The sequence below is a fragment of the uncultured Parvimonas sp. genome, from assembly GCF_963524015.1.
Lineage (GTDB): Bacteria > Bacillota > Clostridia > Tissierellales > Peptoniphilaceae > Parvimonas.
This window is the reverse complement of the sequence record NZ_CAURDT010000002.1, coordinates 1-57,671: the sequence shown is the minus strand read 5'-3', so window position 1 is coordinate 57,671 and position 57,671 is coordinate 1. Positions and strand designations below refer to the sequence as shown.

The window sequence follows — 57,671 nt, the reverse complement described above, 5'->3', positions numbered from 1 at the left end:
ATTGAAGGTTATGGCTATGCTGTTGCTGAAGATACAGGTGGAGCTATAAAGGGAAATAGAATTGATCTTTGCTTTACAAATAGATCTCAAGCTGCTAAATTCGGAAGAAGAAATGTAAAAGTTTATATTTTAAAATAATGAACTTATTAGAGAAGAAATTAATAAATTTCTTCTCTTTTTTATTGTGAAACAACAAGGTTCCTGGGAACCAACCCGATGCGAAGCATCGTGGAAGGGTGGGGTTCTTATTTAACTATTTATATAATAATGATATAATAATAGAAATGTTGTATGACATTTTTTTGTAAAAATATAAAATGCTCTTATTAAGCAAAAAGAAAGTATATATGAAAGGATTAAAAAATATGTTTCGTAAATTAAAAGAATTTTTTAAAAAGACAGAATTTAATACAGAATTTATCAAAAATGCGGGAGCGTGTATAGTTTCAAAAAATATTTTAGAAGGTAAAGGTAGATTAACTTGGATTTTAAGAGAGAAAGGAGCTCATCCATCAGATACAGGATGGAGATTTTTTTCAAATATAGATACAGATGAGTTTGTAAATAACCCAAATAATATGGTGGTTTGTGATTTTAATACAGTTGCAGAAATAGAACCAGCAATAATAGGAATCTATACTTTACCAGTTGGAACTGATTTACAATTAGTAAAAATAGATGGTAAAATTAAATTTTTTGACAATATAACAGAAAAAGAAATTGACTTGGACTATAAATAAAAGTTAAAAAATAAAAATTTTAATAAAAAGGAGATATTATGGCAGTAGGACTTAAAATAGATTTTTTATGGTATTCAATTGGACAACCTGATTTTCTTCATTCATTTTTCTCAACAATATGTGTTAATCTTGAAAATTCAAATTGAGGGAGTAAATTTCCAATATTGATGAAAGAATTATATGAAGGGAAGTTAAAGCATGAGAATATTGATTCTGTAATTCGAGAATTAAATGAAATTGAGTTATTATTTAGAAAGCTTGGTACTGATAAAGTAGTTTGGGATATAGATAATCCCAAATTAACTCCACCATGGGGAGATAATATCAGTCCGGATATTCATAATTTATCAGAATATTTTTGGACTAGTGATGGATATAATATTTTTGAGATAATAATAGAAGCATTAGAAGAAGGAAAAAAAGAACGAATAGATGTTGAACTTAAAAGTATCTAACGGCTTTTGTTAGTGCCCATTAGATTTACAAGAAAAAATTAGAAAAGATTTTATTGAACTTACAGAATCGATGAAAGTAACTAAAATCTAAATTATTATGAAAGAAGAAATTGAAAAATTTCTTCTTTTTTTTATTTGTTTATCAGTTAGTTATTATTAGTTTTTGACAATAGACAATCGTTTTTAAATATGATATAATAGTTTTGGCAAAAAATTAAGAATAGATAACGAATTAAAAGGAATTTAGTTATAAAAATTAAGAGTTTACATCTGTTAATTTAAATTTATTTTTGAAATGAAAATCTAGTTTATTTTAATTTTTTTGTTATTATAATTTTTGGAGGAAATATATGTTTGGTTATTCAAAAAAAGAATTAAGCTGGATTTTATATGATTGTGCAAATTCTGCTTATTCTATGGCGATTACTACTGCATTATTCCCGATTTATTTTGGAATGGTCGGTGGAAACGAAATGAATTTAGGTTATTACAATTCATTTGCCAGCATTATTATTGCTGTTCTTAGTCCTGTACTTGGAACTATAGCTGATTTTAAGGGTATGAAGAAAAAGTTATTTACTTTATTCTCATTAATTGCAATTTTTTCAACATTATTTTTATCATTTGCAGGAGAGTTTGGCTTACCTTTATTAATGTCTTTTTTTGTTTTGGGAAGTGTAACTTTTGCAGGTTCTAATATCTTTTATGATGCATTTTTAGTTGATGTTACTCATGATGATAGAATGGACAAAATTAGTACGGCAGGATTTGCCTATGGATACATAGCTAGTGTTATACCTTTTATTTTTTGCTTAGGAGCTGTTTTGCTTTTTGGAATGAAAAATCCTTTAGGTTATCAAATAGGATTTGTTATTACATCTGTTTGGTGGTTAGCACTTACAATACCAATGTATAAAAATGTTGATCAAGTTTATGGAGTAGAACCTGTTCCAAATCCGGTTAAAGAAAGTTTTAGTACGGTTTTTCATACTTTAAAAAATATTGAGAAAAATAAGGTTGTAGTTATATTTTTATGTTCTTATTTTTTATATATTGACGGAGTAGATACTATCATAAAGATGGTTATACCTTATGCTACATCTGTTTTAGATGCAGATAAGTTTAATACACTTGTACTTTTGGGAATTTTGATTTATGTTCAAATAGTGGCTTTTCCTTTTGCTATTATTTATGGAAGATTAGCTAGTAAATTTGGAACTAGAACTATGATTAAAGTTGGAATTATAACATATATGGTTTCAGTAATATTTGCTTATTTTATGAGCAATTTGGTTCATGTTTTCGTGTTATCAACATTTATAGCATCTGCTCAAGGTGGAATACAAGCATTGAGTAGAAGTTATTATGCAAAAATTATTCCAAAAGAAAATGCAAATGAATTTTTTGGTTTCTATAATATTTTTGGTAAATTTGCTGCAATAATTGGACCATTTATTATGAGTTTAATAACTACTTTAACACATAATCCAAGATATTCTATATTAGGTATAATTCCATTATTTGTTGTAGGTTATTTAATAATGTTACAATTACCAAAGGAAGAAAAATAATGGTTTTTAAATTTAGTTCTGGAAATACTTGGAAGATGAAAAGTGAATATAAAAAGCAAAAGTTTGATATAGATTTTGAAGCATTAAAGAAAAAAGAATTAGAAATTTTACAAAATTTTATTTCTTGTTGTGAAAAAATGAATTTAACTTATTATATTGGCTTTGGAACTTTACTTGGTGCAATTAGACATAAAGGTTTTATCCCTTGGGATGATGATGTAGATGTATGTATGCCAAGAGGGGATTATGATAGATTTGTAAAAGAGGCTAGTGAATATTTACCGGAAAATTATTTTATTCAAACAATGGAATCAGATCCAAAATATGCATTAAATTTTGCAAAACTTCGAGATAGCAATACTGCTCTTTTTGAAAAACATGTATTAGATGTAGATATTAATCATGGAGTGTTTATTGATGTTTTTCCTCTTGATGGTTATATAAAGGGACAAAATAAGGTATTAGATTTAAGAGTTAAGGAAAAACCAGTTTTTGAAGAGGCAGATACTAATGCTTTTTCAAATGCATTAAGTGGATTTGGCAAAAAATTTGTTTATAAATTAGGAGAATCTATTCCTAATAAATTAAAAACTGATATTTCAAAAATGTCAGTTCCAAAAGATAATCCGAAGTTTGAAGATTGTGAGTATGTAGCATGTATGGTTGATAATTTTTATATTATGCCATTTAAAAGAGATTTTTTGGGAAAAGGAGTAAAAGTAGATTTTGAGAATTTGAAAGTTAATGCTCCGGAAAATTACGATGAATACTTAAAGGTTTTATATGGAGATTATATGAAGTTACCGCCAGAAGATCAGAGAGAAAATCATCATAATTTTCATTTAGCAGATGTAAATAAAAGTTTTAGAGAATATCAAGAAAAAAATTAAGCTATGATTACATAGCTTTTTTTATTGTTTTGTAGAATTTTTTTTTATTTTTTGATATAATAGTTACAGTTTTGCACTATTTATTAATTAAGGAAACAAATAGTATTTTAATATTTTATTAATAATAAAGATTTTAAGGAGGTGTATTATGAAAGAAGTTGTTGATAAACTTGTTGAATGGCTTAGGGATTCTGTTAAGGAAGCTAATTGTAAAGGTATTGTATATGGCCTTAGCGGTGGAGTTGATTCAGCTGTTATTGCTGCGCTTTCAAAACTAGCCTTTGATAATGAATCTTTAGCTATTATGATGCCAATAAATAGTTCTTTAGAAGATGAAAAAGATGCTAAGTTGGTAATAGATAAATTTAAACTTAATGCAATTAAGGTTGACTTATCTAAGACTTATTCTATTTTTGTAGATTCTGTTGAAAAAGGGGATAATTCAATGGCTTATGCTAATGTTAAGCCAAGACTTAGAATGACTACTTTATATTATTATGCACAACTAAAAAGATATTTAGTAGTTGGAACAAGCAATAAATCAGAATTTACTGTTGGATATTTTACTAAATATGGGGATAGTGGTTCTGATCTTATGCCACTTGTAGATTTTACAAAGAGAGAAATTTTTGAACTTGCAAGATTTTTGGGTGTTCCCGATAAGATAATTCAAAAGCCTCCAAGTGCAGGGCTTTTCGAAAATCAAACTGATGAAGATGAAATGGGATTTTCCTACGATGATTTAGAAAAATTTATAAATAATGAAAAATTAGATAAAAATATAGAAGAAAAAATAAAAAGAATGGTTAAAATTTCAGAACATAAGAGAAATTTTGCTAAAGGATTTAGGAGGTAATTATGTCAGGACATAATAAATGGAGTACGATTAAACATAAAAAAGGAAAAGAAGATGCAAGAAGAGGAAAAATATTTACAAAACTTGCTCGTTATATAATTGTAGCAGTTAAAGAAGGAGGAGCAGACCCTGAATATAACCCAGCTTTAAAAACTGCGATAGAAAAGGCTAAAGCTGAAAATATGCCTAATGATAATATCGAAAGAGCATTAAAAAAAGCTGCTGGAGATGGAGATGCAAGCAACTATGAAACTATAATTTATGAAGGTTATGGTCCTGAAGGAATTGCTGTTGTAGTTGAATGTTTAACAGATAATAGAAATAGAACAGCTGCAGATGTAAGACATGCATTTGATAAACATGGTGGCAATCTAGGGCAAAATGGGTCAGTGCTATTTATGTTTGAAAAAAAAGGTGTTGTTGTTATCTCAAAAGATCAAGCTGAAGAAGATGATTTAATGGACTTTGCTTTAGAAAATGGTGCTAGTGATTTTGAATCTGATGATGAAGTTTATACAATTTATTCTGAAGTTTCTGACTTCATTACTTTAAGAGATGCTTTACAAGAAAAGGGATATACTTTTAGTGCTTGTGATTTAGAATATGTTCCAAGTAATAATTCACAAATTTCAAATCCTGATAATATTAAGAAAATGGTTAAGATGATAGATCAACTTGAAGATAATGACGATGTTCAAAATGTTTATCATAATTGGGATATACCAGAAGATTTAGATGTAGAATAATATGAAAAAAATATTTGCTTTTTTGATTTCTTTAAGCATAATTTTGTTTATTTTATTATATTCAATAGATTTTATGGCTAAGGATATTTCTTACTATAATAATTTTCATAATGAATATAAAATTGATAAAGAGTCAGGACTTTCTAAAGAATGGATAGAAAGTGCAAGTAATTCTCTAGTTGAATTTATTAAAAATGGTGATAAAGAAGTATTAAAAAATCATTTTAATGAAAAAGAAATTTCTCATATGGAAGATGTGTATAAACTATTTAAACTTGATAGGGTTGTTTATACATCTTTATTTATAATTACTTTGATAGTATTTATATATAAATTAATAAAAAATGATAAGTTATTTTTTAAATATATTAGAAAGTATATACTCATAGCATATATAACTGTAATTTCTTTTTTAGGAGTCTGTTCTATGTTTTTTTCTGAGAGTTTTATTTATTTTCATAAGTTGTTTTTTAACAATGATTTATGGCTTTTAGATTATAAAACAGATTTAATGATAAGAATTTTACCGGAAGAATTTTTCTTTGTCTTATTTTTAAATGTACTTGTATTATCTACAATATGTATTCTTTTAATTTATATTTTTCTTAAATTTAAAGATAATAAGTATAGTTAGGAGGAAATATGGAAGTAAAAATTGATAGAGTTGCTTTTTCTTTATTTGGAATTGATATAATGTGGTATGCAATTATCATCTGTTTTGGTATTATGGCAGGACTTTTTGTAGCAACAAAAAACTCCAAACTTAGAAATATTGAAGAGGATGAAATTTCAAACCTTTTGCTTTTTGCTTTACCTATTAGTGTAATTGGGGCAAGAATATATTATGTAATATTTGAATGGGAAAGCTATAAAGGCGATTTTTTATCTATAATTAATATAAGAGAAGGTGGACTTGCAATATATGGAGCTGTAATAGCTGCTGTTATTGTAGTTTACTTTTTTGGTAAATATAAAAAAATTGATTTTAGAGATTTAGCTGATGTTTGTGCTCCAGGATTAATACTTGGTCAAGCAATTGGAAGATGGGGAAATTTTATTAATCAAGAAGCTCATGGAACTGAAACTACTTTACCTTGGGCTGTTATTATAGATGGTAAAAAATATCATCCGACATTTTTATATGAATCAATTGGAAATTTTCTAATTTTTATATTTTTAATGATATATATGAGAAAATATCAAAAGAAGAAAGGTGAGATTATTTTGCTTTATGCAATTTTATATGGAATTGTAAGATTCTTCGTAGAAGGTTTGAGAACTGATAGCCTAATGTTTTTAGGATTTAGGGTTTCTCAAGTTCTATCACTTGTTGGTGTAATTGTTGGAACCATACTTTTCTTTTTGAATAGAAAATATGGAAAGGACATTGATAATTTATAATTTATTACTTTAAAAAATTTTTTAACTACATAGATTAAATCTATGTAGTTTTTTTGTGAAAAAAATACTAAAAAAACTAAAAAAAATAGAAAATTCACTCCACTTTTTTATAGCTTTTTTAAAATTATTGAAATTTACACATTTCTTTGTGATAAGATTTATAAAAATTTTCAAAAAAAGGGTTGCAAAATATGAAAAAATGGTGTAAAATATAAGTGTAATAAAAAATGTGGGTTAATATGGAGTAAAATGGAGTTACAATTTTAGGGGGTGATGGCATTGTTTATTGGAGATTTTCCACATACTTTAGATGATAAAGGCAGATTAATTATGCCATCAAAATTCAGAAATGAGTTAGGGTCTAATTTTGTAGTAACTCGAGGTCTTGAAGGCTGTCTATTTATATTTACGGAAAAAAAGTGGACTGAATTTACAGAACAACTTAATTCAAAAGGTTTTAGCAAAAAAGATGTTCGTTCAATTACAAGATTCTTTTGTAGCTGTGCAATGAATGCAGATTTAGATAAACAAGGGAGATTTTTAGTAAATAAAAATTTACGTGAATTTGCTGAAATTGAAAGAGATGTTATGATTATCGGTGTTTCTGACAGAATTGAAATATGGTCTAAAGAAAAATGGGATGAATACAGTGAATCAGAATATAGTGACGATACTATTATGTCTGAAAGATTTGATGGTCTTGATTTTTAAGGAAATTATTTATGGAATTTAATCATATACCTATAATGTTAGATGAAGTAATAGATAATTTAGATATTAAACCTAACGGAATATATGTTGATTTGACTGTTGGAGGTGCTGGGCACTCAACAGAAATTTTAAAAAGAATAAAAAATGGAAAACTGATTTGTGTTGATCAGGATGAAGAAGCGTTGGTAGTTGCCAAAGATAGACTTTTAAAGATTTCAGATAATGTTTTATTTTATAAAAGTAATTTTGAAAATTTTAAAGAAATACTAGATTATTATGGAATTGATAAAGTTGATGGCGTTTTATTAGATATCGGTGTTTCTTCTTATCAAATAGATAATGGTCAAAGAGGTTTTTCTTATATGATAGATGCTCCATTGGATATGAGAATGGATAGAGATCTAAAAAAAAGTGCATTCGATGTTGTGAATTATTATAGTTCTGATGAATTAGAATATATTTTTTACAACTATGGCGAAGAAAAATGGACAAAAAGAATTGTAGAATTTATTGTTAATTATAGAAAAGAAAAGTTAATAGAAACTACTTTTGAATTGGTTGATATTATCGAAAGAGCTATTCCAAAATCTGTTAGAGCTAAGGGAGGACATCCTGCAAAAAGAGTTTTTCAAGCAATAAGGATTGAGGTTAATAGAGAATTAGAAGTAATAAAGAAAGTTATTCCAGATATAGTAGAAAGACTAAATAAAGATGGTAGATTATGTATTATAACTTTTCACTCTTTGGAAGATAGAATTGTTAAGGAATCATTTAAAGAATTGGCAAGAGGTTGTATTTGCCCTAAGGAATTATATGTTTGTGTTTGTAATCACAAGCCAAAAGTAAAAATCTTAACAAAGAAGCCTTTGGTGCCTTCCAAAGAAGAAATGAATGATAACCCTAGATCGAAAAGTTCAAAATTGAGGGTTTGTTCAAAAATTTAGGAGGATGATTTATATGAGTATGGCTCAAGTAAAATATATGAATGTTTCAGGCGAGAGAATTTCGGAGAAAAATAAAAAAGCCTACGGAATTACCAGAGAATCCAGTTTATATAAAAATATTACACTTTTTATATTCACTTTTATTACATTAACTTTTAGTGTAGTAATTTTATATGGATATCTAAATATTGCTCAACAAAATAGAATGATAAATACACTTAACTCTGAAATTCGCTCGTTAGAAACAGAAAGAGATGATAATTATATGAAACTTGAGCCTTATAAATCTGTAGATAGAATTGCAAAGATTGCAAGACTTAATTACAATATGGATTTTCCTAAGAAGGAACAAGTTAAATATTTGGATAAGATTGATTAATTTCTTAAACTTAGACAAGGGGAGTTTAAATGAATAAAAAGAAATATAGTATTAAAAATAAAACAGTCTCTTCTCGTTCGGCTGTTTTATTTTTTATTTTTATCATACTTTTTAGTGTAATAATTGTTAAATTGGCATATTTACAATTATATTCAAAAAATAAATATAGTGTTGAACAATTTAAAGATTCTGTTAGTTATACACCTCTTGAGGCAAAAAGAGGAACAATCTTTGATAGGAACGGGAATACTTTAGCTAAAAGTATTAGTGTTTATAATGGATATTTTTCTACTCTTGATTATAACCGTTATAAAAAATCTAGTGGGAAGATTAAAGATACAGAAACACAAAAACTAGATAAAATCTTTGAATTATTACAATTAAATAAAGAAGAAATTATAGAAAAAGCTGATCAATATAACAATTTATTGATACAAAAGAATATTACAGAAGAACAAAATTCAATTATAAAATCTAAAAATTCAATTATAATTAGTGTTAATAATAATAGAGAAGTTTATTTCTCAGTATTAGAATATGATAAGTTTAAACAATATTCACAAAAGGCTAAAGAAGCTGAAGAGAAAAAATTAGATGAAATTTTTGCAGCTCTTGAACTAGATAAGAAAAAAGTTTTTGACAGAGCTGATAGAGGAACGAATTTTAAAATAAAAAAGAGTATTAGTCCTGAATTGGCAAAAGAAATTAAAGAAATAAATTCATCAATAATTAGTGTTGAAATTGAACAAAGTAGAAACTATATAGATGGAACTTTGGCACCTTTTATTGTTGGTCATGCAAATGAAAACGGTGGACAAAGTGGAATTGAAAATTATTTAAATGATTCTCTTTCAGGAACTGATGGATCTAAAAGAGTTATTAGAGAAAGTCTTAATAAGTCAGTTGAAGATGTTGTTGAGGCAAAAGATGGTAAAGATTTATATTTAACTATTGATAGTACCATTCAAAAATATGTTTCAGAATATGCTAAGCAATATTATGATCAAGAAAAACCTATAAAGATGAGTGTAATTGTTTCAGATGTTACAAATGGGGATATTTTAGCAATGGATAGTTATCCAAAATATGATACCAATAATCCTAACGTTCCTCTTGACGATAATACTCTTAAAAGTTTTGAAAACTTAGATGAAAAAGAAAAGTTAAAAAAGATATTTTCTATGTGGAGAAATCCTGCTGTAAGTGATGCTTATGAACCAGGTTCTGTATTTAAACTTATAACAGCATCTTCATCTTTAGAAGAAAAGACAGATACTTTAGATTCAACTTTCTTTTGTAATGGATTTATAAGAGATATACCAGGGGTTACTCTTAGATGTTTTAATTGGCAGAATCCACATGGAAAAGAAACATTTACTGAAGCCTTAGATAATAGCTGTAACCCAGCTTTAGTTCAAATGGTTAGACATTTAGGAAGAGACAAGTTTTACAGATATATAAATGGTTTTGGATTTGGAACTAAAACAGGAATTAATTTACCTGGAGAATCTAATGGACAAATTCCAAAGTCTGTATCCGATATAGGAGCGGCAGAACTTGCAACAATGAGTTATGGGCATGGCATTTCCGTAACACCTATTCAAATGATTATGGCTGCAAATGCAGTTGTTAATGGAGGTTATTTATTAGAACCTCAAATCAACATTAAGAATGTTGAAAAAGATGAAGATAATAAAATTAAAGTAAAAGATAATGAAGCTATCGTTAAAAATCAGATTATCTCAAAAGAAACAAGTGACAAAATGAGAGTAATCATGGAACATGGTGTAACAAATGGCATCGTAAAAAAAGTATATTCTAATAATGTAAGAATCGGTGGAAAATCTGGTACGACAATAAAAGCGGTAAATGGTAAATACGATGATCAAAAGACAATTGCTTCATTATATATAGCTTTTCCAATTGAAAATCCAAAATACAGCATTTTAATTGTATTTGATGAGCCAAAGGTGAATGTAGGTGGTACAAGTGCGTGTGCTCCTTTGGCTAAAAAATTAGCAGAAGAAATTGCCGAATATAAACAAATAACTAAAACAAATGATAATACTGGAATCGTTAAAAGAACAAAAGTTCCAGATGTTAAAGGTCTAACTTTAGAATATGCATCCGAAATTTTAAAAGGACAATTTTTAAATTATAGTGTAGAAGGTTCTAGCTCACCAAAATCAATTGTGACTGCTCAAAGTGAAGAACCAGAAAAGAACTTAGTTGAGGGTAGTACAGTAAATTTAACTCTATCGGATGATGAAAAGGAAAAATTGTTAGTTGTTGATTTTTCAAAAATGAATTATGATCAAGCGATGGATGTTGTAAATAAAATGGGATATAAATACAAAACTTCAGGTGGCAAAGGAAAATTCGTCTCCTCTAATAAAGAAATTGGAAGTTATATTTCAAAAGACGAAGAGCTAGTTTTAACCTTTGAAGATTAATTTAGGAGATGAAATAAATGAGAATAACAAATTTTACAATATGGAGTATTTTAGTTAGTTTTTTTCTAACAATTTTTATAGCAAAAGTTTCTATTCCATATTTAAGAAAATTTAAACTGGGTCAAAATATTAGAGATGATGGTCCGCAAAGTCATTTGTCTAAAGCAGGAACACCTACAATGGGTGGAGTGTTTTTTGTAATTGCAATAATTCTTACAACAGTTTGTTTAGGTAATTTTTCTAAAGAAGTATTTGCAGTATTGATTGGAATGTTAGGTTTTACATTAATAGGATTTTTAGATGATTTCTTTAAACTTATTATGAAAAGATCATTAGGTCTTACTGAAATTCAAAAATTAGTAATTCAATTTGTAATAAGTATAGCTGTAATTATATTCATAGAGAAGGTAGTAGGAACAGATTTAAGATATCAATTAATTCCTTTTGTAAAAGGTGCAGTTAATTTTGGATGGTTTATTTATCCTATATTAATTTTTGTAATGATAGGAACGGCAAATGCAACTAATTTAACAGATGGATTAGACGGTCTTTCATCTTCTGTTTCAATTCCTGTGTTTTTAGGACTAGCTGTTATAAGTGCATCAAGATTTCCGAGCGTTGGGGTTTTCTCACTAGTATTTATGGCAAGTTTAATGGGATTTGTTATGTTTAATTCTTATCCGGCTAGAGTATTTATGGGAGATACTGGCTCTATGGCTTTAGGCGGTGCAATAGCCACAATATGTATATTAAATGGAATGATTTTTTATTTACCTATTATTGGTGGAATATATGTGATGGAAGCACTATCAGTTATCATTCAAGTAGTTAGTTATAAAACTAGAAATAAAAAAAGAGTTTTCTTGATGAGTCCGATACATCATCATTATGAATTAAAGGGATATAAAGAACCTCAAATTGTTACAGCTTTTGCAGTAATCAGCGGTCTATTGTCAATTATAGCTGTCTATCTTTTCTTTCGTATTTAATTAGGAGTGTTTTATGGAAATTTTAAATAAAAAAGTTTTAGTTATTGGATTAGGTTTATCAGGAATTTCAACTATAAAAACACTGTGCTCATTAAATGCGGACGTTTACTGTTATGATGATAAGGAAAAATCAGAATTACAAAATGTTTTTGAAAATCTTGAAAGGTATAATTATAAATTCATAAAAAATTATAAAGATTACACATTTGATTTTATAGTTAAAAGTCCCGGAATTAAACCTTCTAATGAAATAATAGAATATTTTACTTCTAGAAAAGTTCCTGTTTATACTGACTTGGAATTAGCATATACACTATTTCCAAAAAGAAAAATAATTGCGATAACTGGGACAAACGGGAAAACTACTACAACAACTTTAGTTGGGGAAATTTTTAAAACTGCAAATATTAAATCAAGAGTGGTTGGAAATATCGGAATAGGAATGCTTTGGGAGATTTTTAATTCAGATGATGAAACTGTAAATATTATAGAAGTTAGCAGTTTTCAGCTACATAATATTGAAAATTTTAAACCTTATATTGCTTCTATAGGAAATATTACTCCAGATCATATTGATTGGCATGGAAGTTTTGATAATTATATAGAAGATAAATTAAAAATATTTAAAAATATGGATAAAAATGGAAATCTTATTTTAAATATTGATGATGAAATTTTAGGTAAGATTAATGTAGAAAATACTAATGTAACAAAAATTTCTTTAAATAATAAAAATGCAGACTTTTATTTAAGTGAAAATAATTTTTATCACAATGATAAAAAGCTATTTTCTATGAAAGATTTAAAAATTTTAGGAAAGCATAATGCTCAAAATGTTTTAATTTCTTTGGCAATCTGTTATAATTATGGTATAATTATGGATACCATAATTTTTGCATGTAAAAATTTTGTTGGCGTTGAACATAGAATTGAGTTCGTTAGAGATTTTAATGGAATAAAATTTTATAATGATTCTAAAGGAACAAATGTAGATTCAACTATAAAAGCTATTGAGGCTTTAGAAAAACCTATAATATTAATTTTAGGTGGTTATGATAAAAATGTTGATTTTAATCCGTTATTTGAAAGTTTTAATGGAAAGGTAAAGGCATTAATTTTAGTTGGAGATACAAAATATAAATTTTATGATACTGCAAAGAAGAATGGGTTTGAAAATAATATAATTGTTAATGATTATAAAGAAGTTATAGAAAAATGTATTGAAATTGCTGAAAGAGGTGATAATGTTTTACTTTCTCCTGCTTCTGCAAGTTGGGATATGTTTAAAAGCTATGAAGAAAGAGGAAATTTATTTAAGAAGTTGGTAAATGAATTATAATGAATAAATATGATAAATACACTAAGAAATTAGTCATGGTTGTACTATTTCTACTTCTGTTTGGAGGTATAATGGTATTTAGTACAAGTTGGCCATATAGCTATAGACTAAAAGGAAATGAAATAGAAATAATAAAAAAGCATACATTATTTGTAGCTTTATCTATTATATCGATATTTATTTTTTCACAAGTGAATATTTTGAAATTAAAAAAATATAGTAAAATAATTTTTATATTAGTTTTTTTAATGGGTTTTTTAGTGTATTCTCCAATAGGAATTAATGTTTATAATGCGAGAAGATGGATAAAAATAGGACCTTTAACATTTATGCCTTCTGATTTCATGAAAATTGCATCTATAATGTTAATGGCATATATTATTGATAAATATAAAAATAATTTTACTTTTAAAAATGTATTTTTTAAATATTTAGTAATTGTTGGGTTAGCATCATTCTCTGTTATGATTCAACCTGATTTTTCGAATACATTGATAATTATAGGGACTATAACAGCTATGTATATAATAGCTGGTATGGATAAAAAGGCAATAATGTTTTCTGGACTTGGAATATCTATTGCGAGTTTTGGAGTAATATATTTATTAAATTCAGGATATAGTAGAACTAGTAGAATTCAAGCTTTTATAAATCCTTTAAAGTATAGAGATTCAAAATCTTGGCAACTTATAAAGTCTCTTTTTGCTATAACAAATGGATCTCTTCTAGGTGTTGGTTTAGGAAATGGAAGACAAAAGTATACTTTATCAGAAGCTCATAATGATTTTATTTTTGCAACTATTGCAGAAGAATTTGGATTTATAGGTTCTGTGTTCTTAATTGGAGTATATATTTACTTGGCATATTTAGGAATAATGATTTCAAGAAATATTAAGAACTTATATGGAAGAATGGTAATACTAGGAATAACATTTTCAATAGGATTACAAACATTAGTCAATATTGGAACAGCTACTGGGTCAATTCCTCCAACAGGAGTAACTTTACCTTTTGTAAGTTACGGTGGTTCATCATTGGTTATGACTTCAATAATGATTGGAATTATTCTAGGAATTGTTAGACATGATACTAAAGGGAGATAATATGAAAGTTGTAATATCAGGAGGCGGAACAGGAGGACATATATATCCTGCTGTTGCGATAATTGAAGAATTAAAAAAAAGAGATGAAAATATAGAAATTTTATATATAGGTTCTAAGAACAGTATGGAAAGTGAATTAATTCCAAGTTTAAATATAAATTTTAAATCAATTGAAGTAATGGGATTACCAAGAAAAATTAATAAAAAGTTTTTTAAATCAATTTTTATTCTGTTTAAAGGACTATCACAAGCAAAGAAGATATTGAAGGAGTTTAAACCAGATATTGCAATAGGAACAGGGGGGTTTGTAACAGGACCAGTTTTGTATAAAGCTCATAAACTTGGAATTTATACAATATTTCACGAACAAAATAGTTATCCTGGAATAACTAATAGAATCTTATCTAGATATGTAGATTCAATGGCTGTTACATTTAAAGAATCAATAAAATTTTTTAAGAATAATGAGAAATGTGTAGTTACTGGAAATCCAATTAGAAATAGATTTCAAAATTTGAATAGAGAAGAATCATTAAAATATTTTGAACTTGATGAAAATTCCAAGAATATTTTTTCTTTTGGGGGAAGTAACGGTAGTGAAGAGCTTAATAAAGCAATTTTAGGAATTTTAGATAAATTCTATGATAATAATAAAATTTCTTTAATTCACGTAACTGGAAAAAGCAATTATGATAAATTTTTAGAAGATATAAAAAATAAAAATATAAAATTAGGAAAGAATGTAAAAATTTTGCCGTATATGATTGAAATGGATAAAGCTTATGGAGTTTCAGATTTGGTTATAACAAGTTCTGGAGCAATAACATTAGCTGAAATATCAAAAATAGGCTTAGCAAGTATACTAATACCAAAAGCATATACTACAGAAAATCACCAAGAATTTAATGCAAGAGCGTATAAAGATATTGGTGCTGCTGAGCTTATACTCGAAAAAGATTTAAATTCCAATTTATTATGGGAAAATATAGAAAAAATAATTTTTGACAATAATAAACTTGAACAAATGAAAGATAGTGCAAAGAAGTTAGCAACTCCTAATGCAGTAAATGATTTTGTTTCAATTTTTTATGATAAATTTAAAGGGAGATAGATATGGCTGGAGATAACAGAAAAGGTAAGAAGCCTAAAATATTTGTAAAGAGTAACAATTCTGATAGTTCAGTAAATGATGAATTTTACGAATATGATAAGTTAAAGGCTAGCAGTAATGTTTTGGATGAATCTTTTTTTGAAGATTTCAAAAGTGTAGATTTTGAAAAATTAAATTACGAGAAAGAACATCCTGTTTCTGAAGAAATGGGGGAAGACACTTTTTCTTCTAATGATAATATTGAAGATGAAGTTATTCAAGAAATTCCTGAAAAAGAAAATATGGCAGAAAATGAATTTCAAAGTTCTAGCTATTTAAATTTGAATGATACTAATTCAGATAAACAAGTTGAGTTAGAAGACAATGATGATTTTGGCAGTCTGGAATCCAATGAAAGCATTACACAAAAAGAAGCATCTGAAAATCTTTTTTATGATGAAGAAAATGGAGAAGAAGGTTCAATTTTTAAACAATATGAGATAGCTAATACAGAAGAATCAAGTAAAGAAAGTAATTATGAATCATTGTTTGAAACTAGTCAAGTTGTAGCTAATGAATCAGAAGATGATGACGACTTTGGAAGTATGGAAGAAAATAATACTGAAGAAGATGATGATTTTGGCAGTCTAGATAATGATATTGATATGACTCAAACTACTTATGTGAATGTAAATCAAAAGGCAAATTATTATGATGAAGTTATTGATAGACATAATGAATCAGAAGATAATGATGACGAAGAAGAAGATGATGATGAGTATTATATAGATAAAAAAGGTAATAAAAAGAAGAGAAAAAGAGGATTAAGACTTTTCTTGAAGTTTATGTTAACTTTTTTATTGGCCTGTGCAGGGATAATGGTTTATTTTGGACTTACTCATGATTTATTTAAGATTGATTATGTAAAAGTAGTTGGAAATGTAGCAAATGAAAAAGAACTTATAGTTTCTAAAAGTGGTGTAAATATTGGAGATAATATATTTTTAACATCTTCTAGTAAAATTGAAAAAAATTTAAAGGCTCTTTCAAATATTGAGAATGTAAAGGTTAGAAAAAATTATCCTAATATAATTGAAATAGAAGTAAAAGAAAATTATGTTAGTTCTTATATTAATACTGCTAGCGGGTTAACAACTATTGATAATTACGGTAAGGTAAAAGAGGTTGCAACTGACAATTCTAAGGCATCAGGAGCTCAGTTAAAGGGAATTTCAGAAACTGATTTAAAAGTTGGAGAAGATTTTTCAAATGATACTACTAAAGTTAAATTCTTAGTAGACATTTTGTCCAAAGAATATTATCCAAATGTAGTTAGTATTGACTTTACAAATGATAAAGAAATAGTAATCCAAATGAAAAATTCTTTAAAAGTTACATTTGGTGATTTAAATGATTATGCAAAAAAGACACAAATAATTGGAATTTTACTTAAGAAAATTCAAGTAGAAGGAATAAATGCAAAAGAAATTATATTAAATGTTGGAGATAATCCAATAATAGTAAAAAAATAGTGGAATTTTATTTAAAAATTTAGTATAATAACAGTGGTTACCTAAAAAATAAGTAGAAAAGAATATAGGAGGAAATTAAAATGGCATTTGAAATGGAAGTATGTGGAAGTGGCTTAGCTAAAATTAAAGTCTTTGGTATAGGTGGTGGTGGAAACAACGCTATCTCAAGAATGAAACAATCTGGTTTAAGAGGTGTTGATTTCGTTGCAGTAAATACTGATAGACAAATTTTAAATTCTATTGACATAGAAACAAAAATTCAAATAGGAGAAAAGTTAACAAGAGGACTTGGTGCAGGAGCTAATCCATCAATTGGAGAAAAAGCAGCCGAAGAAAGTAAAGAAGAAATAATGAAATCTCTTGAAGGAACTGATATGGTATTTATTACTGCTGGAATGGGTGGTGGAACTGGTACAGGTGCTGCTCCAGTAGTTGCTGGCATTGCAAAGGAAATGGGCGTTTTAACTGTTGGTGTAGTTACTAAACCATTCACATTTGAAGGTAAAAAAAGAGCTGTTCAAGCTGAACAAGGAATTGAAGCACTTAAAGAAAAAGTAGATACATTAATTACTATTCCAAATGATAAATTGATTCAAATTTCTGAAAAGAGAACAACAATGTTAGAAGCTTTTGCTATGGCAGATGAAGTTCTAATGAATGGTATTCAAGGTATTTCAGATTTAATTGCTATTCCTAGTATAATTAATTTAGATTTTGCAGATGTTAAATCAGTAATGCAAGATCAAGGTGTTGCTCATATGGGTATTGGTATTGCAAGTGGAGATAATAGAGCTGTTGAAGCTGCTAAAATGGCAATTAACAGTCCATTACTTGAAACTTCTATAGATGGAGCAAGTGCTGTTCTTCTTAATGTTACTGCAGCTAATGTTGGACTTTTTGAAGCTCATGAAGCTGCCGAATTAATTAGAGAAGCAATAGATGGAGATGCAAATGTAATTTTCGGTACAGGTGTTGATGAATCTCTTGGAGATGATATTAAGATTACTGTTATAGCTACTGGATTTGACCCTCTTGTAGCAGGTGGAATTAGAAAATCATCCGGTATTGAAAAAAAACTTGCATCAGATAAAAAAGATGATGGATTAGAGTTAGATATTCCAAGTTTCTTAAGATAATGAAATGTCCTAACTGCGGAGCGGAAACTACTAGAGTTCTAGATTCTAGAAATTCTATTGATAAAACTTATGTTAAAAGAAGAAGAGTTTGTGAGATTTGTGATTATAAATTTACAACATATGAGAAAATGCCTGAGTTTGTAATTTTTGTGTTAAAAAAAGATGGATCTAGACAAATTTTTTCTAGAAATAAAGTTTTTGCCGGTATAAAAAAATGTTGTGAAAAAAGAACTATTAAAGATAAAGAGATAGAGTCTGTTATAGATAATATTGAAAAAGATATTAGACAAAATTACAAAAATGAAATTAAATCTACTCAGATTGGGGAATTGGTTTTGAAATATTTAAAATCACTTGATGAGGTTTCTTATGTTCGTTTTGCAGCAGTTTATAAGGATTTTAAAGATATAAAATCATTTATGGAGTATTTACAAAAAGAATTTTAAGAGATGAATAAAAAATTCATCTCTTTTTTTGTCAAAAATTTTATAACTATATTTAAACATAATAATTAGAGTTTATGTACTTATTGTCAATTTTAATTTATTTTTTTTCTAAATTGTGATAAAATAATAGTGGATTAAGATTAATATTTTAATTTGTTTGAGACATAATTGTCAGGGGAGTATTTTATGAAAAAAAATATTAAAAATATTATTATAATAGTTTTTATTATAGAAATTATTGGATTAGGATTAATTACTTATAATTCAATTGTTGAAAGAGGAAGAATTAGAAAAGAGAGAGAAAAGTATTATATTGTTACAGATATAAATCATAATGATGTTTTAAAAATTGAAAAAAAATACCTATCTCCGCAAGAATTAAATAAAATAGTAATTACTAAAGTAGAAAATGATAAAAAATATATTATTGAAGATAAAAAATTAATGGATGATGTTATTTCAAAGTTAGAGTTTAATAAATTTGTTTCTGATTCTAAACTTACTATGGATAACGAAGATATAACAATATCTTTTGAAAGTAATAATAATATTCTTAGTATTATATTATCCTCTGAAGGTAGGACTGCTAGTTTAAAATATAATGATGCGTCATTTTTAATAACTGTTTCAGATGATTTTTATAATTTTATTTATGAGTTATATTCTAAAATTTCTTAGGATTGGAGTTTTCTATGGACATAAAAGAATTAATTGAAAAACATGGTAATTCTAATGAAAATTGGTTAATTTTAGAATTTTTAACGGGTAAAAAATCTGTTGAATTAAAAATGGAATTTACATTTTGTGTTGATTCTATATACAATGAATTTCTAGAAATAATAGAAAAAAGAAAACAAAATTATCCATTACAATATATATTTGGAAAATGGGAATTTTATGGTTTGGAGTTGTTTGTTGATGAATCTGCTTTAATTCCAAGATTTGAGACTGAAATTTTGGTTGATGAAATTTTAAAATTGGATTGTAAAAAGGATAAAATTTTAGATATAGGCTGTGGAAGTGGAGCTATAAGTCTTGCACTGGCTGATAATTTGAAAAAATCGTATGTTTATGGTATTGATATAAACAAAGAAGCTATAAAATTATCAAATAAAAATAAAGAAAAGTTGAATCTAAAAAATGTGGAATTTTTTGAAAGTGATATTTTTTCAAATATAAAGGAGAAAAATTTTGATATTATAGTTTCAAATCCTCCTTATATTGATGAGGTCGACATGAAAACACTAGAAAAAGAATTATCTTTTGAGCCTCAAAATGCCTTATATGGTGGGAAAGATGGATTATTCTTTTATAAAAAAATAATTTCGGGTTCTTTGGATTATTTATCTGCAAATGGAGTTTTAGCTTTTGAAATAGGATATAATCAAATGAAAATTATTTCTAATTTACTAATTGGAAATGGATTTGAAATTTTACTTCAAAAAAAAGATTTTGCAGATTTTGATAGAATAATAATAGGTAAGAGGAGATAAAATGAGTTTAATTAGCTTGTTTTTAGTGTTTTTATTCATTGGAGCATATAATTTTGGTGGAGGATATGCAATGATTCCACTGATTATATCTATGGTTGTAGATAAATATGCTTGGATTGGAATGAATGACTTTATAAATTTTGTTACAATTTCACAAATAACACCAGGTCCAATTGCGATAAATCTTGCAACATTTGTAGGATATACTGTAGGTAACGGAGTTATTGGATCTATTATAACTACTATGGCAGTTGTTTTACCAAGTTTTATTTTAATTACTTTAATTGTTTTTTTTATGCAAAAATTTAAAGATAATGTACATATAAAGAACTTTTTTGTCGGGATTAGACCTGTCGTACTTGGATTGATTGCATCTAGTTGTGTGTCTGTTATTGATTCTGACTTTTATACTATATATTCGATAATTACTTTTGGAATAATATTTTACTTAACTACTTATAAAAATTTACATCCGATAATTGCAATTTTTTTAACTGGTATAATCGGAATGTGGATTATTTAGGAGGTAATTATGTTATTTCAATTATTTAAGACTTTTTTGTGGATAAGCACTCTGACGGTTGGTGGTGGAGCTGCGATGATTCCGGTTATAAATAAAGAAATTGTGGAAAAAAGGAAATATATGACTCAAGAAGAATTTTTAGATGCACTTGGAATAGCACAAAGTGTTCCAGGAGTTTTGGGTTGTAATATTAGTATTATTGTAGGATATAAGATAAAAGGTTTAGCAGGAGCTTTGGTTTGCTTATTTTGTTCAATTTTTCCTGCTTTTATATCAATTCTTATAATAGCAATGTTTTTTAAGGATATGAGTGCGAATTACTATGTCAGTAAATTTTTTATTGCAGTTAAACCAGCTTTAATAGCAGTGCTAGCTTCTGCTGTTGTAATACTTGGAAAAAAGACAAAGTTAAAGGCTGTTCACTATATTTTTAGTTTATTAGTTTTAATATTAGTTAGTTATTTTAAAATAAGTCCATTTCTAGTAATATTTTTAGGCGGATTTGGTTATGTTTTATATTGTAAGTTTTTGGTGGATAGACATTAATTAAAGATGATAAAATGATTCTATCTGAATTTGGAGGAAATTATGATTGATGATAGATATGATGAAGAAGAGAAAAATAGTCATGAACAGGAAGAAAAGAATTTTTGGAAAATTTTCTTTGATTATGCGAAAGTTATAATTCTTGCACTTTTAATAAGTTTTGGAATAAGAACTTTTGTTGTTACAAGCACTATTGTAGATGGAAGAAGTATGAATCCAACTGTAAATCACGGGGATAGACTTATGGTTAATAAAATATTTTTTATGAAGAAGAATATAACTCGTGGAGATATTATTGACTTTTATGTTCCTGATGCCAAAAAATACTATTTAAAGAGGGTTATTGCAGTTGAGGGCGATACTGTTGAAATAATTAATGATAGGGTTTATTTGAATGGAAAAATGTTGGAAGAGAACTATGTAAGCACGAATGTTACTAGTCCACATAATGATACTACAAAATGGGAAGTGCCAGAAGGTTATGTTTTCGTTTTGGGAGATAATAGATCAAATAGTAGAGATAGTAGAGATTTAGGAGTTGTTCCAAGATCTGACATTGTTGGGAAAATTGTATTTAGATACTATCCTTTTAATAATTTTGGAGGGTTAAAATAATTTATGAAAATAGAACAGAAGAATATTAGAAATTTTTCTATAATTGCACATATAGATCATGGGAAATCAACTCTTGCTGATAGATTAATAGAAAAAACAGGGATGATGACTAAAAGAAAAATGGAAGAACAGGTTTTAGATAGTATGGATCTTGAGAGAGAAAGAGGTATTACTATTAAGCTAAAGGCTGTAAAACTTTTCTACAAAGCAAAAGACGGAGAAACTTATGTTTTAAATCTTATTGACACTCCGGGACATGTTGACTTTACTTATGAAGTATCAAGAAGTCTTGCTGCTTGTGAGGGAGCTATTTTAGTTGTTGATGCAACTCAAGGTGTTGAAGCTCAGACACTTGGAAATGTATATTTGGCATTAGAACAAGATTTAGAAATTTTACCAGTTATAAATAAAATAGATTTACCGTCAGCTAGAATTGATGAAGTAAAAGATGAAATTGAAGAAATAACAGGCTTTGATACAGAGGGAATTCCTTTAGTTTCTGCAAAAGAGGGACTTAATATTGAAGATGTACTGGAAGATATTGTAAATAATGTACCTGCTCCAACTGGAGATGAAAATGCACCACTTAAAGCACTTATCTTTGATTCATATTATGATTCATACAAAGGTGTTGTTTCCTATGTTCGTGTAGTTGAAGGAACTTTAAAAGAGGGAATGACTATTTATATGATGGCAACTAAAGGAAAATTTGAAGTAACTGAAGTTGGTTATACTGCTTCAGGAAATGTTCAAACTGGAGAGCTAAAAGCTGGAGATGTAGGTTATGTAGTTGCAAGCATAAAGAATGTAAAAGATGCAAGAGTTGGGGATACTATTACAGATTTTGAAAATATGACTGACTCAGCTTTACCTGGATATAAAAAAGTTATTCCAATGGTTTATTGTGGAATTTATCCCGCAGAAGGGGAGGATTTTAACAGTGTAAGGGAAGCTTTAGAGAAACTTCAAGTAAATGATGCTTCTCTATCCTTTGAGCCTGAAAGCTCTGTTGCACTAGGATTTGGATTTAGATGTGGATTTTTGGGACTATTGCATATGGAAATTATTCAAGAAAGACTTGATAGAGAATTTGATTTGAATATAATTACAACAGCTCCATCTGTAATCTATAAAGTTGCTAAAAAAACAGGAGAAATACTTGAAATTCAAAACCCAAGCAATTTACCTAAAGAAACTGAAATAGAATATATGGAAGAACCTATTGTTGAGGCAAATATTATGACTCCAAAAGACTATGTTGGAACTATTATGGACTTATGTCAAAATAAAAGAGGTATTTTTGAGAATATGGAATATCTCGATCAACATAGAGTAAGTCTAAGATATATATTGCCGTTGAATGAAGTTATTTACGACTTTTTTGATGCATTAAAATCAAAAACAAAGGGTTATGCTTCACTTGATTACGAATTAAAAGGATATCAACGTTCAGATTTAGCTAAATTGGATATTTTAATCAACGGAGATTTAGTCGATGCCTTTTCAATAATTGTTCATCGTGAAAAATCTTATGACAGAGCGAGAAATATAGTTGAAAGACTGAAAGATGAAATACCTAGACATCAATTTGCTGTACCTATTCAAGCTTCAATCGGTTCAAAAGTAATTGCGAGAGAAACTGTAAGAGCATTGAGAAAGGATGTACTTGCAAAATGTTATGGTGGAGATATTTCAAGAAAGAGAAAATTACTCGAAAAACAAAAAGAAGGTAAGAAGAAAATGCAACAAATTGGTAGCGTAGAAGTACCTCAACAAGCATTTTTAGCTGTATTGAAATATGATGAAAAATAGATAAGAAAGCCTATTATAAGATAGGCTTTTTGCTTAATAGGAGAAAAAATGAAAAGATTGGGATTATATATTCACATTCCTTTTTGTGATAGAATATGTAATTATTGCGACTTTACAGCATTTCAAGGCGCAAATTCTAAAATTAAAGAGTATGTAGAAGCTTTAAAAAAAGAAATTGAATTAGAAGGAAATAAAAACTTTTTAATAGATTCTATTTTCATTGGAGGAGGAACTCCGAGTTTTATTGACGGAAAATATATATTTGAAATTTTAGAAAAAGTAAAGGAAAATTTTACAGTCCTTGATAATATTGAAATATCAATTGAAACAAATCCGAAAACTTTTGATAAGAAAAAATTGGAATACTATAAAAGTGCAAAAATAAATAGAGTATCAATAGGAGTACAAAGTTTTAATGATGTAATTTTAAAAGAACTTGGAAGAAATCACAATTCCAAAGAAGCCTTTGATAGTATTGAATTGGTAAAAAAATTTGACTTTGATATAAATTTAGATTTAATTTTTGGCTATCAAAGTCAAACAATAGAGGATATTTTGTATGACTTGGAAATGGTAAAAAATATAAATCCTGATCATATCTCTTATTATGCTTTGATTATTGAAGAAAAGACGAAATTTAAGGCATTACAAAATTCAGGAAAATTGGATTTTTTAGATGAAGAAACTGAAAGAAAAATGTATCATCTAATCGTAGAAAAATTAGAAGAAATTGTATTAAATCAATATGAAGTTTCAAATTTTGCTAAAGTCGGGAAAGAATCTGTTCATAATAAAAAGTATTGGAATTGTAAGGAATATTTGGGACTTGGGATTTCTGCTCATTCATATTTAAACGATGAAAGATTTTCTAATACAGTTAATCTTTCAAAATATATAAAAGAATTACAAAATGGAAATATTCCTGTAGACTTTAGAGAAAAATTGGATATGCCTACAAAAAAATTTGAATATATCATAATGAATATGCGTTTAAAAGAGGGGTTTTTGATTTCAGATTATAATAGACTTTTTGAGTCCAACTTTTTAGAAGAAAATAAAAAAGCTGTAAAAATAGGATTAGAAAATGATGTAGTCGAAATTAAAGATGATAGAATATATTTTACAAAAAGAGGTTTTGACATAATGGATAGCTTTTTTGTAAATTGTAATTTAAAGGAAACAAGGTGATAAAATGGTATTACTTAGAAAAAAATTAGAAAATATTAATTTAAAGTATGAAAAAATACTAAGAATTATTAATACCATATTTAATATTTTATGGGTTTTGGTATATTCAATTTATTTTATAATATCATTTTACTTATTGGATTTTCAATTATCCTATGTGCTTGATTTTTTACAAATTCTATTAGGATTTATTTTTATATTTAATAGTATGAATATGATTTATTTTATGTTAATTAGATATACTAAATTTAAACTTAGTTTTATAAATCCATTAAATATATTAGTAAAAATTTTAGCTTTTTTAAATATGAATTTACTATTATATATTTCTATTTTTAAATCTGAGTTTTTATTTTACAATCACTTTTTAACTTTATTTAATTATTCATATATTATATTTTTAAGTTTTGAGTTATTCTTTATCTTATATAATATTAATGATGTAAAATTTAAAATTAAGGATAATGAATTTCCAAAAAATAATGATGTAAATAAATGGTTTGACAACGAATATTTCGGTTATAGTTTACAACTTAAAGAGTTTCTTAATAGAGATGTAAAAGACTATATTAAGACGAATCACGATAATTTAAAATTTTTAGAAGAATTTATTTTTAGTAAATTTCCAACTGAAAATGATTTGATAAGAGAGAAATTTTTACTTGAAAAAAATAAAAATATTGATATAAATTCATTTGAGCTGATTTCAAAAGCTATAAATAAAGGGGTAACTATAGCAATAGCATTTATAATAAAAACAGGCTTAATATCTACTATTATCATTTCATCATTTATTTCTGCGGTTTTTGCAACTATAAGATTAATTTTGACATCCATAGCAGTTAAAATTTCGCTATTCATAGGAAAAAACAATATTACAAAAGCAGAAGATTTGAAAACATATCTAAAGGTAGGATTTTTAGTTTTTTTAATTATGATTTTAATATTGGCTTTGGATAATTTAAATCTTATTATTAAAAATTCAATAAAAAATAAAAAGAATAGAAAATACAAAGAAAACTATTTAAAGCTAGTAAGATATATATGTGATAATTATGATTGTTTAAAAAATAGAGGTAAATAATATGAAAGCTGTACTTTTTGATATGGACGGAGTCCTTATAGATTCAGAAATGTTTTACATGAAGGGAACTTATGATTGGATTTCTAAAAGGGGTTTTAAAGGAAAACTCGAAGATACTTTTAGACTGATTGGAACGAATATGGAAGGAACATATAATTTGCTGTATGAAATGCTCAATAAAAAATATACAATTTCTGAGATAGAAGAAGAAAATAGAAAGTATTTTTTAGAACATCCTATTGACTATAAAGCAATTCTAAAGCCTTTTGTAAAAGAAATTTTAGTATTTTTAAAAAAACATAAAATAAAAACTGCTGTTTGCTCATCAAGTCCTAAAAAGACAATTGAAAAGGCTCTAAAAGATTGTGAAATTTTAGAATACTTTGACTTCATAGTGAGTTCGGATGAAGTCAAAAAAAGCAAACCAAATCCGGATGTCTATCTAAAAGCCTGTAAAATTTTACAAGTTTCTAATGAAGGTGCCTTTGTAATAGAGGACTCAACAAGGGGAATAGAAGCAGGAAAAAATGCAAATATAAAAGTAATAGCAATAAAAGATAAATTCTTCGGACAAGATCAAACAAAAGCAGATTATATCTTTGAAGATTTGGGAGAAGTTTTAGAATTTTTTAAAGAAATGAATTTAACAAATTATAATAAGAATTCCTTATAAATAACTAATATCCATTAATAAAATCTATTTTACATTATATTTTCTTTGTTGTAAAATATATGCAGGTATTTATTTTAGGAGGATATTATGAAAAAATATTTAAAAAAATTAATGGCTCTTTTAGCAGTTTGTATTATGTTTACTGCTTGTTCAGGACAAAAACAAAATACTGATAAGAAAGAGGAAACAAATAAAACTGAAAGCAAGTCTGATACTGTTAATGCGCAAATTAGTTTTAGTGGTTCTTCAACTTTAGCTCCTGTAATCAATAAGATTGCTACAGATTTTATTGAAAAATATACAACTTGGGATAAGGTTGATTCTTCATTGCCAAAAGAAAATATAACTATTTTTGTTTCATCTGGTGGTTCAGGTGCAGGAGTTAAGGCTGTTCTTGATAAAGTTGCAAATTTTGGAATGCTTGCTCGTGATATTAAGGATTCAGAAAAAGAAAAGGTTAAGGATTTGGAATCTTATACTTTAGGTCTTGACGCTCTTTGTATTTGTGTTAATCCTGATAATAATATTTTAAAAGCTAAAAATGGAAATTTAACTAAAGAAGAAATCATAAAGATTTTTTCAGGAGAATATAAAACATGGAAACAAGTAGATCCATCTTTACCTGATGAAGAAATTGTAGTTGTAACTCGTGATTTAGGTGGTGGAGCTCATGAAGTTTTCCAAAAGAAAATAATGAAAGATGTTAAGGTTAGAGAAGATGCGATTCAAGCTCCTTCAATGGGTGCATTAGTTTCAAAAATTATTGAAAATAAAAATGCTATTGGATATGCATCATATGGTATTACTAATCAAAACCAAGGAAAGTTAATTCCTATGAAAGTTGATAATGTTGAACCAACTGAAGAAAATATTTTAAATAACAGTTACTATATTTCAAGACCTTTAATCATTATGAAGAGTGGAAAATTAACTGCAACTGAAAAAGTATTTGTTGATTTACTTCAATCAGAAGAAGGAAAGAAAGTTATAAAAAGTATGGGATTCATACCAAGCAAATAATATTGGACAACCTTATTGTTTTGCAATAAAATTTAGAAAATACTGAGGAATACTTTTTGTATTCCTCTTTTTTGGAGTAATTATGAAAAATAAAGTTTTTAAATACACAGTCTATATTTTTACATTATTTACAATTTTACTTTTGTTGACTCTAATAGTCTTTTTGTATAATCAGTCATTACCATTTTTTCTTAAAAATAATTTTCTAAAATTTATTTTTGGAAGAGTTTGGGATGCAACGGAAGTTTCAGGAAGTTTCGGAATTTTTAATATACTATTAGCAAGTGTATTTATATCTATTCTAGCTTGTATTATTTCACTTCCTATTGCTATTGGAACAGCGTTATATATATGTTTTTATACAAAAAATTCGAAAGTTTTTCTCATATGGCTTATAAATATCTTGGCAGGTATTCCGTCGATAATTTATGGTTTTTTTGGAATGATTATAATTGTAAAAAATATAGAAAGAATATTTAAGATTTCTGCTGGAGAAAGTGTTCTTGCAGGTAGTATTATCTTATCAATAATGATTTTACCTTATTTTGTTTCTAATCTTATTGAAACAATTGAACTTATTAAGAAAAAATATCAAAGAGATTCTGATGCTTTGGGAATAAGTAAAGAGTTTTTTATAAGAAAAGTAGTTTTAAAGAAATTGCATTTTTCAATTTTAACAGGCTTTATGATTTCATTCTCCAGAGCAATAGGGGAAACAATGGCAGTTATGATGGTTATTGGAAATGCACCGATTTTTCCAAAATTATTGTCAAAAGCACAGACTATTCCATCGCTTATTGCACTTGAAATAGGTATGAGTGAAGTCTATAGTGAACATTATTATGCACTTTTTGCAAGTGGATTTATACTTTTGATTTTAGTTTTAATCATTAATATTTTATTATTTGTTATCAACAGAAAGAGTAAAAGTTATGATAAGATTTAAAGATAATTTAATTAAACTTTTTGCATATATATCTATTTTTATAGTTATGACAGCAATTTTTTTGATATTTTCTTTTGTGTTTTTTAATGGAATTTCAGGAATAAATTTAAAATTTTTAATGGAAAATCCTAAAGGAATGCCACTTGGAGTAGATGGTGGTATAAGAAATGCGATAATAGGATCATTTTTGTTGATGATATTATCTATGATTTTTTCAACAGCTTTAGGTATTTGTTTTGCAATTTACAATAAAATATTTTGTAAATCAAAAATTATTAAAATGCTTTTGAGTTTTCTTATTCAATGTATTTCATCAATTCCTTCAATTATAATTGGACTTTTTGTCTATGGATTTTTTATAGTAACTTTAAATATTCCAAAGAGTTTATTTACAGCAAGTATAGCTCTTTCACTAATGGTTTTTCCTTTTGTAGAGTTAAATGTTGAAAAATTAATAGAGGAATTTGACAGACAAAGCATAAGAGACAGCTATGCTTTGGGAATTGATAAAATTTATATGTGTAGGAAGTTAATTTTACCTACTATATCTAATAAAATAGTTTCAATTTCAATTTTAGCGGGAAGTTATGCTGTAGGGGCAACCGCACCTTTGCTTTTGACTGGAGTTGTATTTATGGCAAAACCAAGTGGATTATTTAATCCTGTTATGGCTTTACCATTCCATTTGCATATGTTACTTAGTCAATCAGTTGCAACTGAAAAAGCATATGCGACAGCTATGGTTTTGATTGGACTTTTAATAATATTAAATTTATTATCTGAAATAATAATGAGAAATATCGGAGGTAAAATAGTTGAATATATTAGAAATAAAAAATCTTAGTATCTTCTACGAAGAAAAAAGTATTTTAGAAGATGTCAATTTAGATATAAAGGAAAACGAAATAATCTGTATAATGGGAAGTTCAGGCTCGGGAAAATCTACATTACTTTCTTGTTTAAACGGATTTTTAATAGAAAATGGTGGAAGTTATACTGGAGATGTATTCTTTAGAGGAGAAAATATTAAAAATATTAAACCAATTGAGTTAAAAAGAAAAATCTCTACACTTTTTCAAGACTCTAAACCTTTTGACTTTTCAATTGAAAAAAATATTACCTATGCAATGGAATTTTATGAGGGAAAAATCAAAAATAAAAAAGAAAAAGTTAAAAATTTATTGGAAAGTGTAAATTTATATGATGAAGTAAAAGATAATTTAAGTTTATCTCCTTCAAAATTATCAGGGGGGCAAAGGCAAAGACTTTGCATTGCTAGGATGCTTACAACTTGCCCAGAAGTTTTGATTTTTGATGAACCTTGTTCTTCTTTAGATGAAAAAAATTCCATAATAATTGAATCTCTTATAAAAGAACTTTCAAAAAAATATACTATAATAATTTCAACACATAATGAAAAACAAGCGAATAGACTTGCAGATAGAATAATTAGAATAGAAAATAAAAAATTAGTTTAAATGTTTAAAATCTCACTTTAGTTGGGTATATATTTAAAATGATATTTTTAATTCAAAAATTTATAAAACTTAAGTATTTTTATATTTAAGTTTTTTTCATTGGTACATATTATACGGAGGAAGTTTATGGTAAAAACATTGAGTAAAAGTATAAGAGAATATAAAAAAGATTCGATTATGTCTGTTATTTATATTGTCTTTGAAGTTATTATGGAATGTATAATTCCTTTTATTCTTGCAAATTTGGTAAATGGAATAAGATCGAATATTCCAATTGGAGATTTGTTTAAACAGGGTTTGATTCTTGTAGTTATGGCAATGCTTTCTTTAACTTTTGGAATTTTGGCAGGTAAAAAAAGTGCGGTTGCATCTGCAGGATTTGCTAGAAATTTAAGAAAAGATATTTTTGAAAAAGTTCAAGGATTTTCTTTTGAAAATATAGATTCTTTTTCTAATTCGTCATTGCTTACAAGACTTACAACTGATGTTACAAATGTTCAAAATGCTTATATGATGACAATTAGACTGGCTATTAGAAGTCCTTTTATGTTTGTTTTCTCATTTGTTATGTCATTTATTATGGGTGGAAAACTTGCATTTATTTTTGTTATAGTTGTTCCAATACTTTTAATTGGACTTGCATTTATTATTATAAAAGCGATGAAAATTTTCAAACAAATATTTTATAAATATGATGATATGAATAATACTATTCAAGAAAATATAAAGGCTATAAGACTTGTAAAATCACTAGTTCGCGAGGATTTTGAAATTAAGAAATTTGATAAAGTTGCAACTGAAGTAAAAGATAATTTTACTTTTGCAGAAAAAATAATATCATTGTATGCACCTTTAATGCAATTTTGTTTGTATGTAGATACTGTTTTGATTTTGTTTTTAGGTTCCTATGTTATAGTGGCTGGAATTAATCCAAGTTTTAATGTTGGACAGATGTCTGCACTTATGACTTACAGTTTTATGATTTTGAGCAGTCTAATGATGTTTTCAATGGTTCTTGTTATGTTAACAATGGCAATGGAATCTTCAAAGAGAATATCAGAAGTTTTAAATACAGAATCAACTATAACAGACGAAAAGTCATTGCATAAAGTATTAAATAGTGGAGAAATTGAATTTAAAAATGTCGTTTTTAGATATTCAGAGGACGCAAAAGAAAATGTAATTAATGATGTTTCATTTAAAATTCCTTCTGGAAGTACAGTTGGAATAATAGGAGCTACCGGTTCTGGAAAGAGTACATTAGTTCAATTAATTCCAAGACTTTACAATATAAACTCTGGAGAAATTTTAATTGATAATATTAATATCGAAAATATTGATATTGAATTATTAAGAGAAGAAGTAGGTATGGTTCTTCAAAAAAATACATTATTCTCCGGAACAATTCGAGAAAATTTAAAATGGGGTAATAAAAATGCAACTGATGAAGACCTTGATTTAGTTTGTAATATTGCCCAAGCAAGTGAAATTTTAAATAAAATGCCTAATGGCTACGATGAGTATATTGAGCAAGGTGGAGCAAATCTATCAGGTGGTCAAAAACAAAGACTTTGTATTGCAAGAGCATTACTTAAGAAACCAAAAATTTTAATTTTTGACGACTCCACTTCAGCTGTTGATACAAAAACAGATGAATTGATAAGAAGAGGTTTACAATCCTATATGCCTGAAACTACAAAAATTATAATCGCTCAAAGAATATTATCCGTACAAAATGCAGATATAATTTTGGTAATTGAAAAGGGCAAAGTAGTTGCTAGTGGAAATCATGAAACTCTAGTAAGACAAGAGGGATTATATCGTGATTTATATTTAACACAAGGAGGAGTTGTAGATGAAAAATAGTAAAAAATCAATTTTATTCAGAGTAATAAAAGAAGTATTTACAGCTTATCCTGTACTTTTTCCTTTAGTTTTAGTTGGAATAGTATTTACTGCTGTGGTTAGCTCAATTCCAAGTTTATTTATACAAAGAATTGTAAGTTTACTTGAAGCTAGAGATCCTTCGGTTTCATGGTCTGTTTTTTCAAAAGAAATGATTACTTTAATCTTGATATTAATTGGAGTAGATATACTTTCTTTGATACTAACAGCCATATATAATCTTGCAATGGCTACTATAACACAAGGAACTCTTTATCATATGAGAAAAAAGATGTTTGTAAAAATGCAAACTCTTCCTTTAAAGTATTTTGATACTGAAGGTCATGGCGATATAATGAGTTATTATACAAATGATGTTGACGCTTTAAGACAGATGATTTCACAAAGTTTACCGAATGTCTTGGCATCATTAGTTGTTGTTGTAACAGTTTTTGGCATAATGTTATATTTTAGTTTCTGGATGACACTTACCGTTCTACTAGGTGTTGTTGCCATGTATTTTGTAACAAAGTATGTTGGTAAACATTCAAGAAAATACTTCATTGAGCAACAAAAATCATTGGGAAAAACTGAAGGTTACTTAGAAGAAATGATTTATGGTCAAAAAGTAGTTAAAGTTTTTAATTATGAAGATGAGTCAATGAAAAAATTTAATGAAGTAAATGATAAATTATTTGATGATTCTCAAAAAGCAAACTCTTATGCTAATATACTTGGACCTATTTTAAATAATATTGGAAATATTCTATATGTTGTCGTAGCCATAGTAGGAGGACTTTTAATATACTTTAATGTATATAATTTAAGTTTTTCAGGAATGGCAATTAGTATAAGTATAGTTGTTCCATTTTTAAATATGACAAAGCAATTTTCAGGAAATATCAACCAAGTTTCAATGCAATTAAATTCAATTATTATGGGTTTAGCTGGTGTTGAAAGAGTTTTTGCTCTTATTGACCAAGAGCCTGAAGTAGATGAAGGTAAAGTTGAAATAGAAAAAGAAAATGATAAATATGAATTTGTAAAAGAAAATGGAGAAAAGGTAGAAGTTTTAGGTAATATTGATATAAAAAATATTGTTTTCGGCTATAATGAGGAAAAAACAGTTTTAAAAAATATAAATATTACTGCAAAACAAGGAGAAAAAATCGCACTTGTTGGGGCTACTGGAAGTGGTAAAACAACAATTGCCAATCTTATAAACAGATTTTATGATGTAAATTGTGGAGAAATTTTATTTGACGGAATAAATGTAAATTCAATAAAAAAAGCTGACCTTAGAAAAAATGTAGGTGTTGTTTTACAAGAAACAAATCTATTTACGGGAACAGTTTTAGAAAATCTTAGATACGGGCATTTAGAAGCTACAAGAGAAGAATGTATCGAGGCTTGTAAGAAAACAGGTGCTCACGAATTTATAATAAAACTTCCTGAACAATATGATACAGTATTAAGAAGTGGTGGAGAAAATTTATCTCAAGGTCAAAGACAGTTGCTTGGAATTTCAAGAGCATTACTTGAAAATAAACCTGTTCTTATTCTTGATGAAGCTACTTCTTCAATAGATACAAAAACAGAAAATGTCGTTCAAAAAGCTATGTATGTTTTAATGGAAGGTAGAACTGTATTTATAATTGCTCATAGACTTTCTACAATTTCAAACTCTGATAGAATAATTGTTCTGGATAATGGAGAAATTTTAGAAATGGGAACTCACGATGAGTTGATTGAAAAACAAGGAAGATACTATCAATTATATACAGGAAAATTTGAATTGGATTAATAAAGTTAAAAATCAAAGTCTGTAATTTGACTTTGATTTTTTTGTGTTATATAATGGTATTATACATTACCAATATAGAGTATAGAAATTTTATACTTTATATTCTGCAAAACATATAATAAATAATTCAAAGATGGGAATTGATATTTATGAAAAAGAATAATTTAAGTTTAGATTTTAGCCTAGAAAATAGAATATATCATAAGAGTTTTAAAAAAATTATTAAAATAATATTGATATATTTAATTTTTAAGCTTATATTAAGTCTATATTTTATGTATAATGTTCATATGTTCAAACAAGAATTTTTGTATGGTAAAAAATTAGTATTTATGGTTGATGAAATAGGTTACGATATAGATACTATTGAAGAAAAAAAAGAAATTATTGACCTGATAACTGATTTTTCTAATAAAAGTGAAAGAATTTATTTTGCACCTTATAAATGCTTACCTAGAGTAGAAATTTATACAGATAGTTATTATGTAAATGCTTATGAATGCTATGATTATTATTTTAGATTTATGTTAAAGGATTTTTCTGTTGGAGGAAGGTATTTAAAAGAAGAGTCTTTAAATAAGTTATTTGAAAAATATGGGAAAAAAGATTTTTTTGCTCTTGAGGGTGAGTTTTCAAATATTTCAGATGTTTATAAACAAATAAGGGAAAATAATAGAAGTTTTGATATCAATTCATATATAGAAGATAAAGAAGATGTTGACGGAAAAACAATTTACCATTTATATAAAAAATATAAAGGTGCAAAATTATTAGATGGTTACGAAATAGTCGTTAAAGATAATAGATTTAAAGTTACAAAAGTTGAGAACAAAAAGTTTGATATAAATGCTGATAATGTTTTTTCAAAATTTAAAATAGATGAATATTTAAAGTATAGAGAAAATAAAACTGGAGAAAAATTAAAATTAATTAAAACTGAATTTATTCATCAAGATGGTAAATTTTATAATCGTTATGAAGTAGAAGTTTCTTTTGATGGGAAAAAATCTATAATTTTTCTATATGAAGAAAAATATGTAGGAAAATAATATTGTAAAGATAAAAATATTTATTATATTCAATTAAAAAAATTTAAAGGAGACAAACTATGAAAAACAAACCCTTTAAGTTGTTATTAATATTATTTTTGTTTTTAGTTTCAATACTTGCTTATAATCATTTTAAAGTTGAAGTAGATGAAGAAATTTTAAAAACAGAATCTGTAATATTAGAAAAAGAAAAGACTATTAAAGAATATGTAGATAATGCTAATAAAGATGTAAAAGATAAAAAAATGGTAGTAGTTGCTCATAAAAAAGTTAAGGATACAAATGGGAAAGTATATACTAGATATGATTTGCAAATTGAAAATGAAGATGGATCAAAATCAAAAATTTTTTCAGTTTATAGAAAAGAATAGTTTACAAAGAGTTACTTAAGTGGTAACTCTTTTTTGTTATATCAAAATATGATAAAATAATCATATCAGATTGAAAGAGGTAATTATTGTGGCAGTTGGATTTATAACAGGAAGATTTGGAGCGGATAGGACGGATAAGATTTTAGATCTTTGTTTTGAAGAGGCTAAAAGAGAAGATAAAAAGCCTATCTATATTTTAGTCCCGGAAAAATTTACATATGAAATGGAAAAAAGATTAAGTGAAAAGCTTGAAGATGAAAAAAATATTGATCCTAATTTTAGAATTAGAGTTGTAAGTTTTTCAACTTTAAGTAAAATTGTTTTTACCAATGTCGGTGGACTTAAGGAGAGAAGACTTACAACAAGTGCTAGAAGTCTTTTGACTTTTAAAGCTATGGATATGGTTTCAAAGGATTTGATTACTTTTAAGTCCGATGATTTTAAAATGGGTTTTGTAAACAATATTATGGATATGATAATAGAGTTTAAACAAAATGATTTTTCAGTTTCAGATGTTTTTTCACTTACAGAAAATGTTAAAAATGAGTCTTTGAAATTTAAAATGCAAGATTTATATAATATTTATAAATCTTATGAAAATTTGATTGATAAAAAATACTCTGATACTGAAGATACTTTGAATATTTTTGCCGAAAAACTTGATGATTTTGAAAGTATCAAAGGAGCAACTATTTTTGTTGACGAATATATGGACTTTACACCTGCTCAATACTTGGTAATTGAAAAGTTAATCTATTTTTCAAAAAATATTTATTTTTCTCTTTTAACTGATTTTAAAAATTTACATTCAAAAATGAATATGTTTTTAAGAAGTAATTCAACAATCTTGAATATTAAAAATATTTGTGAAAAGTATAATATTCCATTGCTTGAAAATATTTCACTTTCAAATGAAAGCTACTATAATTATAAAGATTTATCGTTTTTGGAAAAAAATATTGGTACTTTTTCTCCAAAACCATATTCTAAAGATTCTGAAAATATTAGACTTTTAAAATTTAAAAATATATATGATGAAGTTTCTTTTGTTGCAGAGGAAATTTCAAAATTAGTTAAAACTAAAGGCTATAGATATAATGATGTAACTCTATGTATGAGAAGTTTAGACGAATATTCTTATATTATTGAAAGAGTTTTTGACGATTACAATATTGATTATTTCTTGGACGAAAAGATTTCAATTATGGAAAATCCAATTATTATTTTAATTTTATCCATTTTGGATATGAAGGATAAAAATTATTCCTATGATTCTGTTTTTAGATATTTGAAGAGCGGACTTACAGGGATTCCGGATGAGGATATTTTCCTTTTGGAAAATTATGTAATTGCAAATGGTATAAAAGGTAATCGCTGGTTTGACGAATCTTGGAACAAGTCCATCGTCCATAGTGTTGAGGAAGAAAGTGATGATGAAAAACTTGTAAAGATAAATGAGATAAAGAATATTGTAATATATCCTATTAAAAACTTGCATGAAAAGTTAAAAGGGAGAAATACCGTAAAGGATATTTGTAAATGTTTATATGAATTCACTTTGGAAATTGGACTTTTTGATAGAATAAACAATCTTGTAATGAATTTCCAAAATGAAGGAAATTTATATAAGGCGAAAGAGTATTCTCAAGTTTGGGGAAGTTTTACAGCAGTTTTGGATGAAATGGTTGAATTTATGGGAGAGGAGAAGATTGCCTACTCAAAATTTATAAATTTAATTAAGACTGAACTTGAAAATATTGAGCTTGGAATTGTTCCACCTTCAAAGGATGAAGTCTTTATTACAACTGTTGACAGGATGAAAAAACCTTCTACAAAAATAGCTTTTGTATTGGGAGTTAATGATGGAAACTTCCCGAAAAACATAGTGGATAATGACTTAATCAGTGAAAATGAAAAAGAAAGTTTAAAAACTATGGGCTTTAATTTTTCAAATAACAATTTACTAAAAACTACTGATGAACAATTTTTGAGTTATAAGACTTTCAGCATTGCAAAAGAAAAATTGTATATAACTTTTCCAATTTCAGATTTAGAGGGAAAGAGCCTTTTAGTTTCAAGATTTGTGAAAAAAATTAAATTCATTTTTGGAAATTTGGAAGTTGTAAGTATAGATTATTTAAAAGATTTTTCTATTATGGATATTTTTGAAACTTTTTCTAAAGAGAGATTGTATCAAATTTTAGTTTCCAATATTGAGGCTTTAAATTCAAATAAATTGAGTGAAAATGACAAATTCAATTTTAGAGAAATAATTGATTTCTTGATAGAAGATAAAGATTATAAATACAAAATTGAAATTTTAAAGGATAAATTGAACTACAAAAAAGAAACAGAAAATATAAAAGATTATACATCATTTCTTTATGAAAGTGGAAATGTAAGTATTTCAAAATTAGAGAACTTTATGCGTTGTCCTTTTTCATATTTTATAAATTATGGACTTAGAGCAAAGGAAAGAGAAGTTTATGACTTTTCTACTGCAGATTATGGAACATATTGCCATAAGATTTTTGACGACTTTTTTAAGGGAGTTTTTGAAAATAATATTGATTGGAATACAATTGATAGAGAATTTATCCAAATGGAAGTAGAAAAATTAACGAAAAAAATGTCTGAAAAGTCTAATTTTATTCTTGAAAGCTCTCCAAAATATAAGTATTTTTCAAGTATTACACAAAAAAATATTGTTGAAAGCATAGAAATTATGGCTGAACAAGTAAGACGAGGAAATTTTATTCCAACAGGTTTTGAAACAGAATTTGGAGATAAGTCAATAAAACCTATTACCTATACTTTAAAGAATGGGAAAGAAATTAAATTAGTTGGTAAAATTGACAGAATTGATATTTTTAAAGGAGAAAATTTTGACTTTTTAAGAATTATTGATTATAAGTCTTCAAAAAGAGATATTGACTTAAATCAAGTTTATGCAGGTCTTCAGCTACAACTTTTTGTCTATATGAATACAATTTTATCTTCAAACAAAGAAAGATATAAACCTGCAGGATTATTTTATAGTGATTTCAATACAAATTTAGTTGGATTTGAAACTTATTCCAAAATGCTTGATATGAATGATGAAAGTTTTCATAGTGAAAAACTTAAGAAAAATAAACTTACAGGTTTTGTTATAAAGGATATGGAACTTTTGAAGAATTTGGATAGGACTTTGGATGCGGATAATTTGACTTCTGAAATACTGCCTATTAAATTAAAGTCAAAAGGTCAAGAAATCGGAGCAAGTACATTGGGCTTAACTACTGATGAATTTGAAATTGTAAATGAATTTGTTTTAAATAAGACTAAGGATATCTGTGAAGAAATTTATGCAGGGAATATTGATATAAAACCTTTCAGATATAAAAATAAAAAGCCTTGTGATTATTGTAAATATAAATCCATTTGCAGATTTGATATTAAGCATAATAAATATAATAATATTAAGAACTTATTGACTAAAGATAAACCAAATGAGGTTTTTGAAAAAATGAATTCAGAAAATAAAGAGAAAAGAGGTGAGAAATAGTGAGTGAAGTAAAGTGGACTAAAGAGCAAAGACAGGTAATTGAAAGTAGAAATACAAATTTACTTGTGTCTGCGGCAGCAGGTTCTGGGAAAACAGCTGTACTTATCGAAAGAATTATAGAGCTCGTTTTAGATGAAAAAAATCCAATTGATATCAACAAACTACTTGTTGTAACATTTACAAAATTGGCTGCATCTGAAATGAGAGAAAGAGTAAGTAAGGCCATTGAAAAAAAACTTGAAGAAAATCCGGAAAATGAACATCTTCAAAAACAATTACTGCTCCTTAGCGGTGCTGACATCACAACTATTGACTCTTTTTGTAAAGATGTTTTGATATCTTATGCTCATTTGGTAAATTTGGATAGCAATATAAAAGTTATAGATCCAAGTGAAAATGAAGTTTTAGCCAAAGAAGTTATGGAAGAATTATTTGAAGAGCTTTATGAAAATAATGATGAGAGCTTTTTGAGACTAGTTGACTGGTATGCTAAGAAAAATACTGATGAAGGACTTTTACAACTTTTATTGAATGTAAATAATTTTGTAAATTCACATCCTTTTCCGAATATTTGGCTAAATGAAAAGGCAGAATTTTTTAATACGAGTACAAAGGATGATGATTTTTATTTAGAAAATTACATCTTGGATATTGCAAAAGATGTAGATATGGATTTGGAATTTTTTGAACTTAGTATTAAAAATAATTTGAAAAAAATAGAAAATTATCCTGAACTTGAAAAATATATAGATATGTATAATAATTTGTTAGATGCTTTGTCTGTCGTAAAGGAAAAATTAAAGAAATTTTTAAAAGATAATACGAAGTTTGATGAGCTTAAAATATCAACTAATGAATTTTTAAATTCGAACTTTGTAAGTTTTAAAATTTCAAAATGTGATGAAGAAGTAAAAGAGATATACAATAAAGTTAAAAAAGAATTGGATAGTATAAAGTCGGAAATTTCAGAATCACTTAAAACTTTAAATTTAGATATAGAAAATATTAAAAGAGAAAGTGATTTAATCTATCCTTATGTTCGTTCAATTTCTGATGTTGTAATTAAATTTAAGGAAAAGTTTTGGGAGAGAAAACAAAAATTTAATTATGTAGATTTTGCCGATATTGAACATTTGGCATTAGAGATACTTGTAGATATTGATGAAGATGGAAATATTATACCGTCTAAAACAGCTTTAGAATATCAAGAAAAATATTCTGAAGTTTTTATTGACGAATATCAAGACAGTAACCTTGTTCAAGAAATTCTTTTATCAGCAGTTGCAAAAGATAATAACAGATTTATGGTTGGAGATGTTAAACAGAGTATTTATAGATTTAGGCAGGCTGACCCAAGTATTTTTATGGAAAAATATGAAAATTATTATAGAGTTGAGGATGATATTGACAGTTTTAATAATAAGATAATGCTCTATGCGAATTTTAGAAGTAGAAAAGAAATTCTTGAGGGAACAAATTTAATTTTTTCAAAAATAATGAAAAAAGAAACAGGAGAACTTGATTATACTGTCGACGAAAGATTAAACCCTATGGCAAGTTTTAAAGAAAGTGATGAAAATGTCGGTGGTGCAGTTGAAATTATTTTAGTTGATGAAAAATCTGATGATGAGGACGAAGACGAGATAATTTTAACTGATGAATATTCAGAAGACTTTGAGGAGATGAAATCTTTTAAACTTGAATGTATAAAAATTGCAAATACAATCTACAATATGATGAACAATAAAGAAAATCCTTTTAAGGTTTATGATAAAAATTTGGATGATTATAGGAAAGTTGATTACAAAGATATTGTTATTTTGATGCGTTCTCCAAGCAGTAATACAAAAATTTTAGAAGAAGTATTTTTAGAATATAATATTCCAATATATGCAGAGAGTACGGGTGGATATTTTGAAACTTTTGAAGTTGATACAATAATTAATTTGCTTAAAATTATAGATAATCCTATGCAGGATATTCCTTTAATTTCAGTGATGTACTCTCCAATTTATAATTTTACATCAAAAGAATTGAGCGAAATAAGACTTGTAGATAGAGAACTTAAATTTTATGAGCTTTTAATAAAAATATTAGAAGATAAAGACATCGAAATTAGAGTGAGTTTAAAGGAAAAAATTTCAAAATTTATTTCTGATTTAAAATTATTTATAGAAAAAAAATCTTTAGTTTCAGCCGATGAATTAATATGGTTTTTATATAAATATACAGGATATTATAATTATGTTGGACTTTTGGATATGGGAGAGCAGAGAAAAACAAATCTGATGTTACTTTTCGAAAAGGCGAAAAATTATGAAAAAAATTCTTATAAGGGATTGTTTAATTTTGTAAATTATATTCAAAAAATCAGTTTAAAAAGTGATGTTTCAGAGGCGAAATTAATTTCTGAAGATGCGAATGTAGTTAGAATTATGAGTATTCATAAGAGCAAGGGCTTGGAATTTCCTATTGTATTTCTCGCAAATACGAATAAAAAATTTAATTTCAGAGCTGACGACAGCAATTTAGTTTTACATCAAAAACTTGGTTTTGGTGCAGTTGTTTATGATATGGATAAAAAAACTTCATTCAACAGCATTATGAAGAAAAAAATTGAAAAATTCAAGAAAAATGAACAAATTGCAGAGGAAATGAGACTCCTTTATGTTGCAATGACAAGAGCAAAAGAAAAACTTATAATAACCGGAAGAGTAAAAGATTATGAGAATTTAAAAGAAGAAATAAGCTCTGGAATTGATGAGAGAGGAAATATAAGTAATTATAAAATTCTAAAAATAAATAATTATCTTGATTGGATATTAAGCTCTATTGATAATCTTATTGTTTATGGAAAGAGTTTGAATTGTCTGGGAAGAGAAGAAAACTTTTTAGGAAATGAAGACTTGAAATTTCAATTAAATGTAAATACTAAAAAATACGAATTTATAGAGTATCAAAGAATTAAAGAAGAAGTTAAAACAAATAAAATTATTTCAGACAATAACTCTTTAGAAATTAAAAATGAAATGCGAACTGTTAAACAATTTTTGGAAGATAGATTTAACAAAGAATATATTTATAAAAATGTTTTAAACAAGCCATCAAGCATTACTGTTTCTGAAATTAAAAAGATGATTCAGGAAGAAGATGAGGAAAAACATCAAAAATATTATAAAGAAAATTTTGTTTTAAAAACTCCGTCATTTATTCATCAAGGTGAGGAAAAAGTCGGTTTTAATTCTGCAGAAAAAGGAACTATTTTCCATTTGGCTATGCAACTTTTAGACTTTTCAAAATTTGATACAGAAGATGTTTCAAAAATAAGAGAAGAAGTAAAGTTGCAAATAAATTCATTCGTTGAAAAAAATATTATGAGCTTGGACGAAGCAGAAACGATAAAAATAAATTGGATAGTAAAATTTATTCAGTCTGATATTTTTAAGGAAATTTATATTGCAAATAAATCTGAAAAATTATTTAAAGAAAAAGCCATTGACTATAATATAAAATTGAAAAATCTATTTAAAGATGAAAATATTGAAGAAGACGAAAAAATTATGGTAGTTGGAATAATTGACCTTTTCTTTGAAAATGAAAATGGAGAAATAATTTTATTGGATTATAAGACGGATTATGTAACAAAAGAAAATCTTGAAGAAGTAAAGGCAAGATATAAAGTCCAATTGGATTTATATAAATCTGCAATTGAAGATATTTCTGACAAAAAAGTCACTAAAAAGGGATTATATCTATTTGAAATAAATGAATTTGTTGAAATTTAGGAAAAATCAAAGTCAAAACTTGACTTTGATTTTTTAATGAGATAAAATATGATTATATATGAGAAATATGTAAAATTATATTAAATTCAGGAAAATGAATTATATAATTGAGAAAAAAATTATAATATTTTACTTAAATATAATTATATGAAAATAATATAATAGGAAGTTGGGGGAATTAATGAAGTCATTCATTCAAGTTTTTAAGAATTGTATCAATAAAAAAATAATTGTTATATTTGCTTCTTTGATTGTATCACTAGATAGATTAATTTTAATTTCAATGTTTCCATTAATTATAACAATAAAGAGAAAAGAAGATATAATCGTTTTATTATATGTTTTATTGTTTTTTATTTTCGGAGAATTTTTTAATATTTTTGTAAATTACAGTTTGGAAAAGGATGGAGAAAAACATAAAAAAGTCCTGAAATTAAATATGTTAAAATCTTTTGAAAATATTGAGCTTAAAGAATTTGAAAGTGTAGATTTTAAGAATAAAATATTTGTAGTAAATAATTATATTGAAAATTATATAAAAATTTCTAAAGATTGCTATAAAACTATTATAAATTTGTTTTTAGCTCTTTTTGTGTTGCTTATTATTTTTTATATTAATGTATATATGTTTATAATTTATTTATTCGTAATTGCTTTTGTTTTGTATTTAAAGAATAATCAACTAAAAGCGTCTAAAGATATTTGGATTAAATATATGGAAAATTGTAAGGAACACAATATAATAAATAATATATTGATAGATAAAAAACATTCTAATGAAAGAAAAATATTTAATGTTTTTAATTTTTACAATAAGATGTTTTTACATAAGTATGACGATGCCATTGATGAAAACTTAAAGGATGCTAGAAATCGTCTGAAATTTGATTTTTTATATGAAGTTTCAAATTATTTTCTTGTATTATTTATGTTGATTGCAAGTTTATATTTATATAATTTGGGAAGCATTAATATTTCCTATTTTTACTTGTTAAATAGTGGATTAATTGTAATAACTGAAATAATTGGTACTGAATTAAATAAAATATCAGATTATTTTAATTTTACAAATGGTATTAATTTATATCACGAATTTATTACAAAGAAAAAATTAGTAAAAAAAGATGTAAAATTAAGTAATTATAATATAGAATTTGATAGAGTTTTCTTTAGATATCCTAATTCAGATGAATATATAATTAAGAATTTTTCATTTACCTTTGAGTTTGGAAAGAATTATTCAATTTTAGGTAGAAATGGTTCAGGAAAAAGTACTTTAATTAAGTTGCTATTAGGATTGTATAGAGTCGAAAAGGGAAATATAAGAATAGGTGGTGTTGATATAAATGATATATCATTAGAACAAAAGTCAAAGATATTTTCTGTGCTTTTTCAACATCCTAAAAAGTATCCATTTACTATTTTTGAAAATATAACTTTAGAAGAATCTCAAAAAGGAGATTTAGACATTGATAAGAGCATTGTTGAATTTGTTGAAAATTTTAATGATGGAATAGATTCATACACCAGTATTAATTATAAGAATAATGTTAATCTTTCAGGTGGTCAGTGGAAAAATATATTTTTTAATAGAGTTTTTTTGAGAAAATCAAAAGTTTTTATTTTTGATGAACCAACTTCTAATTTAGATCCATTTTTAGAATTAGAATATTATAAAAATATACAAGATAAAATTTCTGGTAGCTTAAATATATTTATTTCTCATAGACTTGGAATTGTTAAATATACTGATATAATTTTATTGATTGAAGACGGAAACTTGATTGAATCAGGGACACATGATGAATTAATTTCTTATGGAGGAAAGTATTTTGAAATGTATGAAATTCAAAAATCAATTTTTGACTAATATAAAGATGATATCTAGGTGTATTAATCTATTTTATAGTACATATAGAAAAGAGTTATTTATTATGATATCGGTTGTAATAATAACAGCTTTGATTTATATGTTTGGTATGATTTATACTAGAGAATTTTTTAAAGGGATAGTTATATTTAAAAATGAGGATTTTAATATTTTTTTTAAGAATATTGTGGTTTCATTTTTTCCATATGTTACATTTTTATTTATAATAGCTATAAAGAAAATTTACTTTGATAGATACTATATACAATATATCTTAATTCCAAATTTTGAAAAAATTTTAAAAACAAAAATTCAAAAAAAGTGTTCTGAAATTGAAATTATAGACTATGAAAAAAATATTATAAATGAAAAAATTCATGAAGCAACAGTTTGTAGTACAAATATATTTAGACTTGTAGAGACTGTTATTTCATACTTTGGTTTAATTTTGAATATTGTATTAATTTCAAATTTTATTATTTTTATTAATATAAAATATCTATTTTTTTTGATACTAATATTATTTCCTTTAATTTTAGAAAATTATTTTAAAGGAAGGTACATTACTAAATATCGTTTAGACTTGAACTTATATGAAAGAAGAGAAAAAGAGATTGAGAATTGTATTTTAGAAGATTCAACTTATGCAGAATTTAAAATATATAATACTTTAGATTTTGTTTTAAAAAAATTAAATAAGGTATTTAATGAACACAATAAGAAGTTTTCTATTTTGAATAAAAAGATATATATCATAGAATTAATTTCGAAATTATTAATATATTTAGGAAAAATATCAATATATCTACTGGCTACATTCGATTATATAAATACCAATGATATCGGTAATTTGATTATCGTTATAGTGGGTATAAATATAATTTCAAAATTTATTGAAGAAATTTTTTCGCTACAAGGATATATTATGATGTTCTCAAAATTATCTGTACCATACTTTGAATTTATGAGCTTAGAATTTGAAAAAGAAAGCTTGCATAATGATGCTTCTGTAGAATTATCTAATTTGAAGTTCAAATATCCAAATGCTAAAAATTATTGTTTAAAAAATATAAATTTGAATATAAATAGAGGAGAGATTATTGCTATAGTTGGCAAAAATGGTTCTGGGAAAAGTACTCTGGCAAAGATTTTACTTGGATTATATAAGCCAAGTGAGTCCGAATCTAACAAATTAATTGCAAAAAATTCAGTTGTCTTTCAAGATTTTTGCAAATATCCTTTAGATGTTAGAAATAATATTGAGCTAGGCAGTGAATCTAGTGCGGATTCTTTTGCTATTATGAAATCAATGGGATTTAAAAGTGAATATTACGAAAAACTATTAGGAAAAGAAATAGGCGGACTAGAACTGTCAGGAGGGCAGTGGCAAAAACTTGCTATATGTAGAGGAATTTACAAAGATAGCGATTTTTTAGTTTTAGATGAACCAACAGCAGAAATAGACCCTATTTTTGAAAAAGACATTTACGATATTTTTAAAAAAATTTTATCTGACAAAACAGGTGTAATTATAACTCATAGATTGGGTAGCATAAAATTTTCAGATAAGATTTTAATATTAGATGAAGGAGAAATTTTAGCTTATGATACTCATAACAATTTATTAAAAAATTGTGATTATTATAAGAAAATGTGGGATGCACAAAAGCAAAATTATTTATAATCAACACCTTATATATTCAAAAGGAGGAATTTTATTTGTGAAAAATAAGAAATTTTTTAGAACCATATCAATAATTTTGGCTCTAATATGTATAGTATTTTTATCCATATTTTTAAGGTATAGATATGAATTACATTCTTTAAAAAATGAGATTGTAAATAATAAAGTGATTAAAGTATATTTTGACGGAAGTGGATATACAGCAAATATAGAGTCTGATGAGGATAAAAAAGAATTTTTTAATTTAATTTCTGATTTTAAATTTAGATTTAAAAATACAATGGAAGACACAGAAAAATCTCCACCTTCTGTAGAAACAGAATTTAATGAAAATGAAATATTTCTTTTTGTTTATTCAAAAACTTCAAGGATTGATTTTAATCTTAAAAATAAATATTATTTGTTGAATTATAAGAGAAAAGATATTTTTGAAAAAAGTTTGATTAAATTATATGAAAAATTTTGCAAAAATTACAAAGAAGACAGTAATTATATTAAGTTAAAACAGAGAAATTAATTTTTAAAAAATCTTATAATATTGTGATTTGAGTTCTTGATTTTATAAAAACATAGGTGTATAATATATATGTTTTCAAGGGTGATGAAAATAATTCTTGAAAAATATATTTTAAATAGATTGTAATTTTGACAATCTGATTAAAATATAATCTTATTTAATTTTTTGATGGGTATATTACTAAATATAAATTATAGTATTTAGGAGGAAAAATGATAATTTTTTATGGTTCAAAAGTAAGAAGTAAAAAAATAGGAGAAACAAAAGAAGAGTGTCATTGTGATCATTGTAATAATACCTCAATATGGACACTTTATAATGATAAAAGATGGTTTACACTATTTTTTATTCCAATTTTTCCATTTTCATCAAAGAAGTTTTTAGCCTGTCCAGTTTGTGGATGGGGAATTAATATAGATGATAAAAATTCTGATAAAATAATGCCATTAGTAAAATTATATGATAAATAGCTTTGTGCTAAAAAATATTTTTTAAATATATAGGCTAAAGTATAACCGATTGAACAATTAAAATTTTTATATTGAAAATTGTTGGTTAAGGCAAGATTAAGTTTATTATATATGAATTTATTGTAAATTAAAATATTACACTAGAGAATAAAATTTCAAAATTGTTTACAATAATTGAGCTTGTCATTCCGTAAACAATTTTGAAATTTTTTATCGCAAATTTGGAAGTGCATTTTTACGAATGCGCTTTTGTTTTGGAGAAATTTTTAAAAATTTAATATTTTTAGAAAGGAGGCATTTATGGAAAGTTTTATAAAAAATATATTTGATATTGATAAGGGTGCTGAGGATTATCAACAAAGATTAGAAGTTGAGAAACAAAAGCTACTTAAAGATAGAAAAGATAAGATGAAAGTTATAGATGACGAGTATAACAAAGTTTTGGAAGAAGAACAAGAAAATCTTAAATTACATCTATCTTCAATAGAAAATGAAGATAAAAATAAGCTTGTTGAATATAATGAAAAATCTGAAGCAATAAAGAGTGTTTTTGAAGATAAAAAAGAAATCTTGATTAAAAATTTTGCTGATTCTCTTTTAGAAAGCGGTGAGTTTTATGGGGAATAATTTTCATTCAATTAATGCAAAAATTGGAGTTTTAAGAAAAGGAATTTTGAAACAGTCCGATTATGATAAAATTTTATCTTTTGAACAAAGGCATGAGATTGTGGATTATTTAAAGAATAATATATTATATAAATATGAAATTCCTATGTATGAAGAAAAATCTATGAGAAATAGATATGATACAGAATTTATGATTAATAAGATTGAGGCAGAATTGCTTGAAAAATTAAAGTTTTTCCTTTTTGGTGATGATAAAAAGATTATAGAAGCTATGCTTATGAAGTATGAATTTAAAGATATAAAAATAATTCTTAGAAGTATTGTTGAAAATGAAAAGATAGACTTGGAAAGAGATACAATAATGTATAAGAAAAATAAGCATATTGATTATTCTAAACTTGTAAATTGTGAAAATTTTAATCAGGCTCTAGATGTATTGAAAGGTACAATTTACAAAAAGGCAATTGCTTCTCTAACTGATGAAGATATATTTAGATTGCATTTTCATGTTGAAATGAAATTGGACAGTTTATATTTTTTAACTATGAAAAATGCTATAGATAAATTATCAAAATCAAGTCAAGCAATTTTTAATGATTATTTTTCTACTTTAATAGATACAATAAATCTTCAATGGATAATCAGAGCAAAAAAATATTATGATTTACCGAATGAAGAAATTTATAGCTATAGTTTACGATATGGCAAATATATTAAAGGAGATTTTTTAAAGGACTTGATATATAGTGATAGTGTTGAGGCTATTGTTGAGAAAATAAAGAAAACTAAATTAAGACATACTCTTGAAGATGCAAATGGAAATACTACTGTTTCGAATAGAAATATTAAAGAATATGTTTATCTTAGCCATTTAAAGAAACTTAAAGACTATGATAATTCGATTTCAACTTTACTTAAGTTTATTATTCAGCTGAATATTCAAAATGAAAATTTAATTAGAATAGCAGAAGCAAATAAGTATAAACTAAGTAAAAGTGAAGTAAAAGAATATTTAATAAATATTCATTGATTTAGTTAGGGGGTGCTAAATTGGCTGTTGAAAAAATGAAAATGATGAATCTCGTTGCTTTAAAACAGGATGCACACAGTATTCTTAGAGAAATTGTTTTGAATGGCTCGATTCATATTACAAATGCAGGAAATTCAGAAAATTTCACAATGAAGTATATGGATTCTCAAATAGGGATTTTTAATGATATGGGTGTTGCTGTTGATAAAATAAGACCATATCATAGAGAAAAAGTTTTTAAAAAGAGAAAATATAAAGAACTTTTAGATCAGATGTTTGATTTCTTTAACATTAAAGAAGATGATGTTACTTTAAATGATTTAAAGAATTTAAATTATAGTGAAAAACTTAAATTATTAGATGATATATCTTTGAAATCTTCTTCAATAAAGACTAGGGAAGATGAGAATAGAAAAAAGAGAGCAGATATTAAAATATTATTAAATGCTGTTGAATATTTTTCTGATAGTGATATGAAAATATCTGAGTTTTACAATTTAAAACATATTAATTTTGATATGGGAGAAATTTCAAAAAATTCTTGGATAAAATTAAAGGCAAATTATGAAAATATTAAGGGAATAGTTGTGCATTTAGGAACTAGTAGCTATGGGGAAACTGTGATAATCTTTACTCCTTCCGTTTATGCAAAAGATACAAAATATTTTATTCGTTCTTTGTCCTTTGATAGAATTGAACTTCCTAATGTAGATATTTCTTTTAAGGATTTTATAAAGAATAAAAATGCTGAATTAGAAAGTTTAGAAAGAGAACAAGATGAAATTTTAAAGGAAAAAGCTGAATTTAAGGATAAATATTTGCAAGATATTTTAGGTTTCTATTACAGATATAAAATTATTGAAAAGATTGAGGAACTTGAAGGACATATTGCAGAAAGTAAAAATTTTATTTTATTAAGTGCTTTTGTTCCTGAATCTAAAGTTGAAAGTATAAAGAATTCAGTAGAAAAAGTTTCAGAAAGTGCTTTGATATATTTTGAAGATGATAATGAAATTCCTTCAAAATTTAAGATACCAACAAAGTTAAAAAATAATTTTATTTTAAGACCTTTTGAAGCATTGGTAAAGATGTATTCAATTCCGGATTATAAGGAAACGGATCCGACACCATTTTTTGCAATAACATATTTACTTTTATTCGGAATGATGTTTGGAGATGTAGGACAGGGTTTAATTTTTGTAATAGCAGGAATGTTATTATCTAAAAAAATTGGTGTTATTGCTAAAATTATTCAAAGAATTGGATTTTCATCAATGTTTTTCGGATTTGTATATGGAAGTGTTTTTGGAATTGAAGAATTAATTCCAGCTTTAATTATAAGGCCGATGAATGATATTAACACAATACTTGTCGCAACAATTGGACTTGGTATTTTAATGATATTAATTGCATATATTATCAACTTTAGAAACTTAAAGATGAGAAAAGAATTTGGAAAATTATTTTTTGATAAAAATGGATTATCAGGATTTTTATTCTATATCTCATTTATAGTAATTGTTTTAAATACTGTTTTGTTAAAAAATTATGTAAGTGTAAATGTATCTTCAATGATTACAATAGTAAGTGTTGTAGTTTTGGTTGCAACTTCAACATTGATGTTTATGAAGCCGAAACTGGTTCCGATAATTAGTAAGACAGAAGAAAAGGAAGAATTTTCTCCTGTTGAAAGTGGTTTTGAAATGTTTGAAACTGTTATGGGATTCTTTTCAAATACTCTTTCTTTTATTAGAGTTGGAGCTTTTGCGATTAACCACGTCGGACTTTTTATGGCATTTCACGCTTTAGGACAAATGCTTGGTTCAAGTATTGGAAATATATTTATGATTGTTTTAGGAAATATATTTATTGTTTGTCTTGAAGGACTAATAGTTTTCATTCAAGCAATAAGGTTGGAATATTATGAATTATTCAGTAAATATTTTAATGGAGAAGGAATAAATTATGAACCATTAAGAGTAGAATTAAAAGAAGAAATTTAGGAGGGAAAACATGAAAATTACTTTATTATTAATAACATTAGGAATAGGAACAACTATTTTAACAGGTATATCTTATTTAAGAAAAGGAAAGAAAACAACAAAATCAGGATTAAAAAAGGCAATAGCGATTAATGTCGTTTCAATTTTAGCTTTATTTTTAATGGGACTTGTTCCGGATATTGCATTTGCAGCTGAAACCACACAAAAAACAGCAAGTTCAGCGAGTGGAATGGGATATTTAGCAGCTGCTTTATCAACTGGTCTTGCAGCAATTGGTACTGGAATAGGTGTTGGTCAAGCAGGTTCAGCAGCAATTGGTGCAGTTTCAGAAGATTCTTCAATTTTAGGTAAAACACTTATTATTCTTGGACTTGCAGAAGGTATTGCTATTTACGGACTTATAATTTCAATTATGATTTTACAAAGAGTTTAGGAGAATTCTATGATAAGTTATCTTATATCTGATAATACAGATACACTTGTAGGAATGAGATTAGCCGGTATAACAGGAGTTGTTTTAAAGACTAGAGAAGAGGCTTTGGAAGAATTTAATGGTTGTCTAAATAATAAGGAAATTGGAATTTTAATTTTAACTGAAAATATTTTTAATCTTATTAGCGAAGAAGTTATGGAAGTTAAATTAAAAAATACTTTTCCACTTATAGTTGAGATACCGGATAGAACAGGTTTGAAAAGAGATCCAAATTTCATTACAAACTATATAAACGAATCAATAGGAATTAATATTTAAGGAGAAATCTTATGATAACAATTGAAGATAAGATAGAGTCATTCAAAAGAATACTAAATGAAGAAATTGATGAAAAGTATGATGAAGAGTTGAAAAAAATTGCTTCTGAAACTGAGAGATTAATTACAGAATATAAAGCTAAAAAATATGAAGAAATTGAAAAATTAAAGAGAGAATATAGAACAAAACTTGAAAATAAGACAGATAAAATTCGTTCAAAGACTTTAAAAGAAGGACAAGATATCATTTTAAATACGAATAAAGAAATTTACGATGAATTTTTTAAAGCTCTAAAAGAAGAATTAAATACATTATATATGACTGAAAAAGGCGAAGAATATTTAAAAAACACATTAAAAAATGTGAAGTCAGAAATAAATTCTAATGATATTGTTTATGTTTATGAAAAAAGTTTTGAAAGAGATAAGGAAATAGTAAAAAATGTCTTAGGAGATATCAAGGTTGAAAAAAGCCTTGATATAAAAGTTGGAGGTTTTGAAATAGAAAATGTGGAAAAAACATATAGATTGAATTATTCACTAGATTTTCTGTTGACAACAAAATACCAAAAGATTTTAGCTAAGTTGAAAAAAGAATTAGGAATAAACAATTAGTTAATAATTGTAATGAGGAGAAAGGTAATGTATAATATACCTAAAATAATTGATATAAATGGTCCTGTTGTTAAAGCAGACAGTATGGGAATTTACAAAGTTAGAGATATGGTTTTGGTTGGAGATAAAAAGCTAATTGGAGAAATCATATCTATTGACGAAGATGTAGCAACTATACAAGTTTACGAAGAAACACAGGGACTAAAAGTTGGAGAAACTATAGAAAGTACAAATGTTCCACTATCAGTAACATTAGGTCCGGGAATTATAGGAAATATATTTGACGGTATTCAAAGACCGCTTGAAAAAATATATTCAATGACAGGAGAATTTATTGCAGAGGGAATAGGACTTGTTTCCATTGATAAAGAAAAACAATGGGATGTTGAAATGCTTGTTAAAGTTGGTGATAAATTATCTGCAGGAGAAATTTTTGCAACAACTCAAGAAACAAGTTTTATAGAACATAAAATTTTAGTTCCACCAACTGTTAGTGGTGAAGTAATTGAAGCTTTACCATCAGGAAAATATAATTTAGAAACTGATTTAGTAACAATAAAAGATGAAGATGGAAAAATTCATAATTTAAAAATGTATCATCAATGGCCTGTAAGAATACCACGTCCAATAGATGTGAGAATGCCAATTTCAAGACCTTTAGTAACAGGACAAAGAGTACTTGATGTTTTCTTTCCAATAGCAAAAGGAGGAACTTCAGCACTTCCGGGTGGATTTGGTACAGGAAAAACTATGACTCAACATCAACTTGCAAAATGGTCTGATGCTGATATTATAGTTTATATCGGCTGTGGAGAACGTGGTAATGAAATGACAGATGTTCTTGAAGAATTTCCAAAGTTAATTGACCCAAGAACTTCAAAACCGCTTATGGAAAGAACAATTTTAATAGCAAATACTTCAAATATGCCGGTTGCTGCTCGTGAAGCTTCAATCTATACTGGAATAACTATTGCAGAGTATTATAGAGATATGGGTTATCATGTTGCAATAATGGCTGACTCAACTTCAAGATGGGCAGAAGCGTTAAGAGAAATTTCTGGAAGACTTGAAGAAATGCCTGCAGAAGAAGGATATCCAGCATATCTTCCTTCAAGAATTGCACAATTTTATGAAAGAGCGGGTTATGTTGAAACTCTTTCCAAAAGAGAAGGTTCAATTACAGTAATTGGTGCAGTTTCTCCACCTGGTGGAGATTTCTCTGAACCGGTAACTGAAAACACTAAAAGATTTGTTTCAGCCTTTATAGGTTTGGATAAGAATTTAGCATATATAAGACACTATCCTGCTGTAAACTATCTTACAAGTTATAGTGGTTATACTACATTGATTAAAGAATATTATGATGAAAATGTATCTCCTGAACTTTTAAAATTAAGAGCAAAGATGATGGAACTTCTTTCAGAGGATAATAAATTGAACCAAATTGTCCAATTGGTTGGAGAGGATGTTTTACCAAATGATCAAAGAATTGTTATAGAAATAGCAAAAGTTTTAAAAAAAGGATTTTTACAACAAAATGCAATGCATGAAACAGACAGTTATGTTCCTTTAAAAAAACAATTTGAAATGTTAAAAGTAATAGATAATTTATATATGAATTGTACTTTAGCTGTAAAACAACAAGTTGCCCTTACTCGTATAAAAAATGATGATTTATTTGAAGAAGTTATTAAGATGAAATATAATATTCCAAATGAAAACTATGATGAAGCATTTGAAAAGTTAAATGCAAAAATCAATAGCTATTATACTGCTTTGATAGACGAAAATCAGGGAGAGTAGGTGATAATTATGCAAAGACAATATTTAAAACTAGAAAAAATAGATGGACCTTTGATTGTGCTTAAAGGTGTAGATAATGTCAGCTATGATGAAATGATGGATATAGTAATAGATGGAAGTGAAAGAAGAAGAGCCAAGGTTGTTAGAATTCAAGGAGATAAGGTAATTGCTCAAGTTTTTGAAGGCACAACTGGAATTTCAACACAAAATTCTGCTGTTACTTTTACAGGAACTCCACTTGAAATTTGTCTTAGTAAAGATATTTTAGGAAGAACTTTTAATGGTGTAGGAGAACCAATTGACAATGGAGATTATATTATTTCAGAGAAAAAATATAATGTTAATGGAAGACCTATGAATCCAGTTGCAAGAGAATATCCAAGAGATTATTTGGAAACAGGAATTTCAGCTATTGATACTCTTACTACTTTAATTAGAGGACAAAAACTTCCTATATTTTCATCAAATGGTTTGACACATAATGCATTAGCGGCTCAAATCGTCAGACAATCCAAATTAAAAAATTCTGACGACAAATTTGCGATAGTATTTGCAGGAATGGGAATTAAATATGATGATTATGAATTCTTTAAAAGTGCATTTGAAGAATCAGGAGCATCATCCAGAGTTGTTTCATATATAAATCTTGCTGATGCACCAATTGTTGAAAGAATTTCAACACCTAGAACTGCATTAACTGCTGCAGAATATCTTGCCTTTGAAGAAGGAATGCATATTTTAGTAGTTATGACTGATATTACAAGTTATGCAGAAGCTTTAAGAGAAATTTCTTCTGCAAGAGAAGAAGTTCCTAGTAGAAAGGGATATCCAGGATATTTGTATTCAGATCTTTCTACATTATATGAAAGAGCAGGAATGGTGAAGGGAAAGAAAGGTTCAATTACTTTAATTCCTATATTAACAATGCCTAATGATGATATAACACATCCAATTCCTGACCTTACTGGTTTTATTACTGAAGGACAAATAGTTTTATCAAGGGAATTATTCCAAAAGAATATTTATCCACCTGTAAATATTTTGCCTTCACTATCAAGGCTTATGAAAGATGGTATTGGAGATGGATATACGAGAGAAGATCATGATCAGGTACAATCTCAATTATTTGCACTTTATTCAAAAGTTATCGAAGTTCGTTCGCTATCACAAATAATTGGAGAAGATGATTTAACACAAATAGATAAAATTTATATGGAATTTGGTAGACAGTTTGAACAAAACTTTTTAAGTCAAGATTTTGATGAGTCCAGAACTATTGAGGAATCACTTGATATTGCTTGGGATTTATTCAAACTATTCCCTAAAATTGAATTGGACAGATTGGAAAGTAAATATATAGAAAAATATGGAAGGTGGTAATATGATTCAAAATATTGCTCCTACAAAGTCAAATCTATTAAAAATCAAACAGGATTTAAAATTATCTAAGGTAGGCTATAATCTAATAGATAAAAAAAGAACTGTACTAATAAAAGAAATGATGCAACAAATTGAAAAGGCAAAAGAAATTCAAGAAGATGTAAAAGTACTATTTGAAAAGGCATATTCAACATTAGAAGAAGCAAATATAACTATGGGAGTTATGAATGTGCAAGACATTTCCTTATCAATAGATAAGTCAGAAAATTTTGAAATTTCTTATAAATCCATTATGGGACTTGATGTTCCAAGTGTAAAATATGAGCATGGAACTTTAAGACCTCATTATGGAATGTACATGACAAGCCCCGCAATTGATGAGGCTATAAAAATGTTTCAAAAAATAAAAAGACTTGTATATAGACTTGCGGAGACTGAAAATACAGTTTATAAACTATCTATAGAAATAAAAAAGAATCAAAAAAGAGCAAATGCTTTGGATAAAATTCAAATTCCGAATCTTGAAGAAACTGAAAAATATATATCAGAGGTTCTCGAAGAAAAAGAAAGAGAAGATTTTTATAGATTAAAAAAGATTAAGAAAAAGAAAAATGTGTAGTATTAAAGGAGCAAAAGCTCCTTTTTTCTTGCTTATATATGTTTAATGTGTTAAAATTAATTTAATAGATTAAAATAAAAGGTGAAATTATGAAAAGATTAATTAATATTTTCTTTAATGACAATATAAAATCCTTAGAAGCTTTTATCAAGACAAAAGAACTATTTGAAAAAAGAGGCTTTGAAATTTCTGAAACATTTAGAGAAGAGGCAGAACTTAGCATTTGTATAGGTGGAGACGGAGCTTTTATAAGAGGTGTACACAATTCTGACTTTCCTAAAGTTCCTTTTGTTGGAATAAATACAGGAACTCTTGGATTCTTTCAAGAAATTAGTTTTGATAAAATAGAAAAATTTATAGATGATTATATAGAAGAAAAATATACTATTGATAAAATTAGATTATTGGAATGTGATTTAAAAACAAATGATATTGTGTTTTCTAATAAATGTTTAAATGATTTTGTTATTAAGTCAAACAGTTCTGAAATAATCCATTTAGATGTTTATATAGACGATAATCATCTTGAAACATTTGCTGGAGATGGTTTAATAATCTCAACACCTTCAGGAAGTACTGCTTACAATATGTCTGCAGGAGGAAGTATTATGCATCCATCATTAAGAGGATTTCAATTAACACCATTAGCTCCAATATTTTCAAAAGTTTATAGGACTATTTCAAATTCATTGGTAATTCCTGATACATCTACTTTAAAAATAGTTCCGTTGGAAAATCAACACAAAAAAATTAGTTTTGTTGCTGATGGGATTGAAAAAGACTATACAGATGTATCATACTTTGAATTTAAAAAATCAAGGTTTAAATTGTATAAATTAGTATTCAATGAAAACTGGTACTGGATAAATATGAAAGATAAGTTCTTATAAGAAAATCTTATAATAGACTTTATATCTATAGAAAATTAATATAAATAAAATGTTGAAATATTCTTTAAATATGTTATAATGGAATTAGATATAAAGCTTAAATAAATAAAAATATTATATGATTATATAATAATGAGTTTATTTAGTTGCTTTTTCATATAATGTTCCGATATAAAACAGAGAAGATGAGCCATTTTAAGCTTGTCTTTTTTGTTATCTAAAAAAATTAGAAGGAGAAAATTTATGGAAATGAGAAGAAAGGATAGAGAACTAAGTATAGAAGAGGGAAAAGAATTACTAAAAAACGGAGAATATGGAATTCTTTCAACATCTGATAACTGTAATCAACCTTATGGAATACCATTGAGTTATGCATATTGTAATGATGTTATATACATTCATTGTACAAACCAAGGTGGACATAAATTAAAAAATATAGAAGAAAATTCTAAAATTTCTTTTACAGTGGTAGATAAAGTTGAGAGATTACCAAACCAATTTTCAACAAAATATATGTCTGTAATTGTATTTGGAAAAATTTCTATAGTTGATGATGAAGAAAAAAATAAGGGTATTCAGTCAATCTTGTTTAAATATTCTCCTGATTATGTAGAGTCAGGAATGAAATATATTGAAAAAAGTATTGAAAAAATTCATATACTAAAAATAATTATAGATAAAATTTCTACTAAAGGACGAAAAAAGTAATAATTATAATATAAAAAAAGAAAGAAAACACTAAAAATATGACAAAAAGGTATTGACTGAAAGGCGGAAGGCTGATATAATGTTAAGGCACTCAAGAAGGGACTAG

53 protein-coding genes and 1 pseudogene (1 of these 54 running past the window's edge) are annotated in these 57,671 nt (G+C 26.4%); all 54 read left to right on the top strand.

What is annotated here, in order from left to right; genetic code table 11:
* Positions 1-138, top strand: partial view of a 3D domain-containing protein gene (locus RWJ08_RS03105; protein ID WP_313961037.1) — the 3' end only. It extends 1,428 nt beyond the left edge of the window; only the last 138 of its 1,566 coding nucleotides appear in the window; its start codon lies off the left edge, out of view; it ends in the stop codon at positions 136-138.
* Positions 139-347: 209 nt separating this feature from the next.
* Positions 348-740, top strand: a complete 393-nt coding sequence (locus tag RWJ08_RS03100) for a DUF2185 domain-containing protein (RefSeq protein ID WP_293439108.1) — start codon at positions 348-350, stop codon at positions 738-740.
* Positions 741-778: 38 nt separating this feature from the next.
* Positions 779-1,195: pseudogene (locus RWJ08_RS03095) on the top strand (Imm70 family immunity protein).
* 350 nt (positions 1,196-1,545) lie between these two features.
* Positions 1,546-2,766 carry an MFS transporter gene (locus RWJ08_RS03090; protein WP_009355150.1) on the top strand — a complete coding sequence of 407 codons (1,221 nt, stop codon included), beginning with the start codon at positions 1,546-1,548 and terminating at the stop codon, positions 2,764-2,766.
* Positions 2,766-3,656, top strand: coding sequence for a LicD family protein (locus RWJ08_RS03085; protein WP_313961036.1), 891 nt, complete (start codon positions 2,766-2,768; stop codon positions 3,654-3,656). The genes RWJ08_RS03090 and RWJ08_RS03085 overlap by 1 nt, the downstream gene beginning before the upstream one ends.
* A 148-nt stretch (positions 3,657-3,804) precedes the next feature.
* Complete coding sequence (nadE, locus tag RWJ08_RS03080) at positions 3,805-4,512, top strand: NAD(+) synthase (protein WP_313961035.1); 708 nt, start codon at positions 3,805-3,807, stop codon at positions 4,510-4,512.
* Between the two features lie 2 nt (positions 4,513-4,514).
* Positions 4,515-5,258 carry a YebC/PmpR family DNA-binding transcriptional regulator gene (locus tag RWJ08_RS03075; protein ID WP_009355148.1) on the top strand — a complete coding sequence of 248 codons (744 nt, stop codon included), beginning with the start codon at positions 4,515-4,517 and terminating at the stop codon, positions 5,256-5,258.
* A 1-nt stretch (position 5,259) separates the two neighbouring features.
* A complete protein-coding gene (locus RWJ08_RS03070; protein ID WP_313961034.1) occupies positions 5,260-5,892 on the top strand; it encodes a TIGR01906 family membrane protein in 633 nt (210 codons plus the stop codon).
* Between the two features lie 8 nt (positions 5,893-5,900).
* Entirely contained in the window at positions 5,901-6,659 is a 759-nt protein-coding gene (gene lgt, locus RWJ08_RS03065) for a prolipoprotein diacylglyceryl transferase (protein ID WP_313961033.1), read from the top strand.
* Positions 6,660-6,932: 273 nt separating this feature from the next.
* Positions 6,933-7,370: a division/cell wall cluster transcriptional repressor MraZ gene (gene mraZ, locus RWJ08_RS03060; RefSeq protein WP_313961032.1), complete on the top strand. Its 438-nt coding sequence runs from the start codon at positions 6,933-6,935 to the stop codon at positions 7,368-7,370.
* An 11-nt stretch (positions 7,371-7,381) separates the two neighbouring features.
* Positions 7,382-8,314 (top strand): 16S rRNA (cytosine(1402)-N(4))-methyltransferase RsmH, encoded by a 933-nt coding sequence (gene rsmH, locus RWJ08_RS03055; RefSeq protein ID WP_313961031.1) that lies wholly within the window; start codon positions 7,382-7,384, stop codon positions 8,312-8,314.
* A 13-nt stretch (positions 8,315-8,327) separates the two neighbouring features.
* Complete coding sequence (locus RWJ08_RS03050; RefSeq protein WP_009354459.1) at positions 8,328-8,693, top strand: septum formation initiator family protein; 366 nt, start codon at positions 8,328-8,330, stop codon at positions 8,691-8,693.
* A 29-nt stretch (positions 8,694-8,722) separates the two neighbouring features.
* Positions 8,723-11,146: a penicillin-binding transpeptidase domain-containing protein gene (locus RWJ08_RS03045; RefSeq protein WP_313961030.1), complete on the top strand. Its 2,424-nt coding sequence runs from the start codon at positions 8,723-8,725 to the stop codon at positions 11,144-11,146.
* Between the two features lie 17 nt (positions 11,147-11,163).
* Positions 11,164-12,135: a phospho-N-acetylmuramoyl-pentapeptide-transferase gene (mraY, locus tag RWJ08_RS03040; RefSeq protein ID WP_009354730.1), complete on the top strand. Its 972-nt coding sequence runs from the start codon at positions 11,164-11,166 to the stop codon at positions 12,133-12,135.
* Positions 12,136-12,148: 13 nt separating this feature from the next.
* Complete coding sequence (murD, locus tag RWJ08_RS03035) at positions 12,149-13,474, top strand: UDP-N-acetylmuramoyl-L-alanine--D-glutamate ligase (protein WP_313961029.1); 1,326 nt, start codon at positions 12,149-12,151, stop codon at positions 13,472-13,474.
* Positions 13,475-13,545: 71 nt separating this feature from the next.
* Positions 13,546-14,577: an FtsW/RodA/SpoVE family cell cycle protein gene (locus tag RWJ08_RS03030; RefSeq protein WP_255260942.1), complete on the top strand. Its 1,032-nt coding sequence runs from the start codon at positions 13,546-13,548 to the stop codon at positions 14,575-14,577.
* 1 nt (position 14,578) lies between these two features.
* Complete coding sequence (gene murG, locus RWJ08_RS03025) at positions 14,579-15,688, top strand: undecaprenyldiphospho-muramoylpentapeptide beta-N-acetylglucosaminyltransferase (RefSeq protein WP_313961028.1); 1,110 nt, start codon at positions 14,579-14,581, stop codon at positions 15,686-15,688.
* A gap of 2 nt (positions 15,689-15,690) precedes the next feature.
* On the top strand, positions 15,691-17,199 hold the full coding sequence (locus tag RWJ08_RS03020; RefSeq protein WP_313961027.1) for an FtsQ-type POTRA domain-containing protein: 1,509 nt from the start codon (positions 15,691-15,693) through the stop codon (positions 17,197-17,199).
* 80 nt (positions 17,200-17,279) lie between these two features.
* The gene (ftsZ, locus tag RWJ08_RS03015) at positions 17,280-18,335 is read left to right on the top strand and encodes a cell division protein FtsZ (RefSeq protein ID WP_293439060.1); all 1,056 of its coding nucleotides are present in this window, start codon (positions 17,280-17,282) and stop codon (positions 18,333-18,335) included.
* Positions 18,335-18,781 carry a transcriptional regulator NrdR gene (gene nrdR / locus RWJ08_RS03010; RefSeq protein ID WP_009354837.1) on the top strand — a complete coding sequence of 149 codons (447 nt, stop codon included), beginning with the start codon at positions 18,335-18,337 and terminating at the stop codon, positions 18,779-18,781. Before ftsZ ends, nrdR begins: the two co-directional genes overlap by 1 nt.
* A 186-nt stretch (positions 18,782-18,967) precedes the next feature.
* The gene (locus tag RWJ08_RS03005; RefSeq protein ID WP_313961026.1) at positions 18,968-19,459 is read left to right on the top strand and encodes a hypothetical protein; all 492 of its coding nucleotides are present in this window, start codon (positions 18,968-18,970) and stop codon (positions 19,457-19,459) included.
* Between the two features lie 14 nt (positions 19,460-19,473).
* Entirely contained in the window at positions 19,474-20,274 is an 801-nt protein-coding gene (gene prmC, locus RWJ08_RS03000) for a peptide chain release factor N(5)-glutamine methyltransferase (protein ID WP_313961025.1), read from the top strand.
* 1 nt (position 20,275) lies between these two features.
* Positions 20,276-20,797: a chromate transporter gene (locus tag RWJ08_RS02995; protein WP_313961024.1), complete on the top strand. Its 522-nt coding sequence runs from the start codon at positions 20,276-20,278 to the stop codon at positions 20,795-20,797.
* Positions 20,798-20,806: 9 nt separating this feature from the next.
* Positions 20,807-21,343, top strand: a complete 537-nt coding sequence (locus RWJ08_RS02990) for a chromate transporter (protein WP_009354661.1) — start codon at positions 20,807-20,809, stop codon at positions 21,341-21,343.
* Between the two features lie 42 nt (positions 21,344-21,385).
* Positions 21,386-21,958: a signal peptidase I gene (gene lepB, locus RWJ08_RS02985; protein ID WP_278554423.1), complete on the top strand. Its 573-nt coding sequence runs from the start codon at positions 21,386-21,388 to the stop codon at positions 21,956-21,958.
* 3 nt (positions 21,959-21,961) lie between these two features.
* Entirely contained in the window at positions 21,962-23,770 is a 1,809-nt protein-coding gene (gene lepA, locus RWJ08_RS02980) for a translation elongation factor 4 (RefSeq protein WP_313961023.1), read from the top strand.
* Positions 23,771-23,818: 48 nt separating this feature from the next.
* Positions 23,819-24,958: a radical SAM family heme chaperone HemW gene (gene hemW / locus RWJ08_RS02975; RefSeq protein ID WP_313961022.1), complete on the top strand. Its 1,140-nt coding sequence runs from the start codon at positions 23,819-23,821 to the stop codon at positions 24,956-24,958.
* 4 nt (positions 24,959-24,962) lie between these two features.
* Positions 24,963-26,042, top strand: coding sequence for a hypothetical protein (locus RWJ08_RS02970; RefSeq protein ID WP_313961021.1), 1,080 nt, complete (start codon positions 24,963-24,965; stop codon positions 26,040-26,042).
* 1 nt (position 26,043) lies between these two features.
* Entirely contained in the window at positions 26,044-26,715 is a 672-nt protein-coding gene (locus RWJ08_RS02965) for an HAD family phosphatase (RefSeq protein ID WP_313961020.1), read from the top strand.
* An 87-nt stretch (positions 26,716-26,802) separates the two neighbouring features.
* Positions 26,803-27,735, top strand: coding sequence for a phosphate ABC transporter substrate-binding protein (locus RWJ08_RS02960; RefSeq protein WP_313961019.1), 933 nt, complete (start codon positions 26,803-26,805; stop codon positions 27,733-27,735).
* An 82-nt stretch (positions 27,736-27,817) separates the two neighbouring features.
* Positions 27,818-28,681, top strand: coding sequence for a phosphate ABC transporter permease subunit PstC (pstC, locus tag RWJ08_RS02955; protein WP_281703521.1), 864 nt, complete (start codon positions 27,818-27,820; stop codon positions 28,679-28,681).
* Positions 28,668-29,525 (top strand): ABC transporter permease subunit, encoded by an 858-nt coding sequence (locus RWJ08_RS02950; RefSeq protein ID WP_313961018.1) that lies wholly within the window; start codon positions 28,668-28,670, stop codon positions 29,523-29,525. Before pstC ends, RWJ08_RS02950 begins: the two co-directional genes overlap by 14 nt.
* Positions 29,497-30,159, top strand: coding sequence for an ATP-binding cassette domain-containing protein (locus RWJ08_RS02945; protein ID WP_313961017.1), 663 nt, complete (start codon positions 29,497-29,499; stop codon positions 30,157-30,159). Before RWJ08_RS02950 ends, RWJ08_RS02945 begins: the two co-directional genes overlap by 29 nt.
* Before the next feature lie 126 nt (positions 30,160-30,285).
* Positions 30,286-32,025 carry an ABC transporter ATP-binding protein gene (locus tag RWJ08_RS02940; RefSeq protein ID WP_313961016.1) on the top strand — a complete coding sequence of 580 codons (1,740 nt, stop codon included), beginning with the start codon at positions 30,286-30,288 and terminating at the stop codon, positions 32,023-32,025.
* Positions 32,015-33,847 carry an ABC transporter ATP-binding protein gene (locus RWJ08_RS02935; protein ID WP_313961015.1) on the top strand — a complete coding sequence of 611 codons (1,833 nt, stop codon included), beginning with the start codon at positions 32,015-32,017 and terminating at the stop codon, positions 33,845-33,847. Before RWJ08_RS02940 ends, RWJ08_RS02935 begins: the two co-directional genes overlap by 11 nt.
* Positions 33,848-33,996: 149 nt before the next feature.
* A complete protein-coding gene (locus RWJ08_RS02930; RefSeq protein WP_313961014.1) occupies positions 33,997-34,896 on the top strand; it encodes a hypothetical protein in 900 nt (299 codons plus the stop codon).
* 59 nt (positions 34,897-34,955) lie between these two features.
* The gene (locus RWJ08_RS02925; protein ID WP_313961013.1) at positions 34,956-35,267 is read left to right on the top strand and encodes a hypothetical protein; all 312 of its coding nucleotides are present in this window, start codon (positions 34,956-34,958) and stop codon (positions 35,265-35,267) included.
* 88 nt (positions 35,268-35,355) lie between these two features.
* Positions 35,356-38,814 carry a PD-(D/E)XK nuclease family protein gene (locus RWJ08_RS02920; protein WP_313961012.1) on the top strand — a complete coding sequence of 1,153 codons (3,459 nt, stop codon included), beginning with the start codon at positions 35,356-35,358 and terminating at the stop codon, positions 38,812-38,814.
* Positions 38,814-42,599, top strand: coding sequence for a helicase-exonuclease AddAB subunit AddA (gene addA / locus RWJ08_RS02915; protein ID WP_313961011.1), 3,786 nt, complete (start codon positions 38,814-38,816; stop codon positions 42,597-42,599). Before RWJ08_RS02920 ends, addA begins: the two co-directional genes overlap by 1 nt.
* Before the next feature lie 181 nt (positions 42,600-42,780).
* On the top strand, positions 42,781-44,469 hold the full coding sequence (locus RWJ08_RS02910; RefSeq protein ID WP_313961010.1) for an ABC transporter ATP-binding protein: 1,689 nt from the start codon (positions 42,781-42,783) through the stop codon (positions 44,467-44,469).
* Entirely contained in the window at positions 44,441-46,153 is a 1,713-nt protein-coding gene (locus tag RWJ08_RS02905; RefSeq protein WP_313961220.1) for an ATP-binding cassette domain-containing protein, read from the top strand. Before RWJ08_RS02910 ends, RWJ08_RS02905 begins: the two co-directional genes overlap by 29 nt.
* Positions 46,154-46,190: 37 nt before the next feature.
* The gene (locus RWJ08_RS02900; protein ID WP_313961009.1) at positions 46,191-46,670 is read left to right on the top strand and encodes a hypothetical protein; all 480 of its coding nucleotides are present in this window, start codon (positions 46,191-46,193) and stop codon (positions 46,668-46,670) included.
* 212 nt (positions 46,671-46,882) lie between these two features.
* Complete coding sequence (locus RWJ08_RS02895) at positions 46,883-47,140, top strand: zinc-ribbon domain-containing protein (RefSeq protein ID WP_009354927.1); 258 nt, start codon at positions 46,883-46,885, stop codon at positions 47,138-47,140.
* Positions 47,141-47,440: 300 nt separating this feature from the next.
* Positions 47,441-47,767: a hypothetical protein gene (locus tag RWJ08_RS02890; protein WP_029949386.1), complete on the top strand. Its 327-nt coding sequence runs from the start codon at positions 47,441-47,443 to the stop codon at positions 47,765-47,767.
* A complete protein-coding gene (locus tag RWJ08_RS02885) occupies positions 47,757-48,797 on the top strand; it encodes a V-type ATPase subunit (protein WP_313961008.1) in 1,041 nt (346 codons plus the stop codon). Before RWJ08_RS02890 ends, RWJ08_RS02885 begins: the two co-directional genes overlap by 11 nt.
* Positions 48,798-48,817: 20 nt before the next feature.
* Complete coding sequence (locus RWJ08_RS02880) at positions 48,818-50,800, top strand: V-type ATPase 116kDa subunit family protein (protein ID WP_313961007.1); 1,983 nt, start codon at positions 48,818-48,820, stop codon at positions 50,798-50,800.
* Between the two features lie 10 nt (positions 50,801-50,810).
* The gene (locus tag RWJ08_RS02875) at positions 50,811-51,233 is read left to right on the top strand and encodes an ATP synthase subunit C (protein ID WP_004832027.1); all 423 of its coding nucleotides are present in this window, start codon (positions 50,811-50,813) and stop codon (positions 51,231-51,233) included.
* Positions 51,234-51,242: 9 nt separating this feature from the next.
* Positions 51,243-51,551 carry a V-type ATP synthase subunit F gene (locus RWJ08_RS02870; protein WP_313961006.1) on the top strand — a complete coding sequence of 103 codons (309 nt, stop codon included), beginning with the start codon at positions 51,243-51,245 and terminating at the stop codon, positions 51,549-51,551.
* A gap of 11 nt (positions 51,552-51,562) precedes the next feature.
* The gene (locus RWJ08_RS02865) at positions 51,563-52,165 is read left to right on the top strand and encodes a V-type ATP synthase subunit E (protein ID WP_009355005.1); all 603 of its coding nucleotides are present in this window, start codon (positions 51,563-51,565) and stop codon (positions 52,163-52,165) included.
* A 27-nt stretch (positions 52,166-52,192) separates the two neighbouring features.
* The gene (locus RWJ08_RS02860) at positions 52,193-53,968 is read left to right on the top strand and encodes a V-type ATP synthase subunit A (RefSeq protein WP_293438987.1); all 1,776 of its coding nucleotides are present in this window, start codon (positions 52,193-52,195) and stop codon (positions 53,966-53,968) included.
* A 9-nt stretch (positions 53,969-53,977) separates the two neighbouring features.
* On the top strand, positions 53,978-55,348 hold the full coding sequence (locus RWJ08_RS02855; protein ID WP_029949394.1) for a V-type ATP synthase subunit B: 1,371 nt from the start codon (positions 53,978-53,980) through the stop codon (positions 55,346-55,348).
* A 1-nt stretch (position 55,349) separates the two neighbouring features.
* Positions 55,350-55,967, top strand: a complete 618-nt coding sequence (locus tag RWJ08_RS02850; RefSeq protein WP_009354515.1) for a V-type ATP synthase subunit D — start codon at positions 55,350-55,352, stop codon at positions 55,965-55,967.
* Positions 55,968-56,056: 89 nt separating this feature from the next.
* The gene (locus RWJ08_RS02845; protein ID WP_293438962.1) at positions 56,057-56,857 is read left to right on the top strand and encodes an NAD(+)/NADH kinase; all 801 of its coding nucleotides are present in this window, start codon (positions 56,057-56,059) and stop codon (positions 56,855-56,857) included.
* 243 nt (positions 56,858-57,100) lie between these two features.
* A complete protein-coding gene (locus tag RWJ08_RS02840; RefSeq protein ID WP_313961005.1) occupies positions 57,101-57,565 on the top strand; it encodes a pyridoxamine 5'-phosphate oxidase family protein in 465 nt (154 codons plus the stop codon).
* Positions 57,566-57,671 lie beyond the last annotated feature (106 nt).

Excerpts from the sequence above, each read along its gene's own strand:
- RWJ08_RS03100 (WP_293439108.1), top strand. The coding sequence starts at position 348 with ATGAAAGGATTAAAAAATATGTTTCGTAAATTAAAAGAATTTTTTAAA.
- RWJ08_RS03090 (WP_009355150.1), top strand. The coding sequence starts at position 1,546 with ATGTTTGGTTATTCAAAAAAAGAATTAAGCTGGATTTTATATGATTGT.
- RWJ08_RS03085 (WP_313961036.1), top strand. The coding sequence starts at position 2,766 with ATGGTTTTTAAATTTAGTTCTGGAAATACTTGGAAGATGAAAAGTGAA.
- nadE (WP_313961035.1), top strand. The coding sequence starts at position 3,805 with ATGAAAGAAGTTGTTGATAAACTTGTTGAATGGCTTAGGGATTCTGTT.
- RWJ08_RS03075 (WP_009355148.1), top strand. The coding sequence starts at position 4,515 with ATGTCAGGACATAATAAATGGAGTACGATTAAACATAAAAAAGGAAAA.
- RWJ08_RS03070 (WP_313961034.1), top strand. The coding sequence starts at position 5,260 with ATGAAAAAAATATTTGCTTTTTTGATTTCTTTAAGCATAATTTTGTTT.
- lgt (WP_313961033.1), top strand. The coding sequence starts at position 5,901 with ATGGAAGTAAAAATTGATAGAGTTGCTTTTTCTTTATTTGGAATTGAT.
- mraZ (WP_313961032.1), top strand. The coding sequence starts at position 6,933 with ATGGCATTGTTTATTGGAGATTTTCCACATACTTTAGATGATAAAGGC.
- rsmH (WP_313961031.1), top strand. The coding sequence starts at position 7,382 with ATGGAATTTAATCATATACCTATAATGTTAGATGAAGTAATAGATAAT.
- RWJ08_RS03050 (WP_009354459.1), top strand. The coding sequence starts at position 8,328 with ATGAGTATGGCTCAAGTAAAATATATGAATGTTTCAGGCGAGAGAATT.
- RWJ08_RS03045 (WP_313961030.1), top strand. The coding sequence starts at position 8,723 with ATGAATAAAAAGAAATATAGTATTAAAAATAAAACAGTCTCTTCTCGT.
- mraY (WP_009354730.1), top strand. The coding sequence starts at position 11,164 with ATGAGAATAACAAATTTTACAATATGGAGTATTTTAGTTAGTTTTTTT.
- murD (WP_313961029.1), top strand. The coding sequence starts at position 12,149 with ATGGAAATTTTAAATAAAAAAGTTTTAGTTATTGGATTAGGTTTATCA.
- RWJ08_RS03030 (WP_255260942.1), top strand. The coding sequence starts at position 13,546 with ATGGTATTTAGTACAAGTTGGCCATATAGCTATAGACTAAAAGGAAAT.
- murG (WP_313961028.1), top strand. The coding sequence starts at position 14,579 with ATGAAAGTTGTAATATCAGGAGGCGGAACAGGAGGACATATATATCCT.
- RWJ08_RS03020 (WP_313961027.1), top strand. The coding sequence starts at position 15,691 with ATGGCTGGAGATAACAGAAAAGGTAAGAAGCCTAAAATATTTGTAAAG.
- ftsZ (WP_293439060.1), top strand. The coding sequence starts at position 17,280 with ATGGCATTTGAAATGGAAGTATGTGGAAGTGGCTTAGCTAAAATTAAA.
- nrdR (WP_009354837.1), top strand. The coding sequence starts at position 18,335 with ATGAAATGTCCTAACTGCGGAGCGGAAACTACTAGAGTTCTAGATTCT.
- RWJ08_RS03005 (WP_313961026.1), top strand. The coding sequence starts at position 18,968 with ATGAAAAAAAATATTAAAAATATTATTATAATAGTTTTTATTATAGAA.
- prmC (WP_313961025.1), top strand. The coding sequence starts at position 19,474 with ATGGACATAAAAGAATTAATTGAAAAACATGGTAATTCTAATGAAAAT.
- RWJ08_RS02995 (WP_313961024.1), top strand. The coding sequence starts at position 20,276 with ATGAGTTTAATTAGCTTGTTTTTAGTGTTTTTATTCATTGGAGCATAT.
- RWJ08_RS02990 (WP_009354661.1), top strand. The coding sequence starts at position 20,807 with ATGTTATTTCAATTATTTAAGACTTTTTTGTGGATAAGCACTCTGACG.
- lepB (WP_278554423.1), top strand. The coding sequence starts at position 21,386 with ATGATTGATGATAGATATGATGAAGAAGAGAAAAATAGTCATGAACAG.
- lepA (WP_313961023.1), top strand. The coding sequence starts at position 21,962 with ATGAAAATAGAACAGAAGAATATTAGAAATTTTTCTATAATTGCACAT.
- hemW (WP_313961022.1), top strand. The coding sequence starts at position 23,819 with ATGAAAAGATTGGGATTATATATTCACATTCCTTTTTGTGATAGAATA.
- RWJ08_RS02970 (WP_313961021.1), top strand. The coding sequence starts at position 24,963 with ATGGTATTACTTAGAAAAAAATTAGAAAATATTAATTTAAAGTATGAA.
- RWJ08_RS02965 (WP_313961020.1), top strand. The coding sequence starts at position 26,044 with ATGAAAGCTGTACTTTTTGATATGGACGGAGTCCTTATAGATTCAGAA.
- RWJ08_RS02960 (WP_313961019.1), top strand. The coding sequence starts at position 26,803 with ATGAAAAAATATTTAAAAAAATTAATGGCTCTTTTAGCAGTTTGTATT.
- pstC (WP_281703521.1), top strand. The coding sequence starts at position 27,818 with ATGAAAAATAAAGTTTTTAAATACACAGTCTATATTTTTACATTATTT.
- RWJ08_RS02950 (WP_313961018.1), top strand. The coding sequence starts at position 28,668 with ATGATAAGATTTAAAGATAATTTAATTAAACTTTTTGCATATATATCT.
- RWJ08_RS02940 (WP_313961016.1), top strand. The coding sequence starts at position 30,286 with ATGGTAAAAACATTGAGTAAAAGTATAAGAGAATATAAAAAAGATTCG.
- RWJ08_RS02935 (WP_313961015.1), top strand. The coding sequence starts at position 32,015 with ATGAAAAATAGTAAAAAATCAATTTTATTCAGAGTAATAAAAGAAGTA.
- RWJ08_RS02930 (WP_313961014.1), top strand. The coding sequence starts at position 33,997 with ATGAAAAAGAATAATTTAAGTTTAGATTTTAGCCTAGAAAATAGAATA.
- RWJ08_RS02925 (WP_313961013.1), top strand. The coding sequence starts at position 34,956 with ATGAAAAACAAACCCTTTAAGTTGTTATTAATATTATTTTTGTTTTTA.
- RWJ08_RS02910 (WP_313961010.1), top strand. The coding sequence starts at position 42,781 with ATGAAGTCATTCATTCAAGTTTTTAAGAATTGTATCAATAAAAAAATA.
- RWJ08_RS02905 (WP_313961220.1), top strand. The coding sequence starts at position 44,441 with ATGAAATTCAAAAATCAATTTTTGACTAATATAAAGATGATATCTAGG.
- RWJ08_RS02895 (WP_009354927.1), top strand. The coding sequence starts at position 46,883 with ATGATAATTTTTTATGGTTCAAAAGTAAGAAGTAAAAAAATAGGAGAA.
- RWJ08_RS02890 (WP_029949386.1), top strand. The coding sequence starts at position 47,441 with ATGGAAAGTTTTATAAAAAATATATTTGATATTGATAAGGGTGCTGAG.
- RWJ08_RS02885 (WP_313961008.1), top strand. The coding sequence starts at position 47,757 with ATGGGGAATAATTTTCATTCAATTAATGCAAAAATTGGAGTTTTAAGA.
- RWJ08_RS02875 (WP_004832027.1), top strand. The coding sequence starts at position 50,811 with ATGAAAATTACTTTATTATTAATAACATTAGGAATAGGAACAACTATT.
- RWJ08_RS02870 (WP_313961006.1), top strand. The coding sequence starts at position 51,243 with ATGATAAGTTATCTTATATCTGATAATACAGATACACTTGTAGGAATG.
- RWJ08_RS02865 (WP_009355005.1), top strand. The coding sequence starts at position 51,563 with ATGATAACAATTGAAGATAAGATAGAGTCATTCAAAAGAATACTAAAT.
- RWJ08_RS02860 (WP_293438987.1), top strand. The coding sequence starts at position 52,193 with ATGTATAATATACCTAAAATAATTGATATAAATGGTCCTGTTGTTAAA.
- RWJ08_RS02855 (WP_029949394.1), top strand. The coding sequence starts at position 53,978 with ATGCAAAGACAATATTTAAAACTAGAAAAAATAGATGGACCTTTGATT.
- RWJ08_RS02850 (WP_009354515.1), top strand. The coding sequence starts at position 55,350 with ATGATTCAAAATATTGCTCCTACAAAGTCAAATCTATTAAAAATCAAA.
- RWJ08_RS02845 (WP_293438962.1), top strand. The coding sequence starts at position 56,057 with ATGAAAAGATTAATTAATATTTTCTTTAATGACAATATAAAATCCTTA.
- RWJ08_RS02840 (WP_313961005.1), top strand. The coding sequence starts at position 57,101 with ATGGAAATGAGAAGAAAGGATAGAGAACTAAGTATAGAAGAGGGAAAA.